This window comes from Burkholderia sp. lig30 (assembly GCF_000687455.2).
Lineage (GTDB): Bacteria > Pseudomonadota > Gammaproteobacteria > Burkholderiales > Burkholderiaceae > Burkholderia.
This window is the reverse complement of sequence record NZ_JGVW01000079.1, coordinates 1-57671: the sequence shown is the minus strand read 5'-3', so window position 1 is coordinate 57671 and position 57671 is coordinate 1. Positions and strand designations below refer to the sequence as shown.

The 57671-nt window shown below is 62.5% G+C and carries 42 protein-coding genes, 1 tRNA gene and 1 pseudogene; 17 read left to right on the top strand and 27 right to left on the bottom strand.

All coding sequences use genetic code 11. From position 1 onward, the window contains the following. Positions 1-477 precede the first annotated feature (477 nt). The 6 genes from LIG30_RS26305 (at position 478) to LIG30_RS13385 (ending at position 6064) form a co-directional block, all read left to right on the top strand. Positions 478-1416, top strand: a complete 939-nt coding sequence (locus tag LIG30_RS26305) for a hypothetical protein (RefSeq protein ID WP_152986086.1) — start codon at positions 478-480, stop codon at positions 1414-1416. Position 1417: 1 nt separating this feature from the next. Continuing rightward, positions 1418-2539, top strand: a complete 1122-nt coding sequence (gene dbpB, locus LIG30_RS13405; RefSeq protein WP_038712933.1) for a DGQHR domain-containing protein DpdB — start codon at positions 1418-1420, stop codon at positions 2537-2539. Continuing rightward, entirely contained in the window at positions 2536-3831 is a 1296-nt protein-coding gene (dpdA, locus tag LIG30_RS13400; RefSeq protein WP_038712932.1) for a tRNA-guanine transglycosylase DpdA, read from the top strand. Before dbpB (LIG30_RS13405) ends, dpdA begins: the two co-directional genes overlap by 4 nt. Continuing rightward, complete coding sequence (gene dbpB / locus LIG30_RS13395) at positions 3828-4904, top strand: DGQHR domain-containing protein DpdB (RefSeq protein ID WP_038712930.1); 1077 nt, start codon at positions 3828-3830, stop codon at positions 4902-4904. The genes dpdA and dbpB (LIG30_RS13395) overlap by 4 nt, the downstream gene beginning before the upstream one ends. Positions 4905-4918: 14 nt before the next feature. After that, positions 4919-5620, top strand: coding sequence for a 7-cyano-7-deazaguanine synthase QueC (gene queC / locus LIG30_RS13390; protein WP_038712928.1), 702 nt, complete (start codon positions 4919-4921; stop codon positions 5618-5620). 66 nt (positions 5621-5686) lie between these two features. Next, positions 5687-6064, top strand: a complete 378-nt coding sequence (locus LIG30_RS13385) for a 6-pyruvoyl trahydropterin synthase family protein (protein ID WP_038712926.1) — start codon at positions 5687-5689, stop codon at positions 6062-6064. A 97-nt stretch (positions 6065-6161) separates the two neighbouring features. Here the strand turns inward: LIG30_RS13385 and LIG30_RS13380 are convergent, their stop codons facing one another. The 10 genes from LIG30_RS13380 to dpdE all read right to left on the bottom strand — a co-directional run bounded on the left by LIG30_RS13380 (position 6162) and on the right by dpdE (position 26469). Continuing rightward, positions 6162-6929: an HAD family hydrolase gene (locus LIG30_RS13380; protein ID WP_038712924.1), complete on the bottom strand. Its 768-nt coding sequence runs from the start codon at positions 6927-6929 to the stop codon at positions 6162-6164. Positions 6930-6945: 16 nt separating this feature from the next. Continuing rightward, positions 6946-8001: a hypothetical protein gene (locus LIG30_RS13375; protein ID WP_038712921.1), complete on the bottom strand. Its 1056-nt coding sequence runs from the start codon at positions 7999-8001 to the stop codon at positions 6946-6948. 380 nt (positions 8002-8381) lie between these two features. After that, the gene (gene dpdD / locus LIG30_RS13370; protein WP_038712920.1) at positions 8382-10616 is read right to left on the bottom strand and encodes a protein DpdD; all 2235 of its coding nucleotides are present in this window, start codon (positions 10614-10616) and stop codon (positions 8382-8384) included. Continuing rightward, positions 10606-11130, bottom strand: a complete 525-nt coding sequence (gene dpdK / locus LIG30_RS13365; protein WP_038712918.1) for a phospholipase D-like domain-containing protein DpdK — start codon at positions 11128-11130, stop codon at positions 10606-10608. Before dpdK ends, dpdD begins: the two co-directional genes overlap by 11 nt. Next, complete coding sequence (gene dpdJ, locus LIG30_RS13360) at positions 11127-15902, bottom strand: protein DpdJ (protein ID WP_038712916.1); 4776 nt, start codon at positions 15900-15902, stop codon at positions 11127-11129. Before dpdJ ends, dpdK begins: the two co-directional genes overlap by 4 nt. Beyond that, a complete protein-coding gene (locus LIG30_RS13355; RefSeq protein WP_038712914.1) occupies positions 15893-16627 on the bottom strand; it encodes a hypothetical protein in 735 nt (244 codons plus the stop codon). The genes dpdJ and LIG30_RS13355 overlap by 10 nt, the downstream gene beginning before the upstream one ends. Beyond that, the gene (gene dpdH / locus LIG30_RS13350) at positions 16627-19722 is read right to left on the bottom strand and encodes a protein DpdH (protein ID WP_038712912.1); all 3096 of its coding nucleotides are present in this window, start codon (positions 19720-19722) and stop codon (positions 16627-16629) included. The genes LIG30_RS13355 and dpdH overlap by 1 nt, the downstream gene beginning before the upstream one ends. After that, positions 19719-20615 carry a protein DpdG gene (dpdG, locus tag LIG30_RS13345; protein WP_038712910.1) on the bottom strand — a complete coding sequence of 299 codons (897 nt, stop codon included), beginning with the start codon at positions 20613-20615 and terminating at the stop codon, positions 19719-19721. The genes dpdH and dpdG overlap by 4 nt, the downstream gene beginning before the upstream one ends. Then, the gene (dpdF, locus tag LIG30_RS13340) at positions 20612-23188 is read right to left on the bottom strand and encodes a protein DpdF (protein WP_051995019.1); all 2577 of its coding nucleotides are present in this window, start codon (positions 23186-23188) and stop codon (positions 20612-20614) included. The genes dpdG and dpdF overlap by 4 nt, the downstream gene beginning before the upstream one ends. Further along, positions 23185-26469 (bottom strand): protein DpdE, encoded by a 3285-nt coding sequence (dpdE, locus tag LIG30_RS13335; protein WP_083494034.1) that lies wholly within the window; start codon positions 26467-26469, stop codon positions 23185-23187. The genes dpdF and dpdE overlap by 4 nt, the downstream gene beginning before the upstream one ends. A gap of 540 nt (positions 26470-27009) precedes the next feature. Here dpdE and LIG30_RS26300 point away from each other — a divergent pair. Together LIG30_RS26300 and LIG30_RS26295 are read left to right on the top strand one after the other, a co-directional pair. Continuing rightward, complete coding sequence (locus tag LIG30_RS26300; RefSeq protein ID WP_152986085.1) at positions 27010-27756, top strand: hypothetical protein; 747 nt, start codon at positions 27010-27012, stop codon at positions 27754-27756. Positions 27757-28476: 720 nt separating this feature from the next. After that, positions 28477-29466, top strand: a complete 990-nt coding sequence (locus tag LIG30_RS26295; RefSeq protein ID WP_152986084.1) for a hypothetical protein — start codon at positions 28477-28479, stop codon at positions 29464-29466. 170 nt (positions 29467-29636) lie between these two features. Here the strand turns inward: LIG30_RS26295 and LIG30_RS13330 are convergent. Continuing rightward, positions 29637-30341, bottom strand: a pseudogene (locus LIG30_RS13330) (tyrosine-type recombinase/integrase); the annotation flags it as partial. Positions 30342-30512: 171 nt separating this feature from the next. Here LIG30_RS13330 and LIG30_RS26290 point away from each other — a divergent pair. Together LIG30_RS26290 and LIG30_RS13325 are read left to right on the top strand one after the other, a co-directional pair. Next, positions 30513-30648 (top strand) — tRNA-Ser (locus LIG30_RS26290). 600 nt (positions 30649-31248) lie between these two features. Beyond that, positions 31249-31482, top strand: a complete 234-nt coding sequence (locus LIG30_RS13325) for a hypothetical protein (protein ID WP_038712907.1) — start codon at positions 31249-31251, stop codon at positions 31480-31482. Between the two features lie 74 nt (positions 31483-31556). Here the strand turns inward: LIG30_RS13325 and LIG30_RS13320 are convergent, their stop codons facing one another. Further along, the gene (locus tag LIG30_RS13320; protein ID WP_038712906.1) at positions 31557-32309 is read right to left on the bottom strand and encodes a Mut7-C RNAse domain-containing protein; all 753 of its coding nucleotides are present in this window, start codon (positions 32307-32309) and stop codon (positions 31557-31559) included. A gap of 53 nt (positions 32310-32362) precedes the next feature. Between LIG30_RS13320 and LIG30_RS13315 the strand changes: the two genes are divergently transcribed. Beyond that, positions 32363-33274 carry an NAD(P)-dependent oxidoreductase gene (locus LIG30_RS13315; RefSeq protein WP_268760701.1) on the top strand — a complete coding sequence of 304 codons (912 nt, stop codon included), beginning with the start codon at positions 32363-32365 and terminating at the stop codon, positions 33272-33274. Positions 33275-33366: 92 nt separating this feature from the next. Further along, on the top strand, positions 33367-34008 hold the full coding sequence (locus LIG30_RS13310) for a LysE family translocator (RefSeq protein WP_038712902.1): 642 nt from the start codon (positions 33367-33369) through the stop codon (positions 34006-34008). 195 nt (positions 34009-34203) lie between these two features. Here the strand turns inward: LIG30_RS13310 and LIG30_RS13305 are convergent, their stop codons facing one another. The 4 genes from LIG30_RS13305 to LIG30_RS13290 form a co-directional block, all read right to left on the bottom strand. Continuing rightward, the gene (locus LIG30_RS13305; RefSeq protein WP_038712900.1) at positions 34204-35034 is read right to left on the bottom strand and encodes an OmpW/AlkL family protein; all 831 of its coding nucleotides are present in this window, start codon (positions 35032-35034) and stop codon (positions 34204-34206) included. Between the two features lie 20 nt (positions 35035-35054). Beyond that, the gene (locus LIG30_RS13300) at positions 35055-36305 is read right to left on the bottom strand and encodes a DUF2957 domain-containing protein (protein ID WP_038712899.1); all 1251 of its coding nucleotides are present in this window, start codon (positions 36303-36305) and stop codon (positions 35055-35057) included. A 785-nt stretch (positions 36306-37090) separates the two neighbouring features. Then, a complete protein-coding gene (gene argC / locus LIG30_RS13295) occupies positions 37091-38038 on the bottom strand; it encodes an N-acetyl-gamma-glutamyl-phosphate reductase (protein WP_038712897.1) in 948 nt (315 codons plus the stop codon). 173 nt (positions 38039-38211) lie between these two features. Next, entirely contained in the window at positions 38212-38805 is a 594-nt protein-coding gene (locus LIG30_RS13290; protein WP_038712895.1) for a YbhB/YbcL family Raf kinase inhibitor-like protein, read from the bottom strand. A gap of 225 nt (positions 38806-39030) precedes the next feature. Here LIG30_RS13290 and LIG30_RS13285 point away from each other — a divergent pair, with 225 nt between their 5' ends. Further along, positions 39031-39738 (top strand): response regulator, encoded by a 708-nt coding sequence (locus tag LIG30_RS13285; protein WP_051995018.1) that lies wholly within the window; start codon positions 39031-39033, stop codon positions 39736-39738. 100 nt (positions 39739-39838) lie between these two features. On the opposite strand, the gene LIG30_RS13280 is transcribed toward LIG30_RS13285, so the two are convergent. Next, positions 39839-40525, bottom strand: coding sequence for an orotate phosphoribosyltransferase (locus LIG30_RS13280; protein ID WP_038712893.1), 687 nt, complete (start codon positions 40523-40525; stop codon positions 39839-39841). 440 nt (positions 40526-40965) lie between these two features. On the opposite strand from LIG30_RS13280, the gene LIG30_RS13275 reads away from it, so the two are divergent. After that, positions 40966-43242 (top strand): NADP-dependent malic enzyme, encoded by a 2277-nt coding sequence (locus LIG30_RS13275; RefSeq protein ID WP_038712892.1) that lies wholly within the window; start codon positions 40966-40968, stop codon positions 43240-43242. A gap of 234 nt (positions 43243-43476) precedes the next feature. Here LIG30_RS13275 and LIG30_RS13270 read toward each other — a convergent pair whose 3' ends face one another. Next, on the bottom strand, positions 43477-47070 hold the full coding sequence (locus LIG30_RS13270; RefSeq protein ID WP_038712889.1) for an indolepyruvate ferredoxin oxidoreductase family protein: 3594 nt from the start codon (positions 47068-47070) through the stop codon (positions 43477-43479). 320 nt (positions 47071-47390) lie between these two features. Between LIG30_RS13270 and LIG30_RS13265 the strand changes: the two genes are divergently transcribed. Continuing rightward, a complete protein-coding gene (locus tag LIG30_RS13265; protein WP_051995017.1) occupies positions 47391-47591 on the top strand; it encodes a hypothetical protein in 201 nt (66 codons plus the stop codon). Positions 47592-47700: 109 nt separating this feature from the next. Here the strand turns inward: LIG30_RS13265 and hppD are convergent, their stop codons facing one another. Further along, a complete protein-coding gene (hppD, locus tag LIG30_RS13260) occupies positions 47701-48798 on the bottom strand; it encodes a 4-hydroxyphenylpyruvate dioxygenase (RefSeq protein WP_038712888.1) in 1098 nt (365 codons plus the stop codon). A gap of 153 nt (positions 48799-48951) precedes the next feature. Here hppD and LIG30_RS13255 point away from each other — a divergent pair, with 153 nt between their 5' ends. Beyond that, positions 48952-49476, top strand: coding sequence for an Lrp/AsnC family transcriptional regulator (locus LIG30_RS13255; protein ID WP_038712885.1), 525 nt, complete (start codon positions 48952-48954; stop codon positions 49474-49476). Positions 49477-49518: 42 nt separating this feature from the next. Here LIG30_RS13255 and LIG30_RS13250 read toward each other — a convergent pair whose 3' ends face one another. The 8 genes from LIG30_RS13250 to paaA form a co-directional block, all read right to left on the bottom strand. Beyond that, positions 49519-50166 carry a GNAT family N-acetyltransferase gene (locus tag LIG30_RS13250; RefSeq protein WP_038712883.1) on the bottom strand — a complete coding sequence of 216 codons (648 nt, stop codon included), beginning with the start codon at positions 50164-50166 and terminating at the stop codon, positions 49519-49521. 233 nt (positions 50167-50399) lie between these two features. Continuing rightward, a complete protein-coding gene (locus LIG30_RS13245) occupies positions 50400-51005 on the bottom strand; it encodes a TetR/AcrR family transcriptional regulator (RefSeq protein ID WP_038712948.1) in 606 nt (201 codons plus the stop codon). 13 nt (positions 51006-51018) lie between these two features. Further along, the gene (locus LIG30_RS13240) at positions 51019-51840 is read right to left on the bottom strand and encodes a DUF1835 domain-containing protein (RefSeq protein WP_038712881.1); all 822 of its coding nucleotides are present in this window, start codon (positions 51838-51840) and stop codon (positions 51019-51021) included. A gap of 117 nt (positions 51841-51957) precedes the next feature. Then, on the bottom strand, positions 51958-53046 hold the full coding sequence (paaE, locus tag LIG30_RS13235) for a 1,2-phenylacetyl-CoA epoxidase subunit PaaE (protein WP_038712879.1): 1089 nt from the start codon (positions 53044-53046) through the stop codon (positions 51958-51960). 1 nt (position 53047) lies between these two features. Further along, positions 53048-53605 (bottom strand): 1,2-phenylacetyl-CoA epoxidase subunit PaaD, encoded by a 558-nt coding sequence (paaD, locus tag LIG30_RS13230; protein ID WP_038712877.1) that lies wholly within the window; start codon positions 53603-53605, stop codon positions 53048-53050. A gap of 25 nt (positions 53606-53630) precedes the next feature. Continuing rightward, positions 53631-54434, bottom strand: a complete 804-nt coding sequence (paaC, locus tag LIG30_RS13225; protein ID WP_038712875.1) for a 1,2-phenylacetyl-CoA epoxidase subunit PaaC — start codon at positions 54432-54434, stop codon at positions 53631-53633. Between the two features lie 12 nt (positions 54435-54446). Continuing rightward, on the bottom strand, positions 54447-54731 hold the full coding sequence (gene paaB / locus LIG30_RS13220; protein ID WP_038712873.1) for a 1,2-phenylacetyl-CoA epoxidase subunit PaaB: 285 nt from the start codon (positions 54729-54731) through the stop codon (positions 54447-54449). Positions 54732-54881: 150 nt separating this feature from the next. Beyond that, positions 54882-55880, bottom strand: a complete 999-nt coding sequence (gene paaA / locus LIG30_RS13215) for a 1,2-phenylacetyl-CoA epoxidase subunit PaaA (RefSeq protein ID WP_038712871.1) — start codon at positions 55878-55880, stop codon at positions 54882-54884. A 201-nt stretch (positions 55881-56081) separates the two neighbouring features. On the opposite strand from paaA, the gene LIG30_RS13210 reads away from it, so the two are divergent. Beyond that, the gene (locus LIG30_RS13210) at positions 56082-57344 is read left to right on the top strand and encodes an SGNH/GDSL hydrolase family protein (RefSeq protein WP_038712869.1); all 1263 of its coding nucleotides are present in this window, start codon (positions 56082-56084) and stop codon (positions 57342-57344) included. Positions 57345-57671 lie beyond the last annotated feature (327 nt).

Genomic DNA, 57671 nt, shown 5'->3' with positions numbered 1-57671 from the left:
TGAAAGTGGCGATCTCGCACGGTCGTAAGGTCGGATGACCAAGGGGGCTATAGGTTTCCTGAACTCTGTTGTCTGTGTGGCTTGCGCGATTGCCCGTGCAAGCGTCGCTCTCGGGGTTCGGTGGTCGATTGTCGCTAATGTCGACGCCGGAGTTGCATCGGACGATTCGCCTCCCCTCTTGCTTATTGACGTCGCCGATTCGGGAGGCTTCGCTTAGAGTTCGCGCTTCAAGCGTTGATGAAAGAGGAAACCCAGCAAAGCATCGTCGAGGCTCTTTCCACATGGCGTGAGTCCCCGATCGTTCCGCGTCACGTCTGGCCCTCCATACGCCTCCGTTGTTGTTCTGGAGCTACATATCTTCCATTGCTAAGGCCCATATCTGCTCCGAGGCGGTCAACTTCCTTCCGATAACTGCGACACTGTGAAATAATTCGATGTGTAGTTTTTCGAGCCGATTTTTCGAGTAAAGGCGCAGTTATGGGACACAAGGCAATCGTTGTAACGAACTGCACGAACCGAAAGCGGGTCAACAGCGGACTCTCTCTCTCGGAGATCGAGATCAGCGGTCCGCTAGCATCTGTTGCTGGACGCTGGGCGAAGGCCATCGGCAAGGTGAGTCCGTCGAGGCAGGCCCAGGATGTGTACGCGGGACGATCATTTGCCGAGGCGCGGCATGTAGCAGAGGTATTGAACGGCACGCTTCACGTCATATCTGCCGGACTTGGTGTGGTAGATGCCTCGGATTCGATTCCGTCGTATGACCTAACGGTTGCAGGTGGGACTGGTTCGTTGAAACCCCTGCTCGCCCGCTTGAGTAAAGAACCTGCCGACTGGTGGTCGGCGTTGACAGCAGAGTTGGGGGAGCAAAGTTCCGTTCGTGCGTTGCTCGATCGGCATGCGGATTCAATGGCGTTCTTCGCGCTTCCAGGAAGTTACGTCGAGTTGATCGCGCAAGATCTGGCTTCCTTGACTAAGTCCCAAATCGGCAGGATCCGCGTCGTCACCTCTGACCGTGGGCAAGAATTGGTGCCAGATGTCGTCCGGGACGTCGTGCTGCCTTATGACGACCGCTTGGAGGGTTCCTCATACGCGGGGACTCGAACCGATTTTGCACAACGAGCGCTGCGGCACTTTATCGAAGTACTGGGCGGCCATCGACTCTCCGCCGCAGAGGGACGGGTGGCAGTAGAAAAAGCAATGCGTTCGCTGCGAAAGCCAGTTGTTCCAATTCGGGAAAGGAAAACCGATGTCGAGATCATGGCGCTTCTGAGAAAGAACTGGCATCGTTTCGACGGCAGTTCAACGCGATTGCTGCGTTATCTGCGCGACGAGGCGATGGTTGCTTGCGAGCAGGGGCGATTCCGTGGCCTGTGGTGCGTTCTTCAGCGCGATCTCGGCACGAAGGGGAGCCACTGATATGGGTAAAAAAGAAATTGTCGTGCGCGCGCTACGCACGACTCAGGGCGAAGGGCTGGAAGTGTATGCCTTTTTTATTCACGGGTCTGACATAGTGAAGGTGGCCGACATATCTAGGGTAGAACGAGACGACTTGGATGTGCTCAAGGGCTTTCAGCGTCCCGAGATCCGGACCCACGTTAAAGGGATCGTCGACTACCTAAACCAGGGTAACGTGCTGTTCCCCAACGCGATCATTCTTGCAATGTCACCTGCGGTACACTTCGCAGCCGCCCGCGGCACTAGGCCCGCCGGCGATCAGGGAATTGCGCGGGCGGGCACCCTGACCATTCCTGTCTATGACGAGGGGCAGCGGGTCGCATGGATCGTAGACGGTCAGCAGCGTTCGCTAGCTTTGGCGCAGGCGGCGAGGAAGGGGATTCCAGTACCAGTCGTCGCCTTTGTCTCGGACAACCTGGAAGTCCAGCGTGAGCAGTTTATTCTGGTTAATAAGGCGCGGCCGCTCCCGACCCGGCTAATCAACGAACTTCTTCCTGAGACTCGGAGTATTTTGCTGCCTCGCGAATTAAGCGCACGCAAGGTTCCGTCTGAGATCTGCAATTTGCTTAACCGTGACTCTGAATCGCCATTTCACAGGCTGATCAAACGTATCTCTGAAAAAGGTAGCAACACGAGTGTCATTACGGATACCGCGGTGATTGCCATGATCCGTAACAGCATGAACAATCCACTGGGTGCACTTGCCCCTTTTAAGTTATCTGGTCGCGATGGTGTCGATGTCGAAGGGATGTATCAGCTTTTGCGAACCTACTGGTCCGCTGTCCGGGACGTATTCCCGGACGCTTGGGGGGCCGATCCGAAGCGTAGTCGTCTAATGCATTCGGCAGGCATCGAAGCCATGGGCGTCCTGATGGATAGGATTTACGCCCGCCTCTCCGGGCAAGGGGAAGACTACAAGACAGTTCGAAAGGAGCTCGAGAAGGTCGCGCCTGCTTGCCGCTGGACGAAAGGTACATGGGAAACGCTGGGCGTTGCTTGGAACGAGATTCAGAGCACACCTCGAGACATCAGAAAACTTCAGGACGCACTGGTTCGAGCCTATACCAGTACGATAAAGAAATGAAATTTCTCTATTCGGATACTCAGGATTATGTCGATCCCGAGTACGATTTTATTAACGACCGCAATGCTCCCGGCCGCCGTCGTTACTGGGACGACGTCTATGCGCACGAACTCATGATGCCGGCGCCATATGACGGTTTGCTAGTATCGATGAGTGCTGTGCGACAGGCTGCCGGCGTCGCAAAATCAAAAGTACGATATTCAACGGCCGAAGAACAACGGATGTTGCGGGACGGTGTTCGTAAGTTCCTGAGGTATGGAGGTCCCAAGTTCAAGAGCGCCATGGTGTTGGGAGATTGCGGGGCATTTGCCTATGCGGACAGCAAGACACCTGCGTACCCGCCTCAAGAAGTGGTGGATTTTTATCTGGACGGTGGCTTCAGCCATGGGGTATCGCCCGACCACATTATCTTCGATTGCCTAACCGACAATCCCCCTGCGCGTCACGTTGCGCCCGGTGTTATTGAACGTTTCAATATCACACTTTCCAATGCCGAAGAGTTTCTGCGTCTTACAAGTGCGGAGGGCTACCCATTTGAACCGCTCGGAGCAGTGCAGGGTTGGTCGCCGAAGAGTATGGCAGATGCCGCGGTTCAATTGGAGAAAATGGGATATCGCTATTTGGCTATCGGGGGCCTCGTTCCGCTGAAGGTTGATGTCATTAAGCAGGTTCTACATGCGCTGCGTAGCGCCATCAAGCCTGAAACGAAGATTCACCTCCTCGGGTTCGCTAAAGCCGATTCGATCCATCAATTCACGAACTTCGGTATCACCAGTTTCGACTCTACGTCCCCGCTTATTCGCGCTTTTAAGGATGCGAAGGCGAACTACTACATGGAATCGCCCGAAGGCGGACTTGACTATTACGCGGCAATCCGCATACCTCAGGCAATCGAAAATCCCCGTTTGATGCAGGGTATCAAGCGAGGGATTTTTAGCGCCGAAGATTTGCAACGTCGCGAAGGGAAAGCACTTACGGCACTGCGCAACTTCGATGATGGTAATGGAAAGATGAAAGATGCGCTCGAAGCCGTCATGGATTACCAGCGATTCCTGACACTGGGTGATGGACACCCTATGGAGAAGTACGAAAAGGATCTCAAGAAGATGCGCTCGTTAGTAGAGCGCACCTTGGAAGATGCGCCGTGGAAGCGTTGCAATTGCTCGGTGTGCAGCAAAGCCGGTGTCGAGGTCATAATCTTCCGATCCAGTAACCGAAACAAGCGCCGTGGATTTCACAACTTGGGCGTCTATCACAAACACGTACAACGAACTCTGGAGAAAAAGCGGTGAGCGTTTACCGATTTAAGGCGATTCGGGCTGCGCAAGCTCCCGAGCACGACGTATTTACTTTCGCTGCCACACCTGAGCAGATCTGGGGTTTTGCGGAGATCGAGCGTGTAGGGCGGGAAGACAATGGCAACTTGCGTGGTTTTCAGCGCCACCAGATCGCGTCGCATATCAAGGAAATTCGCGACTATTTGCGACGTGACGACGCGCTGCTTCCCAATGCGTTGATTGTCGCCTTCATCGGTGGGGTGAAGGTGAAGGATAGGGGGGATGGTGTAGTTGACGTTGAGATCAAGGCAAGCGACGTAAAACCTGGCTTTGTTGTCGATGGGCAGCAGCGACTCAGCGCGCTGTCAGGGGTCGCAAAGCCTGGTTTTCAGGTGTTTGTGTCCGCACTAGTTTGCAAGGACTACAACGAGTTGCGTCAGCAATTTGTGTTGGTTAACAACACTCGGCCATTGCCGAAGACGCTTATCTACGAATTGCTTCCGACGGTCGAAGGCCTGCCGGAGCGGTTCACCGCGCGTAAGTTTGCTGCACGGATTGTTGATCGCTTGAACTTCACTCGTGGCTCTTCGTTGCGTGGAGAGATTCGTCAACACACGAATCCTAAGGGTGTGCTAAGCGATACGGCCATGCAAAAATTGGTGATGAACTCCGCCTCTGATGGTGCCATTCGTGAGTTCATCAAGGACGGTGATTTCGAAAATCGCGCCTATGATTTCGTCAACGCTTTCTTCGGAGCCGTGGAATCAGTTTTTGGGAGTGAATGGATTGGGATGAGTCCGAAGACCTCGCGCTTGCGGCACGGGGCAGGCATTGTGGCAATGGGGTTCGTTATGGAGTTTTTGTATTCCAGCGAAGGCGCCACAACTCGTCCCGAATTTGAGCGCAGCCTTGAATTGTTGAAGAAATACACGGCATGGACAAGTGGACAGTGGCGTCTTGCGCCGGATGACGAACGGCCGTGGAACGGCATTCAAAACACGCCGAGCGATATCGATTTGTTGACCAACTATTTGGTTCGGTCAATGAAGCGAGCGCTCCGTCAACCACGACAAGTAGCTAACTCCTAGCCATACGAGGTGTCATGAAAACTCGCGCGATGGTTCTCTTTTCCGGGGGGCAGGATTCTACGACCTGCCTTGCATGGGCGCTTGATCGCTACGAGCATGTGGAGACAGTCGGATTCGACTATGGTCAACGCCACTCCGTCGAGCTTGAATGCAGACCGAAGGTGCTTTCCAGATTTCGCGAACGGTTCCCAGACTGGGCAAGGAAGCTCGGCGACGACCACATGCTTGATCTTTCAATTCTTGGGCAGATCAGTGACACGGCGCTCACCCAAGGCAAGGCCATTGAGATGGAAAAAAGTGGTTTGCCGAACACCTTTGTGCCAGGAAGAAATCTGCTGTTCTTCACGCTTGCAGCCGCTGTCGCTTATCGGCGCAGTCTCCAAGTATTGGTCGGAGGGATGTGTGAGACAGATTACTCCGGCTATCCGGACTGTCGGGATAGCACACTAAAGGCACTCCAGGTCGCGATTGCGCTTGGCATGGATCAACCGCTGGTTATCGAGACCCCGTTAATGTGGATAGACAAGGCCGACACTTGGAGAATGGCGCAGCACCTGGGCGGCCCGGCACTCGTTGACCTGATACGCACAGAGACTCACACCTGTTACGTCGGCGATCGCGCGACTCAGCACGATTGGGGCTTCGGATGCAGCCAATGTCCTGCCTGCGAATTGCGCAGGAAGGGATATGATTCGTTTCGCCAGTTCGCGGCCTAGAGGGCACGGCGCCGCGGCCCGTGGCCGCGGATGAATGTAGGGGGATTCGAAGTGGCACTAGAACTAATGAACTACGAACTCAGTCAGAAATTCTATTTCGAGGCTGCGCACACGCTTCACCGGGAGATCGATGCTGAAGGCAGCCGTCGCGTTCATGGGCATACGTATCATGCGCAGGTTTTCGTGCGCGGTTGTCCTGATCCGACGACGAAGATGGTGGTCGATTTGGGGCTGCTGCGCAGGGAGATTGAGCGTGTCCGCGACCAACTCGATCACCGCTTCCTAGACGAGGTTCCTGAGTTGGGCGCGGCGACGCTAGAAGGCTTGTGCGCGTACATTTATCGGAAGCTGTCGTGCGTTCTGCCGAATATCTCTAAGGTGCGGGTCGAGCGGCCCGCGAGCGGAGACTGTTGCGATCTAGATCCGGCTCTGCCACTGAATTGATCGTTGGCTCGGGTATCCCGTCGGCTTACTCCCTTGTCGGCGGCGCCAAACTTTGGGCCGGAGTTTCACGCATGCCTGTTCTCCATGCCCCATCGACTCACGGAGCGTCATGCCCACGCTCGCCGTGCTGTGCGACCCATCTGATCGCATCGCCAAAGTCGCGGGCTTTGTACGAGGCCTCTCGCGCGCCTCCAACGCGATTCCACGATGGAAGGAAACGGCTGGGCACTAAGATGGTCTCGCATCCCGCCCTCTTTGCGGGTTCTATATCTCTGTCCGGTTGGTCGCCCACCATTACGGTTTGCGCGGGATGAAATCGCTGACGAAGGCGCTCGAACTGGGAATGCGTTTTCGTTATTTCAAAGATTGCCTCGATGTAATGCGTAAGTTTGTGATGCGTGATGATCTGCTTCTGCTTATCGATGCGTCCCTCCGTAACGACATAGAGCGGAATGCCCTCCTCGCGGGCGAGTTTTAATCCGTCTTTGACCGTCGGAAGCAACTCGGGCAAGGTACTCAGCAAGCCAAGAAAGTCGGCCGCGAGTTTCTGCGCTTCCGACAATGAAATATGAGCGGATCGATGCCCGGCAATGACCAGCGTTGCAGCCTCATCGGGGGCTCGTCCGGTCAGACCCTCGGCGAGGGCTATGACAAGCATCACGGGGGGATACCGCAAATGGAGGTGATGCCTCGACGCCAGAGCTTGATCATAACGTCTGACGTACTCAATCCGATCGGACAGGTCACTTAGCCTATCAAGGCGTGTCTCAAGGACGTCGAGTAGTGTTCGCTGCGCCGTTGCAAAGACCGAGTCCGTGTCCCATAGCGTGTTGTCCGCGTCGCACAGTACAACCGGTTTGGTCATGGCCGTGTTCCTTTCGTTAATGCTTAAGTAACCTCACTGTATCACTAGCGGCACTGGCGGCTCCGACCGGCCCGGCACTCGATGCGTGGATATTCTGAGGTGGGCTAGCCGGTCCCTTTGAAACCACCTCGTTAGGGGCAGCAGCAACGGGGGGCGATACGAACTCAGTGCCGGACAATAGAGCTTGGTACGGGTAGCAGATTGGCGTGATGACCGACGACGTTGCCTGTTTGTCGGACGGCTTTTGAATCCAGACCACAACGACAAAAAGCAGTAGCAACCAGATCAACAGGATGCGGATTGCACACTGCAGAAGTTGCTGCCCAGGTTGCAAGTACCGCAACTTATCCCCGAGTTTGGCCGCGACTAAATAGGCTTCGGAGATGTAGTTCTTGTAATAGATCAGAGTGAGTTTGTCCGCGGCGTCTTCGGTAGTCGTATTGTCCACAAACGAACGCGACCATCCCACCGGGTCGGTGCGAAATATGCTTTGAAAAAATAAAAATGAGTTCGCCTTGTCGTACCGTGCCTCATCAGATCTTTCTTCGGGCCACACGAACCGAGTCTGGGTCGCATGAAAGATAACTAGTGCGCCGCATGCCACGAAAATCAAAAAAAGTCCAAACAGACCATATACTACGGAAAGGAAAACTCCTTTTCCTGTTGATTCTGCAAATATCTGATGGATGGGGTATACGTCCAATATCTTGGCAAAAAGAGCGCCGGCCGCGGCCGTCAGAAAGGCAACGATGGTCAAAAGACGGGCGGCCTTTTGATCTTGGTATTCGGTGAGATCCTTGACCTCCTTCAGAGACTCTTTTGCACGGTCTAGATATCTTTCGTCAATTTCTTCCAAGGTATCCAATTTTTTAAGTTCCTCCGACATCTTGGGCAAGTAGACATCGGGTGCGACCGTTTCATCGTTTTGGCGCGGATAATGATCAATCCTCCTGGATTCAAAGGTAGCCTTCTTGGATTGTGGGTCAACTCTCCTGACTGGAATGAGTGCGTGGAAAATTGCGGTCAACATGCGCAAATTTTTGTCGTCGTTGTTGGATTGGTCGCGAATCATGCTCGTTACATTTTTAAGGGGTTAAATATAGCCAATCGTAAAAAAATAATGCGATCATTCCGGGGTGCGTGACGCATGCGGCGGGAATGTAGCGTAATTCACTGATCCAGAAAAGTCGCGTGCTTCTGAGCAAACGCAGTAAAGTCTTATGCGAACAATGGTTGGTCCCTTTTGCCTCGCGAGTCGCTAAAGCACGGAGGATGCTTCGACTGGGCGGATCGCGCGGAATTCTCGGACAGCGCGTAGTCTCACAGCATTCATTCGCACGACGGATTCCAATCCCGCTATCGCACTGGCTTTCAATCTGCTGTTTTCGTCACGCAAACCGATCGTCTGAAAAGCACGATCGAATGGCCTTGACCGATCCGATCGTGCGTCGTCTATCGCGCAGCGTTGAACTGGCTGATCACGCTTTCCACGATTCTCGTCGTGCCGGTGCCCTGCACCTGACAGAGCGCGTCTGGGTCGCGCAGCGAATTCTTGATGCAATAGAACGCTTGGTGTGTGGCGACGCTAGACACAAAAAATACATAGTCTGCGTGGCGCGTATGTTGACGCAAGCGAGGCGTACATTCCGTGTCACTATTCGCCGTAACCTTCAGCCCCGGACTCAGTGTCCGCAGTACGTCAATCGCTCTTTGCGTTGATTGGCTGTCGAGGCTGTAGAGCATTATCTTGGCTTGTGCGGAGACGTCATGCGGTTCATCGAATTTCGCGACCGCCTGCTTGTCGAACTCGAACGGAAGCGATGCTTCGTTCGCTAGAAGCAGCAACAACGCCTTCTGCGCATTGGCGAGTCGGGCCAAGTATTCGCTTCCAGCGCTGAGAATGGCCACAATCAACTGGTTGCGTGCCTGCTCGTTGCGCGTCGGCGCGATCATCAGTGCATCGGCAAGATCGAGCGCCCAACGCATGACGTATGGAGAACGAACCAGCGTGAAAATCTCGAGGAGCCGTTGCATTAACTGTGCGTACTGGTCGGGCGTAGGCCCAGCCATGACGAGGTGAAGGGCGGCCTGCTTAATTAGATCTAGTTCACTTTCGCCATAGCGGTCACGCACCGACATCGTCTCGATCAGGCTGCTGTACAAGGGGATGAATGGCGAGTGTGGCTTCGTTCGCTCGACGATCCAGTCGAACCATATAGGCAGGAGCGCGTCGAATGTGCTCGAATTGCTCAGTGCCTCGTCTTCCATGCTCTGCACGAGGCGTTGTGCCATCACGTCGTCGATTTGACTGAGTGCGTCTGCGTTCGCCAGTTCGCGCCAATGTTCGACGACATTTTCGGCGGCGTGATCGCCTTCAGGCTGAACTCGAAGTTGTGCCTCTAGGCTCTCAGGTGGTTTCGCGGCGGCCAGACGTATGACATCTTCAAAAAGGCGAGCGCGCTTTGTTTGCACGCTGCTCAATACGGCGTCGGCACTTGAGCGCACTCGAGTCACGGTTTGAAAAGCGCGCATCGGATCGTCGATTTCTTTCGCGCAGCGCAGTAAGGCAGTAAGCATTTCCACGCTATCTTCGAGAGCCCACAGCAGATCGTAGGCCTGTTCGTAGCGCTCGAACTCCATGTCTTCCCGCGCGGCCTCGAAGTCACGCTTGGGGGTAAGCGCCTGAATCATCTCGACGACAGCGGCGGTAGCGGGCCCGAACGCGCCGTCTCCGAGTTCGGCGAGTCGCTGCGCGCACAGGTCCGCGGACGGCCGTGCTTGCGATAACTCGTGGAGCACGAACGCCTTGAGTGCGGAGGGCCGACGTGATCTGCCGAGAGAGCGCAGCAGATTTCCGGCGGCGGGTCGAACGTTCGTCTCGAATGCAGCGATCAACCGCGCGGCATCGCCTGCCTGCTCGATCGGACGCACCCACGTTTCATAGAGCGCCTCCCAGATGTCGCCGAAAGTCTCTGGTGGCAGACGTAGTTTAAGTAGGTACGTAAAGTTGGCGTGCCCGAGCACCTCGTCCCAGCGTCCGAAGGCTGCGGCGATACGGATGTCGAGAAATGCCCGATTCTCGGCGCTCAGCCCGTGCTGCTCGCGGAGCGCCGCGACTGTCGCGCGAGCTTCACTCTCATTCTTCGCAAGAAGCGCCCAATCGAGGGCCGCGCGCAGTTGTGTGAAGGTACGGTGTACAAGCGTTCGGCGCAGCGGCCGGCGTTGCAGTAATGACCAGTAGATTCCCCATTGCTCGACGATATTTTTGTCAAAGCTTGGCCGGGTGGCCCGGAACCGCACAACGTAAAACGGGTGTCGTTCGAATATCTCGTCCGCGTGCGTCCGTGCGACGATCGATGAATCGAAATCCGCATAGCTGGGGCCGATGAAGGCATGCAGATCGGCACGCACTGCGCGCGCTCCCTGTTTGTCGCGCGAGCAAGCGTACCAGGTGGTCACATCATCGCGAGAGCTTCTGAACGGCAGAAGCATAGGGAGGTCGGCACCTCCGTTCAGAGAACGACGAATCGCGTCGAGAAGTGGTTCGGGTAGCGGCTCGGCGTTCGATCTGCCGGAATCGCGCTGCTGCGCTATGAGAGAGCCGCTGAACGCGTTGGGGGCCTCGAAGAAATCCTTCAGACACGCAGCCGCCGCTTGAGCATGTTCCGACTGGGCTTCAGATGCCATGATCGTAGAACTCCATCTTGGCTTGAGCGATATGCTGCGGATCGAAATCCAGCGTCACAACTTCTTCGTTGAGCGCGATGCCGCGCTCCGTGAAGTTCATCGACCCAGCGATCAGCACGTGGTCGGTCAACAGGCTCTTTGTATGCAAGGTACTGTTCTCTTTCCAGTCGCATTTGTCCTGCAGGCCGGAATCCGCGAGCGTGCTGAATAGGCGCTTCTCGAAGGGCTTATTGTGATTGTCCGGGCGCACTCGGATGACGAGCTGGGTGTCGTTAGAAGCAATAGCCACAAGGGTGTCGATCAAGCGAATTTCACGCCTATCCCACTCCGGGTTCAGGCCGCTGAAGTTGCCCACGCTGTTGTCGAAAATGACGATGTTGCTGATCCAAGGTGTCAGCAGATGGACGGTCTTGCTCGGCGCCAGCAGCTCCTCGGCAAAGACGGCAGCAAGCGCGTCGCGCGCCGCTTCGGGCGCGGAGGTGGCCGATTTAAAGATGCTTCGGGACAGGCTCATGCGGATTCCGGAATTGAGAAGTGGAGCTCGATGAAGTCGTCACGACGCTTCACCGACGACAGCGTGGCGAAGACGTTCAGATAATCGAAGTGGATCGGCTCGACGGTCAACGTGCGGACCAAGATTGGGATGATTTCGCGCGCTTGCGAAGCAGCCACAGCGAACACCGTCTCGCACCGCGTGGCGAGTTGCTCGCGCGCGAGTTCCTGCCAGCCCGGCTGGGTTGGATCGATCGGCGTCGCGCGCTGGGTCAACCACTGTCCGAGCAAGAGGCGCTCGGTCGCGACGGCCGGACCGAAGCGGTTCGATAGCGGCAAGTTGACGGCGCGCAGTGCGTGGCCTTGCGGCCACAACAGACCCATCAGTACGCCAAAGCGCCAGCTCTCGCGGTCGCTCGTCGGCAGAATCAGGCCCGAGGATGCGAAGGCGGCGTCAAGACGCGTGTCGCCGCTGAAGACGGCGCACATCACGCGGACATCGATCTCGACACCGTGAGCGCCTTCAAGCGACTCCCAGTGACCGTGGATCTCTGCGATCAGCCTGTCCAGTTCTTCGGGGCTGCCGGGCCGCAGCATGCGCAGGCTAAGCGCCACGGCGTAGCCGTGAAACACTGCTTGCCCCCGCCGGACGAGTTCCGCGCGCAGCTTGGCGAACTCTAACTGCGCGGTGATCGGGCTACCCGCGTCGCGCACCCGCATGACCGCTTCAACGAGCGCGACGTCACGCGCTTCGCCACCGATCCAACCGAGCAGTTGCTTCAGTTGCATGCTCGTGCTTTCCAGATCGCTGGCGCTGAGCGCGGCTTCCACGTGCTTGTAGAAGCTATCGGGCCGCGATGCGAGCAATTCAGTGACCTGTTCGATCATGCCGTTGCCACCTGGGCTGGTTTCGGAAATCCAGACCTCTGCTCGCTCCGGTGCGACACCATTTAGACGGATGCCCGGATCGATATCCACGATCAGCCCTTCCGGGTCCACCTGCGGGCAGGCCTGCTGAATGGCTTCGAGGCAGGCGGCGCCGAGTGTCGCGCGCACCGTGCGGGAGAGCCAGTCTTCCCATTCCGCGTCGATAGGGGTGACGAGTACACGGGCGGCTTCGCGCGCAGCAGCACGGACGGTCTCGGACTGCAGCGCTTCGTCGAGCGCGCGCCGCAGTCGGTCCGGGCCGTCCTCGCCGGCCTCGGCTTCGGGCAACTGGAAGACAGTGGAGAGCACGCCGAGCAGAACATCCATGCGCGCGCCGTTGGCCACTTCGTCGAGCGCGGCGGTCAGCGACAACTGCTCATTCCGGGCTACGAGGATCGCCGCGATCTGAAAAATCTGTGCAATCCAGCCGCGTAGGAACGGGTTGGCGACTGCCGCGATGAAGCTCGGGCAATGCTGCGCCTCCCAGTTGTAACGGGCGGCACGCGCGGCGCGTCCGCGGGACAAGTCCGACCAGTCAATGCTCGCGTGTAGTGCGGGCGGAAGATTCAGCACGATCAGCAGCGCGTCCGCATCAATCTCGAAGCCCACACCGCAGGGTTGATCCTCATGCATGAAGCTCCAGTCGACTGTGAGCCGATGCGATTCATTGCCAATACGCATGCGCATGTCCGCGCGCGATGCGATCGCGTACCGGCGCACCACGGCGGTGGATTGACCCGCATGCGTATGCGCAACGATTGACCGAATGAGGCGGCCTACGCCGACACTTACGGGGGGGAGGAACTCGGTGCCGTCGCGCGGCGCTTCCAGATGCGAACTCCACTTGAGTTGCGCGTTGGAGGTGTCGCTCAGTTCGGGCAATCCGGGCTGGCGTCCGGGCGCGGCCTGTAGACGGGCGGTGGTCGGGCGATACGCACGGTACGTGACGACCTGACCGTCTTCGAGCCGGTGAAAGGGCCGCTCGCTCTGCGTCTCGTACCACTCTCCGATGTCCGCATCCTGTTCCAGAATGGCGTGCCCCATGCCGAGATAGGTGTTGAGCGTCTGAGATGAAACGCCGAGCCAGAGCGCGTCATCGAAGCGGCGCGAGACCTTGCCGGGCGCGAACTCGCCCAGACCCTGCTGTACCGGCAGATAGTGCCCCTCGCCCTCGCTTCCGGGCAGCGCGAGATGCATTTCCGGCAGGCTCAGGTCGTCGAATAGATTGGCCGGTACATAGTCCGGCAGCGGATGCCCCGCACGATAATCCGAGTGCTCGCCATCTTTGCCACGCCAGTCGAGCGCGAGGCGTCGCATGGCGGTGGGCACGGCGCCGAGCAGCAGCGGCCGCGGCTGATTCCACAGCAGGACGTCCATTTCTTCGCGGGAAATCGCTAGGCGCTTCTGTAGCGAGGTGGCGAGTCGGTAGCCGGCGTCCTCACTGCTCAGAAAGCGTTTGAGCACGGCATGAAGGCGCCGGTGAGCCAGCCGTGTCTTCAGCCAGTTATAGCCCGACCACTGCATTTCCCTCCCCCGGTCTTGCGGCGCAAGCGCCCGCGCTTCACTGAGCAGCCCTTGCGCGGCTGACGCAAGCTCTTCGACCGACACCTTTCGAACCAGTCGCTCGAGTGCACGTCGGCTGGGTTCGTCCCATTGCTTGATCTGCGAGTCGTCGGCCGGGCCCTTCATGTCGCGCCAAACCTGTATCTTGAGTGGATCCGCGTGGGTCATGTCGCCGAGTTCGTCGAGCAGCGCGTAGACCAATTGCATTCGCTGGACATAGCGATTCGACAGCGGCAACTGACGCGCCGGCAACTCGGGATCAAAGAGTTGATCGTAGGCCTGGTAGGCGAGGCGATCGCGGCCATAGTCGGTGAGGACGACCATCGTCCAAGGCCGCATATGGCGCGTGCGTCCCGCGCGCCCCTTGCGCTGCAGGAACGAGGCGATGTCGCGCGGCGCCTTGTGTTGTATCACCACGCCGACGGCAGGATCGTCGAAGCCGACTTCCAGCGCTGCGGTTGCCACGACGACTTCACTCCGTGAACTCACCCCCGAGTCATGAGCAGTTGTACGGGCGACTTCGAGCCGCGCCGTCAGATTGTGGCCGATGTCCTGCGGCACGCGCCAGTCCTGTCCGGCCTCATGGCGGCGTCCGGGCGGATCTGCGCGCTGACGCAAGCGTGCAAGACCGCCCTCGGGGTGGCGCACAATGTTCGCGCGACCGTAAAAGTTGCGGCCTTCCGCGTCCTGAAGATTGCGGAACAGGCGGTTGGCGGAGTCCAGTTGGTCGGTAAAGGCGAAGGCGCGCCAGCCGAAGAACGGATTGCGGTTCTTGTCGAAGCGCTCGCGCAGGTCGAGCAGGCGCGCCGCCAGCATCAGCGTCTGGATGGTCGTCGACAGCAGCGCTGCCTGTGAAACGGGGTCGCCGCGCAAGGCGAGCAGATACTCCGCGCCCTCGTCGTCGATGTCCTTCTCCTGCGGCTTGATTTCTTGCACGACCGACTCATCGAGGCCGGTCAAACTTGCGAAGAAGCGCCGTCCTTCGGAGATCGTCGCAGACAGGCCGACGAAACTCGAGCGTCTGCCGCTAGCGCTCCACCATCGGCGCATCAAATAGGCGACCTGTGCACCGTAGGTGCCGGAGTACAGATGCACTTCGTCCATGAGCACGAGGCCGGGCGCCTCCGTCGCATTCGGGCCGACGCCGAAGAGATGACGCAGCTTCGGATTGGACAGATGGCGGTTGAGCATCTCCACCGACGTGAAAAGAACGTCGGGTGGTTCCTCGGCCATTGCTGCGCGCGTGAACGCGAGCCGGTCGGACTGGACAATGTGTCCGCACGACTTACAGACGAGGCGTTCGACAGCACGCGTCCGGTCTTCGCCGAGCGCGGCCATCTCGCCGCCGCAGCCTGGCTCGGGACAAGTGAAGAAAGGGCAGACGGATTCCCTCGCGTTGAAGCGCCAGCCGTGCTGTTTCAACGCGCCGTTGAACGACTCGGGCGTTTCGCCATAGAGTACGCCGACGCGCAGCGGGGAACCTCCGTGGCTTGCGATCCAGTCATCGAACTTGCGGCATTGGTCATAAACCTCCGCTAGCTGATCCTTAAGCAGTTCGTTGCGCGGATAGAGCGCGAGCACGCGAACCGAAGGGCCTTTCTTCGACTCGACGCGCTGCTGGGCGAGCCACGCGAGCGCGGGCAGATAGAAGGCGAGCGTTTTGCCGCTGCCAGTTCCGGCGGAAACAAGCGTGCCCGTGCGGGTATGGCTTGTCAGTCCGCCGAGAATGCGCGCAGCGGCATCGACCTGAAAACGGGACAGGCCAGCGTTCGGCGGTAGTTGGCCGAGCCAGTGTCCGACGGCTGCGAGCAGCGTGGGATCGTTCACCACTTTGTCGATGACATCCATCACCGCTTCACGTTGCTGATCGCGTCGAGGGTAGCGCCGCGCGCGACGCAGAAAGCGATAGTCCGCGACGAGCGTGGGCGCCGACGCCCACTGCGCGCTGCCAGCGTGCTTCGGAAACAGTTGACGCAGTCGCGCGATCAGACGCACGCCTTCGGCCATGCGCGTACGCCAGCGCGGGCCGTCATTCGAACAGCCGACGTTCAAGGCGGGTACTTCAAATAGCATGCCGAGTGTGGCGAGTTGCTCACGCAAGTCGCGGGCGGTCGCGATGTTGCAGGCTACGTCGTTGCGCAGCGCGGCGTTACGTTTATCGTGGAGGACGCTGTTAAGCGCCTCGTGGACTTCTTCGTTGCTGAGGGCGTTGTCGACTAGACCCCAGACGAGGGCGCGCGCCTCGATCTGCTCCAGTTTGTCCAGTGCGCGTTCGGCCAGCGCGAGATCGGGCGTCAACGCCATGGCTGATCCGTCCGTGTCTTGATGACGAAGCGCGTTGCATCGTCATATTGCTTCAGCCACTCCAGCACTTCGGCGGTTAGCAGTTCCAGCGATGCTCCGCTTCCCTCGACTGCCTTGAAGAACTTCTGCACTGCTTCTGGCGCGGACACGAGCGTGGAGATAATGTCTCGCAACTGCGCGACGTAGTCGCGGAGGTCTGCGGCCGACTGGGCGTTGGCGGGCGCCTCCGCGCGTGCAAGCGCCGCGTACTTGTTGTGGATAAGACGGTAGTTGTTCAATACTGGTTCGTTGGCGGGCGTAGCCGGCACGCGCGCGGCGAGGGCGTTGGGACTGTCTGGACTACCAAGTCCCGATACATAGGCGCGCCAAGTGCTGCGGATCGCCTCTTCGCAAATCGAATTGGCTTTTTCGGCCGCCTGTAGGAGCCGCGTCCAGAGTGCGTCCTCGGATAGGACGGAAACGTCCTGCGCTTGCTGCAGGAGGTCGCGCGCCCGGTCGCAAAGGGCGCGGGCAGCCTCGTTGGCTCTCAACATATCCGCGCTTTGAGCGTCGGCGGTCGCGAGGTATCCCGTCCTTTCGAGCAACTGGAGGCGCTTGCGCCTGATGTTGTCCCATTCTCCGGAACGAATCTGGATGGCTTGCAACTGGTGCCGCAACTGATTCGCAACCTGCACTTTTTTCAGTCCGGCGCGGACCTGCCGCGCCTGTTCGAGCAGGCTTGTCATCACTTCTCCCACGCGAGGTTGGTCATTAAGTCTTCATGCGCGTGGATCGCGGCCTGATCGTCGATCGATGTCGTCTGCTGATCGACGCTTTTGCCGAGCGCACTCAGGAAGTTTCGCAGGAGCATGACATCCTGATGAATCGCGACGAGACGCGGCAGCGGCACCGCCGATAGCGCCGCAAGCTGCCGGTGCGTATCCGTCGATTCCCCAGTCGCTTGCATCTTGCGCAGACGCGCAACGACCGAGTCGACGCCATCCACCGAAAGGCGGTCAATCGCCGCGCGCACGGCGGCCTGACCGAAATCGCCGGGCGGCCAGAAGGACAGAAGCACCGCTTGATCAACGACGCCTTTCATCTCTTCGCGCCAAGCCACGCGGCCATGTTCAGCGTCAAATGCGTCCGCCGTCTCGGGCAGACGGCAGTTTACGGCGGCCGCGAGTTCGCGCAACAACATGTCGATAGATTGCGGCGACAGGCGTTCCAGCGTGTCGAGCACATCGTCGCTGTCCTTGGCGGCTCGGCCCTTTAGCGCGAACGACCACTTCTGTTCCAGTTCACGCTTGCTCGCGAGGCGCAAGCGCTCGGTGTCGATGGCCAGCACCTTGTCGCCTAGATTGCCCTGATAGCACGCCAAGTACTTTTTGAGGCGGTCCTGCAACTGTGCGCGGCCACCCATGGCGCGCTCACGGCGATCGAGAGCCTTTGTCGTCACCGAGTCTAGCGATTTCGCGTCGAACTTCGCTTCTGAAGGCATGGTGGTGAAGAGGTCCTTCAGGCCCGGATTGTCCGGACGGGACGTGATGCCCAGAAGCAGGTTCTGCCGATGCAGTGCGTGCATGGCGATGCTCGCATCGCGGATCGATTCGTCGAACATCAGATCGAGGACTTTGCGCTCGAGTTCGTCGAGCACCGCATCGGCGGATGCATAGTCGTCGTCCCCGCCGGGATAGTCCCACGTCTTTCCCTTGACCTCCCAGCGATCCAACGCCTTCAGACCCGCGATGAGGCGAGGCGGAATCGGAACGTCCGGCGGTGACAGGCGAATCATCGGAGCCTTGGACGGGTTGTTGATGTTGTGCGCAGGTGGCAGCCAGAACCAGCCAGCTTCCACTTTCTGGCCGTGTAGACACCAGTCGTCGGGATCGAGACGCCGATTCAGCGCCTCCGCGAGAAGGTTGCGCGTTCTGCGCGAGGCGTCGTTGGTCAGGCGGTGTTCGATGTCCCAGGCTTCCATCGCCAGCGCGTAGTCGCTGGGTCTCTCCCCGGGCGCAGTATCGATCGGTTTGGGGGCCTGCTCATCCTGTTTGTTGTCCGTATCGGGTTCGACGCGATCCTGTTTCTCTTTCCTGTGCTGATCCTCCTCGGCTGCTTCCTGTACGTTGGTCTTGTAAGGCAAGGGCAACGAGAACGCCTTGAACACCTCGGGAGAGAGCGATGCAGCCTCGGACAATGTCTTGGGGTCGCCCGCCCAGTGAAACAGCAGCGATTCCATCCGTCCTTGCACCTCCGTGCCCAAATGCAGATGCTCCAGCGCTACGCTCATCTCCGCACGGAGTTTGGTGTTGCGGAACCGGGCGGGCGGGAAGGCGGCTTTTTCGAAGCTGTCACGCAGACTGAGCGTCTTGGTCAACACCTCGTTGATGAAGGCGCGCGGATTGAACCGCCATGCGTTGTCGACCTTGAGCACGGACGCCCCGAGCGAACGTATCGACGCCTTGTTGAAAGGGAACAGACTGTAGCCCGCCGCACTGCGTCCAAATTCGCGAAGTTGCGTTGAGGCTTGCGCATCGATCACGGGTTCGAATGTCGGCACCCACGAGTAGAGATCCGCGGCATTGCGCTCCGCGGTCTCGAAGTCGTCCTTCAGGCGTTCGATACCCCAGCGCGCGGCGTTCAGATAGCGGCCAGTCAACTCGACGAGCAGACGCACCACAGTCGCCTCGTCGATACCCTCGCTAGGCACGACCCATTGCACCTTCGCGCGTGTGAGCACTGTCTGCCGGCCGATCAGAAAACCGTCCGTGACCGCCACCGCGGTGCGGATCGGGGCGCGCACCCGCAGACCCTTCTCGTCGCACTCGGCGATCATGATGTCGAGCAGTGGTTGCTGGATGCCGGAAAGCGCGGCCAAGTCCTCGATCAGCAGGACGAGTTCCTTGCCGTCCGCGAGCAATTGCGTGCGGATTTCACTAACGACTTCGCCGATAGTGCGCTGCTTGAGCGCCTCGGTGAAACGAAATATTTTGCGTAGCGCGGGGTCTAGCACTTCCTGCAGCACTTTCGCTGCCGTCTCGCGGTGGATGCCGTTCGCGCTCGACAGGTGCGCGAGCGCGCGATTGACGACATCGCGCAAGTCTCCGCCCGCGCTCACCTCATCAGGCGCGATGAAATCAGATGGCTGGAACTGTCGCAGTTCGGGCTCCCCCGTTCCCTCGAGACTCGACCTGACGATGCGCTGAAGCACGTGCTTGAACCAGCGGTCCAGAATGTCCGGATCGCGAATGAGATTGCGCAGATGGTCGGCGACGACAATGCGCGCGCCTTCCGCGAAGTTCTTCGTTGCCTTGCTCTGTTCCTTCAACTGGAGCGCCAGAATCTCTAGTTCCTGCGCGAGCGCCGTGCCCAACATCTCGGAGGCGCTCGCCATGTCGAGCGACTCGGCCGCTCGGTCCAGTTCCTCGCGCATCGCGACGTACTGCTCGCCGTGCAGCGGCTTGAGAATCAACTGAACGACGCGCCGGAGGCTTGCGGTCTTGGGAATTGACACGACGATGAGATCTTCACGGCGCGGATGACGGTCGAGTTGCGCGCCGAGCCACCGCACCATGTGCGATTTGCCGACGCCCGACGCACCCGTGATCGCGACGATCACCGCGCTGCCGTCGTTGACGGGGCGCATGAGTGCATCGAGCAGATCGTTCTCAGTGGCCGGCTCCTCAGTACCCGATTGCGCGGAGCGCTGCCTGAGCGTGACTGTCTGGTGGACCGCAAGCAGCAGCGCCTGATCGACGGTTTCCGCCTCGGTTCGCAGACACGCCGCGATCCGCTCGGAGGAGGGCCAGTATTCGGACAAGGGGTTCATCGTGTCGCTCATCGTGCGGCTCCAGCCTTGGGGCGGGCGATCCAGTGGAAGGTGAGGTCGTTTCGGGCACCGTTCACGCCTGTTGGCGTTATGGCGGCTCCAAGGTCAGACCTGACGTGCAATAGCAACTCGCCCGATTGCCTCAAATTCAGAATGGCGCGCGACAGTGCAGTCGAAAGCTGGTCATGCCGGAGACGGCCGAGTTCGTTCGAATCGACGACATCCAGCACCTCTTGTCTCCATTCGCCACCGTCCAATACCGGAAGGAGGCCGGCGAGTCGCTCGACGAACTGCGGCGCGTCCATTTCTTCGCCTTCGTCGAGAATCTCGGGCAACACATCGCGTACGGCGACGGTCGGGTCGATATCCGCGTACGCTTCCTTGCTGAAACCAAGGAAGCGTGCCCAGAACTGCAGTCCGCTGCGCCGCGTGGAGTTAACGAACAGCCGCCGGTCCTGATCCCGGATCTGCCGGGATTCCTGCTCTTCGAACTTGCCGAAGGCCGTACGGTAAATGTCTTGCGCCAGCATCCAGGCGAGACCGCGCGTGAGATCGGCGGCGAGCGCACCTTCGGACGCCCAGAACTCGGGATTGTTCTCTCGCGCGACGACGTGCGCGCACGCAGTACGGCGGGTGAACGCCATCATCTGATGCGGATTCGACAGGCGGCCTTCGGGTCGCTTGGTTACGTCGATCTCGCCGTTCACTTCGTTGAAGAGGCCGAGTTGGGTCCAGCGGTTGAGGGTCTGGCGCGCCATCTTGCCGCCGTCGCCGACGACAGCAGACGGCGCGACCGTCTCCAGCAACTCGTCCCTCGGGATGGGCTTGCTGGCGCGCAGCACCGTCGCATGCAGTTGCGCCAGGATGTTGGGCAGTCCGTCGTTGGTAATGTTGAGTAGGCTCATGAGGTTAGTGCCTGAATTGCGGATTCTTCGTCGATATGGGATAGCACGCTCGGCCACGCGCGGTCCGGACGATCGGGGTCCCGGATGGTGCTGGACATAATCACAACGGTCATGGCGGCGGCCGAGCCTGCCAGCAGCAGATTCAGTGCGGTCGGCATGGCTTCTGACGGCCAGATGAGCAACCGCACTTCGTTCACGCCACCGGGCGGCAGATCGGATGCGCTGGCATCGAACATGTCGATGAATGCGTCTGAGTGCAGGCGCTTCAGGCGCGCGCGCATCATGGTCAGAAGGCCGGCCGGCGTGCCACGCATCATCGCGATGGTGTGAGGACACAGGCGGCTGATCAGTGCGTCTATCAGACCCGGAGCGCTCTCATGTAACACGCGCTCGATATCATCGACCACGACGAACGCCAGATTCGGCAGTTCGCGCGGGAAGGCGGGCATCGCCTCCTCGAAGCCAGGACGCGAGGCGAATTGATCCAGACGCGCCACGAAAGGCCGGGGCGTGACCGGGTCCTTCACACGGTCCTGCCAGTGATGCCGACAGCCGCCACAATACGCCTTGACCGGTCCCCACGCGATGGGCATGGTCAATCGGTAGAGCTCCCGGAGCGCGTCCTCCACGGGGCGCTCGCTGCGCGCGATCGAAAGCATCAACTCGAAACCGACGCGCGCCGCGCGACGCGATTCGGCGCGGGCGCGTTGCATCCTGACCTCGAAGACCGAACGAGTCCGATGATCGCCATCCGGAAGACGCACGGCGGCGTACGCGATGGCGGTATCGGACTCATCTAGGTCGCGTTTCGTCTGGTTCGAAGGGGCCGGCAGGCTGGCGCTCAAGGCGCAGATTTCGACCAGACCCGCGGATGCCATGAGATTGAGCGTGCGAAGATTCCACGCTAGATTCGAGCGTCCCCGTGTATTGAGGCTAGGCCGCAACCGGTTCAGGTCCACCCAGATTTCACCGTCGTCGGCGCGACTGGGGATTGCGTGATCGATCATGGCCGTCCAGCGCTGGAAGCCGAGTTCGTTGCCGATGTGCCGCGTGTTCGCGAGTTGCAGGGCCTGCTTCGCGTCGTCGTTCGTGTAGAGGAGAAGACTCGCAGATGCAATACCATCCCGCCCGCTGCGGCCCACCTCCTGATAGAAACGATCGAGCGATTCCGGGAACGTCGCGTGCACGATGGTGCGCACGTCGCTCTTGTCCACGCCGAGACCGAATGCCGATGTCGCGATCATGCCATCGAGTTCGTCGCGTTCCCACTGGCCGAGCAACATCTTGCGGGCGTCCGCGCGGGTCTCACCAGTGAAGTTCGCGATCCGCTGGAAGCCGTCCGCCCGCAGCAACTGGAGCCATTCATCCGCTTCGGATGGCCGCGTGACATAGAGGATGAACGGCCGTGGCGCGGCCCTCAGCGCTTCAATGACGCGTGCCCGTTTGTCCGCGAGCGACGAGCACAGGGCAGCCGCATAGCGCGGTTCGGGGCGCAGATACAAGCCGCAGATGAGCCGGGTTTTTTCGACCGGGCCGAACTGCCGCTGGAGCATCTGCACGGTATGCGTCGTGAGTGTCGCCGATGCCTGCACCACGCGGATGGGACGGGGCGTCAACGCGCGTAGCCGCGCGATCAGCGCGGGGATTAGCTGGAATGAGGGCCGAAAACCGCTGCCCCAGGTAGCGACGAGATGCGCCTCATCGACGACGACATGGCTGAGGCCGCCCGCCTCGGCGCAGCTTTCCAGCAACGCGCGGAGCGAACCGGTTGCGGCCTCGGGCGAGGTGAACAATATGCGCTGCGAACCGTTTGCGACCGACCGAAATACCGCGGACCGCTCGTCGGCCGTGAGCCCGCCATGAAAGGCCAGCGGATGCTCGTCCCAGTCCGGGTGCTTCTGCCGCAGCCACTTCGCCATGCGACGGCCCTGATCTATGGCGAGCGCGACCGTCGGCATGATCGCCAGCGTCAGTTCGCCGTCGCCGTTCAGCAGAGGCGGCAATTGCGCCAGCAGCGACTTGCCGTTGCCGGTCGGGAGCGCCGCGATGAGCGTGATATCGGCGGGCATCTGGAGCAGGGCACGGACCGCCTCGCGCTGACCGGGGCCGGTGAAGGAGTCCACATTCGGTAGCGCGCCCGCAACGACCGGTTCGGCGGGCATCCAGTCCGGCGTTAGCGCCTTCAGGCGGTCGTGGGCGTCATCGAAGAGATCGCTCTGATTGCCAAGCCAGGCGAGCCGTGGCCGCATCGCCTGAATCTCCAACTTGCCGCTGTACGACAGCACGTTGAATCCCGCGCCTTCCCAGAATCGCCGTTCCGGCCACTTTGACGTCGTCGGCACCCTCAGCCAGGGCGCGCCGGCATTCTTCACTTGAAACAGCAGCCATTGCCTAAGCAGCGCAGCCAGATCGACATGCGAGGGAGGGGGCGGGCCATCGGCGTAGAGTGCGAGCACCTGCCTCAGTCGCTCGAGTAGCCCGGTGGCGCCGGACGCGGCGAGAGAGGCGCAAGCGTTCGGCCAGTCCGCCAAGCATTCGCGGAGTTCAGCGTCGCCAAAAGAGGAGCGGCTCATTGCTCGAACGGATGATCGGAGGCCAGGAAAAGCGCGCCCGCGACATCGAGTTCGAGCGTGGGTTCGGAGATCGCGCTGCGCATCGCGGCGTAGCGGGCTTCGTCATGCTCGAGTTCTTCGATCTCGCGCCGCCGTTGCACGCTGTCGAGCCGTGCTAGCCGCGATTCCGCCTGCGCTCTCCGCAACCGAAACTCGTGATCGAGCGCCTTGAGCGCGTGCTGGATGTGTTCTTGGCACGCGTCAGAGGCGAGCGCCGCGATCGCCGCCTGCCCGCGCGCCTCGCCGCATGTGCCCGACCAGTTGCGCATCCAAGTCGACTGAACGGTGGACGGCAGGGCGCGCCATCGGGCTGGATTGAGATTGAAGTCGCGCCGGCTCCCCTGCCAACTGTTCTGATACGGCGAGCTCATGAGGGAGTTCGGACCGGGTACGATTGCGCCCGTGCCATCGACCCAGATGCGAACGAAGACGGGCGGGAAGAACGTCTGCATCTTGCGATCCAGCGCGCGGCCCTCGATGCAGTACGCGTTAGGCGCCGAACGCGGCCGTTCCGTTCCGACCGCTGACGGGCGGATGACGAAGTCGAAGCGAAAGAACAGATCCGCGCCGCTCGGGTCCGTCACGTCGTATTCGCGGTCAACGCGCCACATCGCGAAGGCGCGCCCGCGATCGTCTTGAGCGCAGAAATCCTCGAGCGCGGTGACCAGGGGGTCGCCGACTCGCAGTACGCGCACGGCCTGAGCGCGTGCCGCACGCGTGAGCGCATTGCGACGGTTGAAGACATACGGATATGAAAGCGGCGCGCGCGAACTTCCGTTCGGTGCGTCCACGTCGACGCTTTGCAGGAAGGTGCGCAGATAGCCACCCATCGGGATGAGAGTTACAGCGGAGTCGTCCTGATGTACATAGCCCACTCGGAACACCTCATCCGCGCCGTTAGCCGGTTGAGAGCCTTCCCAGCGCACGCGAAAGCCGAGAGCGCCGATGGCGAAGCCCGAGAAGGCGCCTCTCCAATCGCGCCACGCCTGGTCGCAATCCGTGAGCGGATCGAGCGTATCTAAACGAGGTTCGTCGAGCGAATCCAGCCTGTCTTGCAGATCGATGTTCTTAAGCTCGGTGGCGACGCGGCCGTTCGGCCCGGAGAGCGACGCACAATGATCCTCGATCGCCTCCGTCCCGCGCAATAGCCAATCTTCCGCAAGTTCACCGCAGGTGGACTCGATCAAGTATTGAAGGCTCGCAACCGACCGATTGAAGACGTCCCAGCCCGCGTCCAGCGTATCCAACCAAGCGATCTCATCAGCGTTGAGTTCGTCCTGCAAGGCGATCGAGTTGACCGCATCGCCCACGCCGAAGCGGTCGAGACGGCCCATGCGCTGTTCGCAGCGATTGGGGGAGCCGGGCATATCGAAGTGGATTGCGATCTTCTTGCCGCCGTGTAGATTCACGCCTTCCTCGGCGCTCGCGTCGCACACGAGCACGCGCACCTTGTTCGGCGCAGACAGGAATTGTTGCCACGGCATCGCCGTGTCGCCTTCGTCGTCGCCACGCAGTTCGTGGCGGACGATCTGCGCGCCGAACGAGTGCCTAAGGCGTTCCGTCGCGCGATTGGCATCGGCGCGCTGGGTGCAGAACACGACAGCCTGAGCGTGGGGCGTCGCCAGCACTGCCTCGACCGCTCGCGCGAGCGCATCGAAGCGCTCGTGGCCTTCGCGCAGGCGAAGCGAACTGCTGTCTAGTGCCGTCGCGATGTCGACCGCCGCGTCGTCGCTGATGTCGTGTTGCTGTAACAGGTCACGCATGGAGGCCGTTTCGCGTGAGTTCACCGCGGTGTTGAGCAGCGCGCTGCGCAGCGGCGCGGGAATCGGCCCGAGTTCCCCCAGGCGGTAGCGCAGTTCGTCGATGCGGTGGCGCCAGCGTTCCGTCGCGTCAGCCTTGAACGAGATGCGCGTGAGACCGGCGCGCCCCGGCGTTGCCCATCCGACCGTCTTGCGACGATTGCGCAACATTCTCCGATGTAGTCGGTAGCACTCGGTCAGGTGTGTTTTCAGGTCGTCGAGCGCCGCGATATAGGCTTCGTCGTCTTCTTCGGGGAACGCGGCGATGACGACCCGGAGCGCGTCGATCTTTTCCCGCAACACGATGTCTTCCCCAAAGGCGCTCTGCAGTCGGTCTAGTTCCTGGGGTAGACCCCACAAATTGCCCGGAGCCAGCGCCGCGACGACCTCGGCGACGATCTGGCGCGTATCGATACGCTGGCGCAGGCCGTCGAGGTCATCGAGAGGGAACATCACCGGATCGAGCAGATGCAGAACGCGCAGAAAGCCCGCCGGGTCCGAGAGCACCGGGGTGGCCGACAGCAGGAGCAGCCGTGGAATGCGCGGCGTGTATTCCTGCAGTAGGCCGTACAGTCCCGCGTCCTCGTCGTCATCCGAGCGCGACAGATGATGCGCTTCGTCCACGACGAGCATGCCGGCGGCCGGAAGCAGTTCTTCGAGGTCGTCCAGTTCGTCATGCGAGACTACGTGCAGGAAGTCGTCCAGCCACGGCGCGAGCCCGAACTTGCCGGACAGTTCTCGGCGCCATTGCGGCACCAGCGTGGCAGGGGTAAGGATGACGGCACGCGCGGTGTCAGCCGCATCGAGGAAATACTGGCGGACGATAATGCCCGCCTCGATTGTCTTGCCCAAGCCGACTTCATCGGCGAGCAGATAGCGTTGCACCGGGTCCGTGAGCACGCGCTTGACCACTTCGAACTGGTAGTCGACGAGTTCGATGGGCGGCGAAAGCGCCGCGGTGATGCCCGACGCCGCCGTGTATTGAAGCGCGACCTGGCGCGCGAAGGCGCTGCGCGCGTCTGCGAGAAAGGGGGTCTCCGTCGCTTCGCTGATCAGCAGCGGCAGCGGATCTCTAAGCGGTTGGTTCCACCTGACCTGGAGATCGGCTGCCTCGACGTTTACCGATTCGCCATTCGGAAACTGGACGGTAAGTGCTTCTGCGTCGTCCTCCAGCACTCGTCCAACTTGCCAGCGGCTTGCGGCGTGTCTTCGGTAGACACGTGTCTGCGCTGGCAATTTGGAACGCTTAATTTGCTCCAAAGGGATTTCAGCTATCGCCGCTGTCTCTGCGCCAGGGGCGTCGAAATATTGAACGCGCCCCAGCCTTCCTTCTGCTACTCCAAGGAATTTCCCGGTTCCCCAGTTAGCGTACGGTTGAATACAAACATGTACGAAGGCGCCAACCTCCAACTGGTGATGGGATCGCTCACCGTAATTTGCCATCCTGCCCCCCGTAAGACCTAACTTTTATTAGCCAATGGATCAAGGGCTCATTGTAATTATTTCGTAATAACGCGGAGCCGTCTTTGAGGCATGGACGCAACGATTCTCGCACATTCCTATATGCTACCGGCAGCTCGGACAGCGCATGTTAGATCGTGAGCACCCAGCGCCAAGGTTCGCCCGCAGCAGGTCGCGTGGTCGTTGGCAGCAGCGCACGAGCAGACGTTGTAAGTGCTAGCTCATGGTAAGCGTGGCCGGTTGGGGACACGCTTACGGTTCACTTGAGCAGTGAACCATGACGGCCTTCCGTCCAAAAGGCGTGTGACAATCGACTTGCTACCGGTGGAAGACCGGCCGGACGGCATTGACGGGAAGAAGTACATTCGGCTATACGCTGATATCGGCTTTTGATTCAGTGACCGAGCCATCGCTTCGGTCCAGGCGCGATCTCACGACGGTGGCCCGGTAGGGTGGCGTGCAACTGTCTCAACGTCATCTTCGAGTGACCCAGTCGTAAGGCGGGCAACCAGGCTGCTATCGATGGTTCATGAACTGCACAAGGTTGGATATCAAAGACTCCGTATTTGCGCTGGTCGCTCGGTAACCGGTGGCGAGTGGCGCTTGCATATCGTGCCGGCTGGTGAAACGACTGCTGATGGGTGGACGCCGAAGGATACAGAGAGATGGCCGTCGTACACTTCTGATGACGGGAAGAAATTCTTCGGCTGGACAGACACGGATGTTGATGATGCTCGCTGCTTGGCAAATAAGTTCGTTGCGCGATTCCCAGAAGTCGCGGTAGCGGGTTTAGGCCAGGATTGGATGTACGCGGGGTGGTTTACTGAAGTGCTGGGGCGCGCTGAGCACGATCGATTGCCAGCGTTTTATGGTGGTTTGGACTTTTTTCCAGCGGACGACGAAAATCTGCCGCCGCCGGCATCGGGCTTCAGCATTCCATCACCGGGTAACGAACTGATTGTTGACCAAGCGCTTAAGATTGAGATGCTTCCGCCTCCGGGAGCGCCATATGAACTGCTTGAACCGTTCTGCCTGACGTACGATGGGTATCGCGGTGGGTTGCGAACTATCGAAGACTGTTTCGCTGTCGCGAAAATGGTCGAATCGCAAGGGGTGACGGCATCATCTATAGAGAACCTGCGGACGGTTGCATTCATCTATCAACGGAAGATCAAGAATAACTCGGAGTTGATGGCCGCAGATGTCAGAGATGTCCGGGTGATTCGCGAGGTTGTCGAAGAGTTGCGGCGACGGCTGACGGCACGCTAATTGTTTCAAAGGGACGGGTCGAAGCGTGCAAGTCGTTATATGACGCTGTTGATCATCTGCGCAGTTGCATCTACAGTGCTGCGCTATCCAGCGAAAAGTAGGTGTCGACCGTCGCGGTGTTGAGCGGAATCGCCTGCGCTTGGGTTGGTGGAATTTCCGGTTGACGGCCAAGATCTGAGCAGTACGCGGAAGCGTGCCATTTGTCCACGGTGATGTGACGGGAAATGGACCATAAGTGCGCAGGAGAGCATGATTGGGGGCACTTTTGGGGGCATCTTAGCCGCTTAATGTGGTGGGCAGTTTGCTTCATTACGGTCTGGAGTTCGATCCTCTATTCTCTGTGGAGCGACTCCGGATACAGCTGCTGAAGAGGCGTTGGGACTACTAGCAGCGTAATTTTTCGGCCCGGTGGAAGACACATGGCACATAGATGGCACTGTGCCGGCGCCTTCCCCCCACTTTCCTAATGTTTGCCTTGCGCCCAATCTATCAGGTCTTGGAATCGAAAACCCGGTTCTCGCTTTGGCAAAAACCTTTCAAAGTGATCTCGTATCCGAGTTGTGTTGTCGCAGTGATTATATTCTTGCAACTAATGCGCTAGGCGTCAGAGCTTTGCTTGGTCGGCATTGACGGAGCCGAATCCGACTGTCGGCAATTGTTCCAAAAATCTAGATGAAAGCATAAGCTGACGAACCCGATAGAGAATAGGAAAACAGGACAATGTCCATTGTGAAGAGACTAGAGAACGTAGAGGTTGAAAGTTTGTACTCTGGAGCGAATTCATCTATCTGGCGCTCCCACGCGCGTGCACACGATCTCGCAAAAAAAGCCGCAAGAGAAGAGGATTTCGTGGCGACACTGGTGACGGACGGCGTTCCCTTGCTAGAGGAGCGATGGCGCAAAGTTCTTGGCGGAAAAGGAATTGACGTCCAGGTCGCAGGTGTCTTCTGTCACGGGCATCCGCAGGTCGAATTTGATTATCCAAATGGGCGCGTTGAACTCGCCGACCTCCTCGTGGTGCATCGACACTCAGAGGGGAGATCAGACGCCACGCGAGCCATGCTCATACAGGCGAAGATGTCAGTGGACGGAACGCATAAGCTAGATCCGAAAGATCCGCAACTCACGTTGTATACGACTTGGCCAAATTTCGAGTTCGTGACCGGAGGACTGAAAACAGGGCTTCGACAAATCAATGAAAAGGGAAAAGGCTCCCGATATTCGTTGGTACTGGCTCGTGAGGCCTATCCGGAGGATATTGAATGGGCCGATCAGTGTCCATGGAGTGGCACTCCGGCGGCTGTTAACTTAACTGCGTCTCGTTCCCTGTCGAAATGCCTCGGCGATATGTTGCTCGGCAAGGATGGACGACTAGTCCACTTTGGATCGTCGACGGATCAGTGGTCGATGATGATCAAAGAGCTACTGGAGGTGACTGCGACTAGGACGTACAGTAGGCGCAATATTGGCCGAGAGGACGTGCCGCGAGGAACTGTGTCTGCCGGAGCGATGCATTTCTCGGGCCAATTGGGGTTGCTCCAGATCGGCGAGAAAAAACGCCACCCACGGTCACTAATCAATCGATTTTTTGGCAGTGTTCCCGTTAAGCAAAACGGCGACGGGGGCAACCAAACTCCAATAGAAAAGCGGGTTGATCTTCCGGAGGGCGGCATATCTTCGCTGATAATCCAAACGATGGCGCGGGGGTAGCAGGGCGTTGCGCAAGTGTTTCAGCGGTAATTCGGGAAAGGAGCGAGTGCCGCGCGCCAAAGGAATTGCGCAGTCCGATGGTTGTCATCCAGACCTCGAACTCATTTCCGGGCGCATTGGTCTATTGATCCACTGGCCCGGGAGTGAAAAGGCGGACAGTTCGCTTGGCGTCACTTCGGCGGCTCAAACCTGATCTGCGCTTGATCCAAGATCCAAGACTCGATCTTGTCGTGCCACATTCGCAGCAGATCAAGTGGGCGGCGCCGGTAGTGTTTCTCGGCGATTGCCGATGGCTTATGTCCTTGGATTTGGGCGACGACGCCGACAGGAACCTCGACCCACTCAGAAAGCGTACCGAATGATCGGCGCAGACCGTGGAGCGAGATGTGTGGTAAACCCGTCGGTGCCAACGCGCGATTATGCGCGTGACGCGGCTCAGCAATCTTCCCGTCTGCCGCAGTCTTGCTGGCGAATACCCACTCGGACGGTTCCCACTGGTTGCCTCTTTGTGCAAGACGGGCGACGTGGCGTTTATTGGGAGGGGTTTCATTCAGTCGTTGAAGGTTCGACAATAGGCTCGCTAAATACGGAGTCAGCGGAATAGTCCGACCGCCGGTGCCTTCCACTTTGTCGTTCATCGTCAGACTCCGCCACCGAAAGTCCACGTCTTCCCAGCGCAACGCGGCTAGCTCCTCCCGACGGGCTCCGGTGATCAGGAGCCCTTGTAGGTATGCGCTGATGACTGGATTCGCGATACCACGTACCGCGCTAAACCAAACAGACAGTTGCTCGCGCTGCAGGCAATCGTCCTTCGCGGTGGTGCGAGGGAGAATGCCCTTGACCTTTGGCGAAGCATAGGCGTCTTGGGGGATGATGTCCCAGAGGAACGACTGCGACTTACCCTGTTCGCAGCGATGCGCCTCTACCCGAGCCGCAGTGAAGTTTACCTTCGCCACCTAACCTCCATATCCGTAAGCCGGCAATCTCATGTAACCGCCATGTAACCCGATTATGGGGCAATGAAGGGATGTAGATCAACATCAACGGGAAGGTTGGTAAGAAAAAATCATTGAAATACAATGGTTTGCGGAATCTGATCAACTCGAATCCATCTCAAGAAATGTCGACTTTTTCGCATTCGCAATGCGAAGGTCGTGAGTTCGATCCTCATCCGCTCCACCAACAGAATCAAGGGCTTAGCCGATGGCTAGGCCCTTTTTATTTGGCGTCCGGCCACAGCTTCACCGTGCGGGAGCGCCTGGCGCCCCCGTCGCCCGCTATCTATCCCCGCCACGACCAAGTAGCGCACTGCGAAAGCGCTTCGTGATCGTCAAGACAACTTACATTTCTCCATCGCCTGCCGTCGCGCCGCGCCACTGCACATCCGGAACCATGCGTCTTCGCCGGATTCGCCGCGAGCGGGCAGGGGGGCGTCGGCCGAGCGCGCCGCGCCGAAAGCACGGGCGGCCCGTCGGCGCAACCCGGATTCGTGCCGGGTCGCGTGCGCCTTCCGTCATACCGATAATGTCGGCGCAGGCCGGATCGCGCGGCTTTTTTCGCACGGCCGTTCGTGCGTCCGCGCGAAAGTTGCAAGCGGCTTGTCAACTCACCGCGAAGGCGACGCGTTATGGAGACAGTGTGTCAGTGGCTGCGGGAACGGATGGCGACGCCGTCCTGCCCGACAGGCGCCGGAAGCATCGGCATGACTGGCGCTCCGATGCGTACGTCTCGCATCTTTCGTACCGGTATGTTTGATTTGATTTCCCTATTAAAGGAAAAACAATGAAGAAGACTCTCGCTTCGATCATGACCGCCGCTTTCGCACTGGCTTCGGTTTCGGCTTTCGCGCAGGCTTCGGCACCGGCTGCTGAAGCGCCGGCAGCCGCATCGGCACCGATGAAGCACGACAAGACCAAGCCGAAGCACCAGCTGAAGCAACACGGTTCGGCAAAGGGCAAGGCGAAGGCCGCTGCCGCTTCCGCCGCCGGCACGAACGACAAGGGCGCGCAACAGTAAGACGCGCTGCTGCGGCCGGGCTGCCGGCCGGAAGTCGCAACCCCGCATGTTTCCGCATGCGGGGTTTGTTTTTTTCAGGCGTCGGGCGCGAGCGCGCGCATCGCCTCGACGACCGTGTGCATGCGCCGCCAGTGCGACCCTTCCCAGAACACGCGCTGACAGACGTCGCATGCCGCGAAGCGCTGATGGCGGCGCCACACGCCGTCGGGCACGCGTGACGCCGCATCTTCTGCGCGCAGAGGGTGCAGCGGCACGTTGCACCGCAGGCACAACCGGAACGGCCGCATGTGCGGCGCCAGATCGAGCCGCGCGAACAGTTCGCTCAGTTGCGCGGCCGGCTTGACCGCATGCAGATAGCAGCCGCGCGCGACGGCGCGTCGCTTGAGCAGCTCGCGATCCCGCGTGAGCACGATCCGGGCGTCGTGCTCGGCGAGCGCGGCGATCTCGTCGTCGCTGAAATGATTGTCGTAGCAGGTGTCGAATCCGGCCAGACGCAGCAATTGCGCGAGACCGCCCAGATGCGCGTCGGCGACGAAGCGCCATTCCCGGTGCGCCGGCGGCGGTGGCGCGGGCGGGTCGTCGGCCGGTTGCGCGGCGCGTTCGGGATAGACGTCGACATGGTCGCCGTCCGCCAGCAGGCGGTCGAATCGCGCCGGCGCGCCGTTGACCTGCAGACGCCCGACCTCGGTGTGCGGCACGCCGAGCGCCTCGACCATATGTTTCACGGTCGCCTGGCGCGCGCACGCACGGGCAAACGCGCGGTCGCGCAACGCGCGCGCGAGGAACGCGTTCAGTTCGCCGTGGAAACGGAAAGTCGCGGTCGTCATGGGCGCAGTATCGCATCGCCGGAACCGTGGCGGTGCCTGCACATCACGCAAAGCTGTGCTTAACTCCGGACTTCCCTACGAGAAAGGAGCAGGCGATGGATCTCGGGTTTATCGGGCTGGGTGAAATGGGGCAGGCGATTGCCGCCAATCTGCTGAAGGCCGGGCATCGCGTACGGGTCTGGAATCGTTCGCCCGAGCGGCTCGCCGCGCTGGTCGGGATGGGCGCGCAGGCGGTCGATACGCCTGCCGGCGCGTTTCGCGGCGATGCGGTGCTGTCGATGCTCGCCGACGATGCCGCCACGCGAGCGGTCTTCGACGACGCGTTGCTCTCGCAGGCGCCGCGCGGCCTGATTCACGTGAACATGGCGACGATTTCCGTCGCGCTCGCCGAGTCGCTCGCGCATGCGCATGCCGCGCGCGGCATCGAATACGTTGCCGCGCCGGTGATGGGGCGGCCGGACGTCGCGGCGGCGGCGCGCCTGACGATCATGGCGGCCGGCCCGGCGGAAGCGATCGACCGGATGCAGCCGGTGTTCGACGCGATCGGCCAGAAAACCTGGCGGCTCGGCTCGCTGCCGCAGCACGCGAATACCGTGAAGATCGCGGCGAACTTCACGCTGGCGTCCGCCATCGAGACGCTCGGCGAGGCGTCCGCGCTGCTGGCCGGCCACGGTGTTGCGATGCGCGATTTCCTCGACGTGATCACTCACAGCGTATTTCCGGGGCCGGTGTACGAAGGTTACGGCGCGATGATTGCCGAACGGCGCTACGAGCCCGCGCGCTTCAAGGCACGGCTCGGCCTGAAGGACGTGCGGCTCGCACTGGAGGCGGGCGACGCGGTGTCGGTGCCGCTGCCGGTGGCGAGCGTGCTGCGCGACAGTCTCCTCGACGCGCTCGCGCACGGCGGCGGCGACCTGGATTTCGCGGTGCTCGGCGAGGTGGCGGCGCGCCGCGCCGGGCGCTGAGCCGGCCGGCGCGGGCGCGGGACAAGCCCGCGCCCTCGCCTGTCCCGGCATAATGGCAGTTCCCTTTCATTCCTTTTGCGGCAGAGGCGGCAATGAGCTTGCATACCTGGTGGCTTTTCGTGGCGACGGTGTTCGTGGTGTCGGCGATTCCCGGGCCGAACATGCTGCTCGTGATGACGCATGGCGCGCGTCACGGGCTGAGGCGCTCGTCGGCGACGATGGCCGGTTGCCTGACCGCGCTGGTGCTGATGCTGTCGGTGTCCGCGGCCGGGCTTGGCGTGTTTCTCGAGGCGTGGCCCGCGATGTTCAACGCGCTGCGCTTTGCCGGCGCCGCGTACCTGATCTATCTCGGCGTGAAGGCGTGGCGTGCGCGCGTCGACGAGGCGCCCGCCACCGGCGAAGCCGAAACCGCGCTGCGCGCGGTGGCGCCGGCGTCGCGCTGGGCGCTGTTTCGCAACGGTTTTCTCGTTGCGGGCAGCAATCCGAAGGCGATCCTGTTCGCTGCCGCGCTACTGCCGCAATTCATCAACGCGTCTGCGCCGACGCTGCCGCAGTTCGGCATCCTCGTCGTTACGTTCGCTGTGATCGAGGTCAGCTGGTATCTCGTGTATGCGTCGTTCGGCACGCGCATCGGCGAGACGCTGAAGAGCCAGAACGTCGCGAAGGCCTTCAACCGCATGACGGGCGGCCTGTTCGTCGGCTTTGGCGCGATGATGGCGCTCGTTCGTCACTGATTCGGATGGGGCCAGAAGAGGCGGCAGATTCGAGTGATGATTCGAGGGAAAATACTGATTTTCTATCTGCAAATGTTGCATTGCGACAATCGATTCTGTATAGTTGCTCCTGTCTCCTCCATGTCTCCTCTGATATGGATTCAGCCCGCCTCTTCAGGCGGGCTTTTTTTTGCCCGTTTCTCGTCCGCCGCCGGATCAGAACTTGTATGACATCGCGACGTAGCTGATGATCGGGTCCGCCTTCAGGTCCGATTTCGACTCCGCGAGCACCGATCCGTCGGCCGCCTTGATCGTCACCGTCGACGTCGTCTTCAGCGGGATGTACGTGACCGATGCGACGAGCCCCCAGTGGTCGGTGATGTTGTACTGAAGGCCCGCGTTGAACACCGGCTGCCAGGACGACGATGCCTTCGCCGACACCTGCGTCAGCCCCGGCTTGCCCGCACCCGCCGCGAGGATCGCGCCGAGGTTCTCCTGCGTCTGCTTGACGAAATTCGGGTTGAGCTGCAGGTCGCTGAACCAGTTGTACGACACGCCGATCCCGAGAAAGGGCCGGAACTTCGCGGTGGCCTGCGCGAAGTAATACTGCAACACCACCGCCGGGCTCCATTGCCGCACGCTCTTCACGATCGGATTGACCGACCCGAGCCCGATGTTCTGCGTGCCCAGCGCGCCCGCCGGCCCGGGCGGCTGGATCGTGCCCTTGGCCGACACCTTGAACACGGGCGGCACGCCCGCCACCGACGTGACGGCGATATGGTCCGTCAGGAAGTGGCTGATGGTCAGGCCCACGGTGTCCGCGCCGCTCGTGCGCAGCCCCGTGCCGGCCGACGTGAACGACGACGGCAGCCGCAACGGGGTGTTGATCGGCTGCGGCGTGACGTTGGTCGTGAGCGGCGTGCTGCTTTGCACCGGCATCACGTGGAACCAGCCGAGCGCGACGACGTTGCTGCCCGCGCTTTGCGCGTGCGACGCGAGCGGCGCCAGCGCGGCAGCGCCGGCCGCCGCGCAGAGAAGCTTCTTCATGTTGTGGCCTCCCGTGACGGTTACTGCACGAACGCGCCGATCGTGAAATACGGCGAAGACGCGTTGGCCATGTCGAGGAAGCCGAATATGCCACCCGAGAAAATGAACTTGCCGGTCGCCGTCGCGCTGCTCGCGCCGGCATGCGTCGACGTGACCGTGCCCGGTACCGTCTGCGTGTAGTCGAGGTTCAGTGCGGTCGCGGACGATGCCTGCGACGCCTGGAACGGATCGAGCAGCGTGGCCTGGTTGTTGACCAGCGCGTTGGTGCGGTAATTGAACTGGCTGTCGACACCGATGTACTCGCCGTTTTGCGAACCGAGTGCGATCGCGGCTTGCGGCGCGAGAATCGAAATGCCCGATTCGTCGTCGGCGGTCAGGCCCGGCACGCCGTTGCTGTCGGGTGCCGCACTCGGGTTCGCGACGCCGGTGCGCACGAGAATCGGCACGAGCTGGTTGCGCAGCTTGCCGACGATCATGAAGCCCTTGCCCTCTGGAAGCGTCGACAGCGTGGGTCTCAGCTGGCTCTGGTAATGATCGGTCTCGAACGCGCCGCTGCCGTCGGCCGACTGCACGAGGTTCGTGCCGGGCTGACGGCAGGTGTTCGCATACTGGCCGGTCGTGTCGCACTTGCTCCACGTGCCGTTCGCGTTGATCGTGATCTTCGCGTCGATCGAGGCCGGCGCGAAGTTCTGCGACGGCACTTCGTCGAAGCCGAGATGGCTGTAGGTGCCGGCGACGTTCGCGAGGTTGGTCTCGATCGACGAGAAGCCGATGAACGGGTAGTACGGGAACCGGGTGTCCGGCACTGCAGCCAGCCCAAGCACGCCGCCGAACTGGATTTCCTTGCCGGGGATCGTGCCGCCAGCGACACCGAAGCCGACGAAGATCCGCGCCGGCCGGCTCGCGTCGAGGCTGGCGCCGTTGAGGCGGAACGCACACTGGTTCAGCTTGTTGGTCGGCAGCAACGTCTCCTGCGTCAGCGTGCCGCTGTCGACGGTGCCGGCGCGCGTCGGCGTGACGGTGCCGGTCGTGCGCGGGATCGCTGATTCGACGTAGGTGACCTGCCAGGTCATCCTGGTCGTGTCGAGCTGCAGCTTGACCAGCTCGCCGCTGCCCGCGCCGCCGGTGAAGACCGTGCCGTAGTCGAGCGAGGCCGGGCAAAGGCGATCCGCGGCGAGCGCGACCGGCGTCGCGTTTTCGCCGTCGCCGCCACCGCAAGCCGAAAGAAGAGGCGCGCTCAGGGCCGCCGCCAGAATGAGGTTCCGTTTCATGTTGCTCCTCCAGAATGTGTCTTGTGTGGCGACCGTCTCTGTGGCGGCCGCTTCTTGCTTGTGTGCTGCCGGCGCCGTGCCGTGCGCCGTGTTGAGCTGTTTCGACGGCCGGGCGCGACGGGCGAGCGCGCTACAGGCCGGGCGTTGCAGGTCCGCGAGCATGGCGCCGGCCTGAGCGAAGCCGGGGAACGAGTGGAAATCGGGCGGGGATTCCCCGCGTGTCACGGCATGCGCCGAAACACCGGAAGACATTGACGGGACCAGGTGCGACGGTGTCCTTCTCTCCACCGGAGCCGGACAAAGGGGCCATGGCAAAGGCCGTTGCCACCCCCTTCGAAAAGGCGTGCGACATGCCGCTGTCTCCAATCGTTTAATTTGTGCGAGCTAATTTGGCCGCGCGGCTTTTTGCTGTCAATTGACGAATTCGTCTAAAAAAGTCGATTTAAACGGTGGTGGAGAAATTCGCGCTTTTGGGAATTGGCGTCGAGTAAGATTTAAAACGGAAAAGGTGTTTTAAATGCGTCCCGGCGGCGGAGTTGGCGGGTGTGTCCGGCACGGCGTGGTGGCCTGAGGAGCCAGTGCCGGCGGGGTTTCGGGCGTCTGCATCCGGAAAATCCCTATTCGGGATTTACATGGCAAATCGGATCTTCTGATAATTGGAAAAACGCGGGGAATTGAAAGCTTGTGAATATTCGTGAATGCGCGCGCAAAATGCCGGGAATGGGATTTTCGGGCAAATAAAAAGCCGGCCATCGGCCGGCTTGTGTGGTGCGCGATTCGCGACGTCAGCGCTTGAGGCCCGTATCCTCGGCTGCGCCGATGTTCAGGTTCATGCACTGGATCGCGGCGCCCGACGCGCCCTTGCCGAGATTGTCGAGGCGCGCGACGGTGACGAAGCGCTCTTCGTTGCCGAACACGAACAGGTCGACGCGGTTCGTGTCGTTGTTCGCCTGTACGTCGAAGAAGCCCGAATCGAGGTTCTCGTCGGCATTGAACGGCGCGACGCGCACGAACGCTTCGTCGGCGTAATACTCGGCGAGGATGCGCTGCACGTCCTGCGGCGTCGCGCGTTTCGCGAGCTGGCCGGGCGTGAAGTAGGTCGTCACCGCGAGACCCTTGTAGAACGGGCCGACGATCGGCGTGAAGATCGGCGGGGTGGCAAGCCCGGTGTGCGCGGCCATTTCCGGCAGATGCTTGTGCGCGAGGCCGAGCGCATACGCGCGCGGGCTCGCGAGCTTGCCGGCGGGGTTGTTCTCGTAGTCGGCGATCATCGCCTTGCCGCCGCCGCTGTAGCCGGTGATCGAGTAGCTGTGCGCGGCGAACGACGGCGCGACGACGCCGGCTTCGACCAGCGGGCGCATGCCCAGCACGAACGCCGATGCGTGGCAGCCCGGCACCGCGATGCGCTTTGCGGTGCGGATGCGCTCACGCTGCGCGCGCGTCAACTCCGGCAGGCCATAGGCCCAGTCCGCGCTGGTGCGGAACGCGGTGCTCGCGTCGATCAGCGTCGTGTCCGGATTCTCGACGAGCGACGCGGATTCGCGCGACGCCGCGTCGGGCAGGCAGAGGAACGTGACGTTCGACGCGTTGATCAGGCGGCGGCGCTCGTCGACGTCCTTGCGCTTCGCTTCGTCGATGCGCAGCACTTCGATGTCGCTGCGTGCCGACAGGTATTCGAAGATCTTCAGGCCGGTGGTGCCTTCCTGGCCGTCGACAAAAACTTTGGTGCTCATTTCGCTCTCACAGAAACGGGGCCGCGGCGCTCTCACGCCCGAAAACCGCCATTCTAAGACGTCATGCGGCGGGCCGTAACCGCGCGAGGCAAAAAAAGGACGGCCCGCAGCCCGTCTCGAGTCCCCTTATCGGGCGCCGGGTCTCGATGGCCGCCAAGCGCCGGCGGCGGCGGCTACTGTCCGTAGGTGACGACGAGTTGGGCGGTGCCGAGCGTCTGCGTGCCGATCTCGTGCTCGAACATCGGCGCGGGGCGGCCCTGGCCGACGCGCAGGTCGGCGCCCTTCAGCGCATAGACGGTGATCACGTAGCGGTGCGGCTTGCCGGGCGGCGGGCAGGGGCCGCCGTAGCCGTCGATACCGAAGTCGTTGCGGGCTTCGGCCGCGCCGACGCGCCGCAGATAGCCGGAGGCGCTGGCGTCGCCGGGCAGGCTGGCGACGGTCGCCGGGATGCCGGCGACGGCCCAGTGCCACCAGCCGTGGCCGGGCGCGTCGGGGTCGAGCATCGTGATCGCAAAACTGCGCGTGCCGGCGGGCGGGTTGCGCCACGACAGTTGCGGCGAGTGGTTCGCGCCCTTGCAGTCGCCGCGGTCGAAGGCCTGCGCCGCCGAGACGCGGCCGCCGGGCGACAGGTCGTCGCTCGTGACGGTGAACGCCGGGTCGGCGCATGCGGCCGCGCTGGCGAGCCCGGCAGCGCACAGGACCGCGATCGCGAGCGGGCAGGCGCGGCGCGGCGGCGCAGGCGGGGCGATCTGGCGATCCACACGCATATGACGCTTCTCCCGTCACGCGCGCCGGAGCGATCACGGCGCTGTTCGTTGTTGCGGAGGTGTTCCCGACGATGGATCAAGTCTAACATTAGGGTTCGATGAACGACGCGCCGGGCGGCGGACCGGGGCGGCCATGCGCGCCGGACGGCATTGACGGCGTGCGAAAAGACTGAAAACGAGAGGGCCAATGACGACGATTTCCTGCCGCGTGCCGGCTGCGCGCACATGAGTGCGGGCAGCGCGCCGCAACCTTCCGTGACGGCGAGGGTACTGATCGCCGACGACCATCCTGTCATTCTCGAAGGCGTGAAGCGCGCGTTGTCCCGCGATCCCGGCATCGAGGTGATCGGGCAGGCGCGCGATTCGACCGAACTCGTCGCGCGTCTCGGCGATGCGTCCGCCGCGAACGGCTGCGACGTCGTCGTGACCGACCTCGCGATGCCGGGGGGCCAGTTCGGCGATGGCCTGCAGCTGATCGGCTACCTGCAGCGCCACTTCGACGATCTGCTGATCGTCGTGCTCACGATGCTCGAGAATCCGGCGCTGCTGACGCGGCTCGTCGATCTGGGCGTCAACGGTATCGTCTGCAAGTCCGACGAACTCGCGCACGTCGGCGTGGCGGTGCGCGACGTGATGAACGGCGTGCCTTACAGCAGCCCGTCGGTGTGGGCGGCGCTCGACACGCTGAATCAGGGCGCCCCCGGCCAGTCGGCGGGCGTGAAGCTGTCGGTGCGGGAACTGGAGGTGGTGCGCCTGTTCGTGTCCGGCCTCACGATCACGCAGATTTCCGAGCGGCTCAGCCGCAGCGTGAAGACGATCAGCACGCAGAAAACCAGCGCGATGCGCAAGCTCGGGCTGGAGCGGGATCCGGATCTGTTCAAGTACGCGCAGAGCAACGGGCTGCTGAGCCTGGCGTCGTCGGACAGCCGGTGACGGCGGCGCGGCGCGCGGTCGGCCGCGCATAAAAAAACCGCACGCCAGCGCGGCGTGCGGTCTTGCGGGACGCCCGGCAGCGGGCCGAAGCCCGCCGCGGTCACTCCTGGGCGCCGGTCGCGCCGCCGTGCGCGGCCGACCATTCGGCCGGCGCGTTCAGGAATTTCTCGACTTCGTCGAGCGTCTTCGTCTCGAAATAGCCCGACGCCTTCGCGACGCGCAGCACGTCCCACCAGGTCGCGAGCGCGTGCAGGTCGACGTCGATGTCCTTCAGCACCGAGACGCTTTCCTTGAAGATGTTGTAGTGGAACAGCACGAAGCAGTGGTTCACCTGCGCGCCGGCGGTGCGCAGCGCGTTGACGAAGTTGATCTTGCTGCGGCTGTCGGTCGTCAGGTCTTCGACGAGCAGCACGCGCGAGCCTTCTTCCAGATTGCCCTCGATCTGCGCGTTGCGGCCGAAACCCTTCGGCTTTTTCCGCACGTACTGCATCGGCAGCATCATGCGGTCGGCGATCCAGGCCGCGAACGGGATGCCGGCGGTTTCGCCGCCCGCCACCGCGTCGATCTGCTCGTAGCCGACGTCGCGCAGGATCGTGGCTTCCGCCATTTCCATCAGGCCCCGGCGCACGCGCGGGTACGAGATCAGCTTGCGGCAGTCGATGTAGACCGGGCTGGCCCAGCCGGACGTGAAGATGAACGGCTTTTCGGCGTTGAAGTGCACCGCCTGCACTTCGAGCAGGATTTTGGCGGTCGTGTCGGAGATCGTCTGACGATCGAAGCCTGTCATGGGCGTTCCTTGGATGGTGAGCGAGGAGCGGGCGCGGGCCCGGCGGCGCAGCAAGGGGAGCCCGCCCGCGAGGGCCGGGGCGCGGCCGGCCCGAGGCCGGGCGTTTCGCTGCGCGCGTAGCCCGCGATTTTACCCGATTCGGACGGAAGCCGACGGCCTTTCGGGCCGCTTGCGGCTTCGCGGCCTCCGCCGGCCGGCCCATGCGGCGCGCGATGCGGCATCGCAGTAACGAATCGTCATGCCCGAGGTGTACACTAGATAGTTCTACGAAATCGCCCAGCACTTTGTACTTCTCTCTTGCCATCCGCCAAGGTTCGATGGCGCGCCGATCCGGCGCGCACCGGCCGTCGCAGTCGACCATCCCCTCGATCCACGCATGCGCGGCTCAAGGTGCAGTGTACTGATCGTTTAACATTACGCATGTCTCTCGCAGGTCAATCATGGACGAACAACTGAAGCAGGCCGCTCTCGCTTATCACCTGAATCCGAAACCCGGCAAGATTTCGGTCACCCCGACCAAGCCGCTGTCGAACCAGCTCGACCTGTCGCTCGCGTATTCGCCGGGCGTCGCGGCCGCATGCGAGGCGATCCACGCCGATCCGCTCGATGCGCAGAAGTACACGTCGCGCGGCAACCTGGTCGGCGTCGTGACGAACGGCACCGCGGTGCTCGGCCTCGGCAACATCGGCCCGCTGGCCGCGAAGCCGGTGATGGAGGGCAAGGGCTGCCTGTTCAAGAAGTTCGCGGGCATCGACGTGTTCGACATCGAGCTCGACGAACTCGATCCGGACAAGCTCGTCGAGGCGATCGCGATGCTCGAGCCGACGCTCGGCGGCATCAACCTCGAGGACATCAAGGCGCCCGAGTGCTTCTACATCGAGCAGAAGCTGCGCGAGCGGATGAAGATCCCGGTCTTCCACGACGACCAGCACGGCACCGCGATCATCGCGTCCGCAGCGATCCTGAACGGCCTGAAGGTGGTCGGCAAGAATTTGTCCGACGTGAAGCTCGTCTGCTCGGGCGCGGGCGCGGCGGCGATCGCCTGCCTGGACCTGCTGGTGAAGCTCGGCCTGAACAAGGCGAACGTGCTCGTTTGCGATTCGAAGGGCGTGATCTACGAAGGCCGCGGCGCCCTCGATCCGTCGAAGCAGCGCTACGCTTCGACGACCGACGCGCGCACGCTCGGCGACGCGATCGTCGGCGCGGACGTGTTCCTCGGCTGCTCGAGCGCGGGCGTGCTGAAGCAGGACATGGTGAAGACGATGGGCGACCGCCCGCTGATCCTCGCGCTCGCGAACCCGGAGCCGGAAATCCGCCCGGAAGACGCGAAGGCCGTGCGCCCGGACGCCATCGTCGCGACCGGCCGCTCGGACTATCCGAACCAGGTCAACAACGTGCTGTGCTTCCCGTTCATCTTCCGCGGTGCGCTCGACGTCGGCGCGACGACGATCACGGAAGAGATGAAGCTCGCGTGCGTGCGCGCGATCGCCGAACTGGCCGAGGAAACCGACCAGAGCGAGGAAGTCGCGAAGGCGTATGAAGGCCACTCGCTCGAATTCGGGCCGGAATACCTGATTCCGAAGCCGTTCGATCCGCGCCTCATCATCAAGATCGCGCCGGCCGTCGCGCAGGCAGCAATGGATTCGGGCGTCGCGACCCGCCCGATCGAGGACATGGACGCGTACCGCGAGCAGCTCGGCGCGACCGTCTACCGCACGGGCATGGTGATGCGCCCGGTGTTCGCGACCGCGAAGTCGAAGCAGGCCCGCATCGTGTTCGCCGAGGGCGAGGACGAGCGCGTGCTGCGTGCCGCGCAGTTCGTGCTGCAGGAGAAGATCGCGAAGCCGGTCATCGTCGGCCGTCCGTCGGTCGTCGAGATGCGCTTGCAGAAGATCGGCTCGAAGCTCAAGGCCGGTGTCGATTTCGAGGTCATCAACCCCGAGGAAGACACCCGCTATCACCAGTACTGGCAGGCGTATCACGAGATCGGTGCGCGCGACGGCGTGACGCCGGAAGTCGCGAAGGCGGCGCTGCGCAAGTTCAACACGCTGATCGGTGCGATGCTCGTGCGTCTGGGCGATGCCGACGGCATGATCTGCGGGATGATCGACACGTATCACAGCCACCTGAAGTTCATCGATCAGGTGCTGGGCCGGGCCGAGGGCGCCGAGCACTACGCGGCGATGAACCTGCTGATGCTGCCGGGCCGCAACCTGTTCATGTGCGACACCTACGTGAACGAAGTGCCGAGCGCCGAGCAGCTCGCCGACATGACGATCCAGGCCGCCGCCGAGATCGAGCGTTTCGGCATCACGCCGAAGGCCGCGCTGCTGTCGAATTCGAACTTCGGCAGCGCGCCGTCGGCGTCGTCGCGCCGGATGGCCGAGGCCCGCAAGCAGATCGTCGCGCGTGCGCCGCACCTGGAAGTCGACGGGGAAATGCATGGCGACGCGGCGCTGTCGGAAGTGGTCCGCAAGGCGGCCTTCCCGGGCACGACGCTGACCGGCGAAGCAAACCTGCTGATCATGCCGAACGTCGAAGCGGCGAACATCGCGTACAACCTGCTGAAGATGGTCGGCGGTGAAGGCGTGACCGTCGGGCCGTTCCTGCTCGGCGCGGCGAAGCCGGTCCACATCCTGACGCCGGCCGCGACCGTGCGCCGGATCATCAACATGACCGCGGTGGCCGCCGCGAATGTGAACGTGAGCGCGAAGTAACGCGATCGTTCACCGGTCAGCGCCGCGCGTGTTGCGCGCGGCAAGAGCGCCACGGGACGCAGGTTCCGTGGCGTTTTTTATTGCGGGTTCGAACGGGAGGGATTCAGCGGCGCGGTCGGTGGTTCGACCACGGGGCGGCGGGGCGACGCGATCAGGGGGCGAAAGGTGAGCGCGTCCGGAACGTGACGAAAGCCGGCGTCCGGGATGTGCCCGGACGCCGGCTTTCGTGATGCGTCACGCAACGTGCTGCCGGTCTTGCCCGCCTGCCGGCGAGCGCCACTGGGCGAGCAGTGCGTTCCACTTCTGGCGTACCGCGCGCAGGTTGTTCTCCTTCACGTGGCCGTAGCCGCGGATGCCGTCGGGCAACGCCGCCAGTTCGAGCGCAAGCGGCCGGTTCGCAGCGCGCAGCCCGGCCGTCACCTCGCCGACCAGCGCTTCGTACTCGCCGATCAGCGAGCGCTCGGTGCGGCGCTCCTCGGTGCGGCCGAACGGATCGAGCGCGGTGCCGCGCAGGAACTTCAGCTTCGCGAGGGTGCGGAACGCGGTCAGCATCCACGGACCGTACTGCTTCTTGACGAGGTGGCCGTGTGAATCCTTCTTGGCGACGAGCGGCGGCGCGAGATGGAACGTCAGCTTCCAGTCGCCCTCGAACTGGGCGGCCACGCGCGCGAGGAACGCCGGATCGGTCTGCAGCCGGGCGACCTCGTATTCGTCCTTGTACGCCATCAGCTTGAAGAGATTGCGCGCGACTGCCTCGGTCAGCGGCTCCTGCGAGGCGTCGCTGTCCGACGCCGCGCGCTCGGCGGCGCGCACCTTGTCGACGACGCTCGCGTAGCGGGCCGCATAGGCGGCGTTCTGGTACGCGGTGAGGAATTCCACCCGCTTCGCGATCAATGCGTCGACGGACTTCTTCGTATGCAGCGCGATGACGGTTGCGCCCGGCTGCACGGCACGCGCGTCGCCGGCGACGGTCTGCTGCACGGCGGCGAGGTCGAACGCCGCGCGCCGGCCCCACTCGAACGCGGCGAGGTTCTTGTCGACCTGCACGCCATTCAGCTCGATCGCGCGCACCAGCGACGCATGGCTCAACGGCAGCCAGCCGCGCTGCCACGCGTAGCCGAGCACGAACGGGTTCGTGTAGATCGCGTCGCCGAGCAGCGCGACCGCGAACTGGTTCGCATCGACGAGATCGACTGCGGCGCCGGCGGCGGCGCGGATGTCGTGCTCCGCGCTGAGGCCAGGAAACGCCCAGTTCGGGTTCTTGATGAAATCGGCGGTCGGCGTTTTCGCGCTGTTGACGACGACGCGCGTCACGTCATGCCGCATCCGCGACGTGCATTCGTCGCCGGCGGTGACGATCGCATCGCAGCCGATCACGAGATCCGCTTCGCCCATTGCGATGCGGGTCGCGTGGATATCGGACGGCGCGTGCGAAATCTGCACGTGGCTCATCACGGCGCCGCCTTTCTGCGCGAGGCCGGTGACGTCGAGCACCGTCACGCCCTTGTTCTCGAGGTGCGCGGCCATCCCGAGCAGCGCGCCGATCGTGACGACGCCGGTGCCGCCGACGCCCGTCACCAGCACGCCGTACGCGCGGTCGATCACCGGCAGCGACGGCTCCGGGATCGGCGGCAGCGCCTTCGCGTCGACCGACACCGCCTTGGGCTTCTTCAATTGCCCGCCCTCGACGGTGACGAAACTCGGGCAGAAGCCCTTCACGCACGAGAAGTCCTTGTTGCAGGTCGACTGGTTGATCTGGCGCTTGGTGCCGAACTCGGTCTCGAGCGGTTCGACCGACAGGCAGTTCGACTGCACCGAGCAATCGCCGCAGCCTTCGCATACCGCTTCGTTGATGACGACGCGCTTGGCCGGGTCCGGATAGGCGCCGCGCTTGCGGCGGCGGCGCTTCTCGGTCGCGCAGGTCTGGTCGTAAATCAGGATCGTCGTGCCGCCGATCTCGCGCAGTTCGCGCTGCACGTCGTCGAGCCGGTCGCGGTGATGGATCGTCACGCCGGCGGCGAGCAGCGACGTCTTGCCGTCGTACTTCTCCGGCTCGTCGGTGACGATCACGATCTTGCTCGCGCCTTCGGATGCGAGCTGATGCGTGATCTGCGGCACCGTCAGCGTGCCGTCGACCGGCTGTCCGCCCGTCATCGCGACTGCGTCGTTGTAGAGGATCTTGTAGGTGATGTTCGCCTTCGACGCGATCGCCGCGCGCACCGCGAGCAGCCCCGAGTGGAAATAGGTGCCGTCGCCGAGGTTCGCGAACACGTGCTTTTCGTCGGTGAACGGCGCCTGGCCGATCCACGGCACGCCTTCGCCGCCCATCTGGCTGAACGTGCTCGTGCTGCGATCCATCCACACGGTCATGTAGTGGCAGCCGATGCCGGCGATCGCGCGCGAGCCTTCGGGCACGTTGGTCGACGTGTTGTGCGGGCAGCCGGAGCAGAACCACGGCTTGCGCTCGGTCGTCACGTGCGGCTTCGCGAGCGCCATTTCCTTCGCGTTGATCACGGCCATGCGCGCGGCGATGCGCGCGCGCACGTCGGACGGCAGCTCGAACTTCTCGAGGCGGGTGGCGATCGCCTTCGCGATGATCGCGGGCGACAGCTCGTAGTGCGCGGGCAGCAGCCAGTTGCCCATCGGCACCGACCATTCGCCGCCGGCGCCGTCCTTCTCGTCGAACTTGCCGTACACGCGCGGCCGCTGCGCGTCCGGCCAGTTGTACAGCTCTTCCTTGATCGCGTATTCGAGGATCTGCCGCTTTTCCTCGACGACGAGGATCTCCTCGAGCCCGTGCGCGAACGCGTGCGCGCCCTGGGCTTCGAGCGGCCACACGCAGCCGACCTTGTAGAGGCGGATGCCGATGCGCGCACAGGTTTCGTCGTCGAGGCCGAGGTCGGTCAGCGCCTGGCGCACGTCGAGATACGCCTTGCCGCCCGTCATGATGCCGAAGCGCGCATGCGGCGAGTCGATCTCGATGCGGTCGAGCTTGTTCGCGCGCACATACGCGAGCGCGGCGTACCACTTGTAGTCGAGGAGCCGCGCTTCCTGCACCAGCGGCGGGTCGGGCCAGCGGATGTTGAGGCCGCCGTCCGGCATCGCGAAGTCGGTCGGCAGCACGATCCGGGTGCGGTGCGGATCGATGTCGACCGACGCCGACGATTCGACCACGTCGGTCACGCACTTGAGCGCGACCCACAGGCCCGAATAACGGCTCATCGCCCAGCCGTGCAGGCCGAAGTCGAGATATTCCTGGACGTTGGACGGGAACAGCACCGGCAGCCCGCAGGCCTTGAAGATGTGCTCGGACTGGTGGGCGAGCGTCGACGACTTCGCCGCATGGTCGTCGCCGGCGAGCACCAGCACGCCGCCGTGCTGCGACGAGCCGGCCGAGTTCGCGTGCTTGAACACGTCGCCGGTGCGATCGACGCCCGGGCCCTTGCCGTACCACATCGAAAAGACGCCGTCGTATTTCGCGCCGGGGAACAGGTTGACCTGCTGCGAGCCCCACACGGCGGTGGCGGCGAGGTCTTCGTTCAGGCCGGGCTGAAAGACGATCTGATGGGCGGACAGGTGTTTCTTCGCTTTCCACAGCGATTGATCGAGGCCGCCGAGCGGCGAGCCGCGATAGCCGGAGATGAAGCCGGCGGTGTTCAGGCCGGCGGCCCGGTCGCGTTCCTGCTGAAGCATCGGCAGGCGCACGAGAGCCTGGATGCCGCTCATGTACGCGCGACCGCGTTCGAGCGTGTATTTGTCGTCGAGCGTGACGGACTGCAGCGCGGCTTCGAGCGACGCGCGTTGGCCTGCGTCTAGCGGGGCATTCATTATCGGATCTCCTCCACCCAGTTTGGGATCGCCAAAACTTCCGGTGTGTCGGCGTCTTGTGGACGCGTTGGCCGGGGCCGCCATATTGGCGGGTTTTGAGCGATCGTAGCACTGGGATAAACCCGCCGCTCGATGTTCAAAAATACCCGCTGCTGCTGGGTAATCCTCAACATGAGGCGCGTTACAGCATGTAAAAGCATGTAATGCCGCACGAATCCGCCGTCAATCGCCGTTAATCTTGACGGCCAGCCGAAGGTGTTCCGGTGCAGCGCTTCGAGACGCGCACCGGGAGAGACGCCGGCGGTTCATGAGGAGGTGCAATGAATACACGACATGTCCAGAGCTTTCTGATGGTGTCTGCCGCGTTCTTTTCGATGAATGGCCGGCCGCACGGGCGAGGCGCGAGCGCGCTGGCGGTGGCGGCCGGCGTGCAGATGCGCCCGTTCGCGGCCGCGGGCGAGGTGAGGCGGCCGCCGTCGACGGCCGTACGCACGGCCACGCGGCACCCGGCCACGCATTGACCGGATCGCGCGGTCGAGCAGCCGCGCATGAGAAAAAGGGCGGGAATCTCGCGATTCCCGCCCTTTGCGTTTGCGCGCCGCGTTGCGTGGCGCACCGTTGCCGTCCGCGTCAGGCCTTGTCCTGCACGACCCCGCGGCGAATCTGGTCGAGCTCGATCGATTCGAACAGTGCCTTGAAGTTGCCTTCGCCGAAACCCTGATTGCCCTTGCGCTGGATGATCTCGAAGAAGATCGGCCCGATCTGGTTTTCAGTGAAGATCTGCAGCAGCAGGTCGTCACGCGCGCCGTCGATCAGGATCTTGCGCTTCCTGAGCTCGTCGAGCGGTTCGCCGTGATTCGGCACGCGGCGATCGACCAGCTCGTAATACGTGTCGATCGTGTCGAGCAGCGTCACGCCTTTGCCGCGCAGGCCGTCCACCGCCGCGTAAATGTTCGACGTGCCGAGCGCGATGTGCTGAATGCCTTCGCCGTGATACGCGTCGAGGTATTCCTGGATCTGGCCGGCCGTCTCCGAGCCTTCCTCGTTGATCGGAATGCGGATCTTGCCGCACGGCGACGTCATCGCCTTCGACTTCACGCCGGTCACCTTGCCTTCGATGTCGAAGTAGCGCACTTCGCGGAAATTGAACAGGCGCTCGTAGAACTCCGCCCATTCCTGCATGCGGCCGCGATGCACGTTGTGCGTCAGGTGGTCGATGTAGGTGAGGCCGTGGCCGGCCGGGTTCGGCTCGGCACCCGGGATCGGCTCGAAATCGACGTCGTAGATGCTGATGTCGCCGATGCTGCCCGGCTGCGTGCCGTTCTTGCCCTTCCACCGATCGACGAAATAGATCAGCGAGTCGCCGATGCCCTTGATCGCCGGGATGTTCAGCTCCATCGGGCCGGTCTTGTTGTCGAAGCCCCACGCGCCGAGTTCGAGCGCGTGCTTGTAGGCCTTCGCGGCATCCTGCACGCGGAACGCGATCGCGCAGATCGACGGGCCGTGCAGGCGCGCGAAGCGCTGCGCGAACGAGTCCGGCTCGGCGTTGATGATGAAGTTGATGTCGCCCTGACGGTACAGCGTCACGTCCTTGTGGCGATGGCGCGCGACCGCGGTGAAGCCCATCCGCTCGAACAGCTGGCCGAGTGCCTTCGGGTCCGGTGCGGTGTACTCGATGAATTCGAAGCCGTCGGTGCCGACGGGATTGTCCCAGGCGGGGATCTGCATGGATGTCTCCTGAGGTGCGCCGCAACGCGCACGATGAATGAGTGTGTGCGGCAAAGTGTAGCGGGCAAGGCGGAGCGAAAACTTGCGAACTTAATCGTGCGTGACTACGATGGCGCAATTTCCAGTCTCGAAGCAGATCATTGGAGGCAGAAAGTGTCGCAAGTCGAATTGGATGCCATCGACCGTCGGATTCTGGCGATTCTTCAGGAGAACGGCCGCCTGTCGAATCAGGAGATCGCGGAGCGCGTGAACCTGTCACCGAGCCCGTGCCTGCGGCGTATCCGGCGCCTGGAGGAGATCGGCGTGATCACCGGCTATGTCGCGCTGCTGGATCCTCAGAAACTGGGGCTCGATCTCCTCGCGTACGTCAGCGTGCGGCTGGAAAAGCGCGGCGGACTTGCGCCGGCGCGGGGAGACGAGGCGTCGGCGCGCGCCGGCGCGACACACGCGGAGTTATTCCGCGCAGCCGTGCAGGCGTGGCCGGAGGTCGTCGCCTGCCATGCGATGACGGGCGACATGGATTACCTGTTGCGGGTACAGGTCGAGGATATGGCGCACTTTTCCCGCTTCGTGCAGGAACAACTGTTGCACCATCCGTCGGTGATCGACGTGAAGACGAGCTTTTCGCTCGAGTGTTTCAAGGAAACGACGGCGTTGCCGATCCGCACGACGCGTTGATCGGCGTGCGCCGGCCGGGCGAGAGGCCCGGCCAGGGCGACGTCAGGCCGTCAGCGCGGCGGGCATCAGCGATTCGAAGATCTGCGACGTGCGGCGCGCCTGGCGCTTGAGTGCGTAGTCGAACACCGCGGCCTGCTCCTGCAGCATTTCTGCGATGATCGTCGAATGGTCGGCGGGCGGCAGCGACAGATACGCGTCGGCTTCGCCGTATGCGTATTCGATCCGCATGCCGGATTTCTTCGCGATGTGCATCATCGTCGCGTTGCGCGACAGGCAATGCATGTACAGCATCGTGACGTGGGTGTTGCGGCTGCGGATCGCGGCGCGCTCGAACAGCTTCGAGCCGACGCCGTTGCCGCGCGCGCATTCGAGCACCGACACGCCGAATTCGGCGGTGCGCTTGTCGCCCTCGGCGGGCAGGTAGGCCAGATGGCCGACGCCGATCAGCTCGAGCTGGTGGTTGAACACGCCGAACACGGTATCGCGGCCAAAGTCGATCGTGCGGACGTAATTCTCGATCACGTGATCGGGCACCATTTGCCCGAAGCGCAGCAGGCGATCTTCTTCGTCGAGCGCGAGAAAGTGGGTGAGCAGTTGCTCTCGGTCTTTGGAAGCCAGTTCCCTGACGAGAACTGGCGCAGAGCCGGCTTGGCCGAACGCATCGGCTGAGCCGTGAAGTTGCGTGTTCATCGTGGGTTCCTCAATGTGTGACCGTACAGCGGGTTGTGCAATGCAGCAGCATTTTACCCGACTATGACGCTCATGATTGGGGAAAACCCGTACTTGTCTCGAGGAGAAATTCTAAAAACGCTTACATAAACATGTAAGTCATTGATTTTTATTGATTTAAAAATTCATCATATGAAATGCGGGGCGAACTGTCGCACTGTTCCTCCCGCGCAACGCTTGCTGCTTCGCAGAAATCACGCCGGCGACGACAGGCCGTGCTCGATCATGCCGATCACCTGCTCGGCGAAGTCCCGGTAGCCGAGGCGGCCGCCCGGCTTGAGCCAGGTGAACGTCCAGTTGATCATGCCGAACACCATCATCGTGACGGACGTCTGGTTTTCCTTCGAGATGCGCGCCGGGTACGCGCGCGCGAGCTGGCGCGAAAAGGCGGCGACGATGTCGCGCTGCCGGTCGAGAATGATCTCGCGCTGCGCATCCTCGAGATACTTCACGTCGTTGAGCAGCGCGACGTGGCGGCTGTGCGACGTCTCGTATTCGGAGAGGAACGCGCGCACCAGCTCCGCGAACGCCTCGTGCTCGGTCAGGCCGCGCCGCTGGCTGACGCCCTCGACCTCCGCGATGATCAGCATCAGCCGCTTCGTGTAGCGATCCAGCAGATCGAAGAGGATCGCTTCCTTGCTTGCGTAATAGTGGTAGAGCCGCGCCTTCGACGTGCCGCTCGCGGTGGCGAGATCGGACATCGACGTGCTCGGGTAGCTCGTCTGCGCGAATTTGTCGGCGGCGAGATCGAGGATCTGCTCGCGCTGGGATTCGTGATCGGGCGCTCGGGTTCGGGCCATTGTGATGTAGGGGTTAGCGGTGCGCGGCGGCGCGTGCCGCGCGCAGTTCATTGGAATGTATGTTGGCGAGCGATGCGTGCCGCAATTCGAGGCGGCCGGCGGCGGCCAGCTCGCGGCAGCGCCAGTAGAGAATCGAATCGCCGATGAACAGGCAGCCGCGATCCGCCGCCGCCAGCACGCCGGCGGCGACCGCCGGCGCGGGCGTCCAGCCGTCGGATAGCTGCGCGAGGATCAGCGTGTCGAGATCGGCGTAGTGGCCGCTCTTGATCGTGTTGCTGGCCCAGTAGCGGATCTCGGCGGTGGCCTGCTTGGCTTCCTGCCACTCGAGCGCGAGCCGGCTGATGCGCAGCACCGAGATCGGCGCGGCTTCGGCGAGCTTCGCGAGCAGTTGCGGCGGCGAGAACATCCCCGCTCCGCAGGCCTCGTCGGCGCGCGCGAGCGACGCGCGTTGCGATGCGTCGAGATCGGCGGCGGACAGCCGCACCTCGTTGAGCCGCTGCGGCACGTTGCGAAGATGGTAGGCCACCCGCCGCAGCAGCAGTTGTTCGGCAACGTTGTGCGCGTGCCAGGTGACGACCTGGCCGTTGTCCATGGCCAGCGCGTCGAGGCGAGCGAATTCGGCTTCGACCTCGGCTTTCCAGTCAGGCACCCGGTCGCCCAGCACGCGCTGCCAGAAGGCGGCACGTACGTCTGTCGACTCGTCGATGCCGCGCAGCGGCCCGACCGCGAGATCGTCCAGCAATCCGATGACGCGGTCGTCGCGTCCCGCATCGGCGAGCGCGGTGCGGAGCGAGGCGGCGGCGCTTTCGCCCTGAATGACGTGAATGGTACCCATCGGCCTGTCGTCAACAAAAAAAGCCGCCGGCTGGCCGGACGATAGGTCGTCGGGCCGGCGGGCGGCTGCTAGTGTAAGCGAGATGCATGACAGCGCGATACCGTTCGCGCGCAAGCTTTAGCGGTCGTCGAAACTCACGACGACCTTGTCGCTGACCGGGTGGCACTGGCAGGTGAGCACGAAGCCGTCCTTCACTTCCTGCTCCTCGAGCGTGTAATTCTTCTCCATCCGCACTTCGCCTTCGAGCACCTTCGCGCGGCATGTGCAGCACACGCCGCCCTTGCATGCGTACGGCAACGCGAGGCCGGCGCGCAGGCCGACGTCCAGCAGGCTCACGCCTTCGTACGGAAGGCGCATCTTGCGTTTCTTGCCGTCGATGATGACTTCGAGGTCGGCGGCCGGCGTGTCGTCGGTAATTTCGACGACGGGCACGCCGGCCTGCGGCAGCGGCGAGCCGAAGCGTTCGACGTGGACATTCGCCTGCGGCACCCCCGCTGCCTTGAGCGCGGCTTCGGCCGCATCCATCATCGGCGCGGGGCCGCAGATGAACGCTTCGTCGATCGACTCGGCCGGCACCAGCATCTCGAGGAACGCCGCGCATTTCGCCTGGTCGAGCACACCGTTGAACAGCTCGACGTCCTGCACGTCGTCAGACAGCACGTGATAGAGGACGAAGCGCTCCATGAAGCGATTCTTCAGGTCCTCCAGCTCCTCGGCGAACATGATCGCGTCGACGCTGCGGTTGCCGTAGATCAGCGTGAACGTGCTGCGCGGCTCGATCTCGAGCGTCGTCTTGACGATCGCGAGAACGGGCGTGATGCCCGAGCCGCCCGAGAACGCCACGTACTGCTTGCCGTGATCCGCGTTCAGGTGGGTGAAGAAACGGCCGTCGGGCGTCATCACGTCGATCGTGTGGCCCGGCTGCAGCGTGTCGAACGCGAAGTTCGAGAAACGCCCGCCGCGCACGCGCTTGATGCCGATGCGCAATTCGCCGTCGCGGTCGTAGTCGGTCGTGCCGACGCAGATCGAATACGAGCGGCGGGTTTCCTCGCCGTCGATGTGGGCCTTGAGCGTGACGAACTGGCCCTGCGTGAAGCGGTATGCGTCGCGGAGCTCGGGCGGCACTTCGAAGGAAACGGTGACGGCGTCGGCGGTCTCGGGCCGCACGTCGCGAATACGCAGCGAATGGAATTGCGGGGTCGCCATATCAGTAAGGTTTGAAGTAGTCGAAGGGTTCGCGACAGTCGAGGCAGCGATACAGCGCCTTGCAGGCGGTCGATGCGAATTGCGCGAGGCGTTCGGTGTGCGCTGAACCGCAGCGCGGGCAGACGGGTGCCGCGGCCGGCTTGGGCATGAAGCGCACGACGTTTTCCTGTGAAGCCGCGCTGCCGCATTGCCCGACCGGCGGCGCGATGCCATACGCGCGCAGCTTGTCGCGCGCTTCCTGCGTGATCCAGTCGGTCGTCCATGCCGGAGCGAGGACCGTCTCGATCCGGTGCGGCGGCAAGCCGGCCTGCTGCATGGCGGCCGCGATGTCCTCGGCGATTTGCGACATCGCCGGGCAGCCCGAGTAGGTCGGCGTGATGACGACCTCGAGCGTGCCGTCTTCCGCGCGACGGACGTCGCGCAGGATGCCCAGCTCGCGGATCGACACGACGGGGATTTCCGGGTCTGGCACCGCTTCCAGCGCCGCCCATGCGCGCGCGAGCAGCGGATCGGCGTGGTGCGGGGCGGGTGCGGCGGCCGGGTCGGGTTGGACGGACATCGTGGTGCTCCGTTGAATGAACGCGTTACCAGCTCGCGCCGGGGTGCTGGCGCGCGAGGCTCTGCATTTCCGCGAGCAGGAAGCCCATGTGCTCCGAATGCTCGCCGTGCTTGCCGGTCGTCACGTGCTCGACGGGGGCCGGCAGCGCGAGCGTTGCTTCCCCGAGCGCGTCGTCGACATCCGCGCGCCACGCCGCTTCGAGCGACGCCAGCGTCGGGCCGACGCGTTGCGCGGCGATCGCTTCCTCGATGGCGTCGGTCGCGAAGCACTCGCGCGTGTACGGAATCAGATAGTCGAGCGCGGCCTGCGCGCGGCGATGCGATTCGTCCGTGCCGTCGCCGAGGCGGACCAGCCACTCATGCGCGTGGTGGACGTGATAGCGGGTTTCCTTCACCGCTTTCGCGGCGATCGCGGCGAGCTGCGTATCGGACGACGATTCGAGCGCGGTCCACAGTCGCAGCATCAGCGACGTGTAGAGGAAGTTGCGCACGACCGTCACCGCGTAGTCCTTGTCGGCGTGCGCGGTGCCCGAAACCGGGCCGTAATTCGGCAGCTCGACGAGTGTGAAGTTCGCGAACTCGCGTTCGGTGCGGAAATACGCGTAGTCGTCCTCGGTCTTCGACGCGCCGTTCAGCTGGCGCTCGAGTTCGGCGGCGTGCGTATACAGCATGCGTGCCTGGCCGATGAGGTCGAGGCTCATGTTGGTAAGCGCGATGTCTTCTTCGAGAATCGGGCCGTGGCCGCACCATTCGGCGTTGCGCTGACCGAGGATCAGCGCGTTGTCCGCGAGGCGCAGCACGTAGGAGAGTTGTTCAGGCGTGGTCGTCATGGCGCGAACCGCTTACATGTGGTTGACTTCGTCGGGCAACGTGTAGAAGGTCGGGTGACGGTAGATCTTGTCGCCCGCCGGCTCGAACATTTCCCCTTTTTCGTTCGGGTCGGACGCGGTGATCGCCGCGGACGGCACCACCCAGATGCTGACGCCTTCCTGGCGGCGCGTGTAGACGTCGCGCGCCATGCGCAGCGCCATCGGCGCGTCGGCGGCGTGCAGGCTGCCGCAGTGCTTGTGGTCGAGACCTTGCTTGCTGCGGACGAAAACTTCCCAGATGGGCCATTCTTTGTTCATCACTCTCTCCTGTCGCCCAGAGTTAGCGCCTTAGCGCTTACTCTGGGCCCATGCTTCGCGATCGACCTGAGTTGGCGCTTCAGCGCCCCCCCCGATCCCATGCAATGCTGACTTCGATGTGCCAGGCGCGAGGCGCCGGGCGCTTGCCGCTCAGGCGGCCTGTTGCCGGGCGCGCGCGAGGCGCTTTTCCTCATGGGCGAGCGCGGCTTCGCGCACCCATGCGCCGTCGTCGTGCGCCTTCACGCGGGTGGCGAGACGCTCCCTGTTGCACGGGCCGTCGCCGTTGACGACACGCCAGAACTCGGCCCAGTCGATCGCGCCGTAGTCGTAATGGCCGCGCGCGTCGTTCCATTTCAGGTCGGGGTCGGGCAGCGTGACGCCGAGTACCTTCGCCTGCTCGACGGTTGCGTCGACGAATTTCTGGCGCAGGTCGTCGTTGGAGATCCGCTTGATGCCCCATTTCGCCGACTGGTTGCTGTGGACGGAATCGGCGTCGCTCGGGCCGAACATCATCAGCACCGGCCACCACCAGCGGTTCACCGACTGCTGCACCATTTCGCGCTGCGAGTCGCTGCCCTTCATCATCGCCAGCAGCGCATCGAAGCCCTGGCGCTGGTGGAACGACTCTTCCTTGCATACGCGGATCATCGCGCGCGCATACGGGCCGTACGTGCAGCGGCAGAGCGGGATCTGGTTCATGATCGCCGCGCCGTCGACGAGCCAGCCGATCACGCCGACGTCGGCCCAGCTGGGCGTCGGGTAGTTGAAGATGCTCGAGTATTTCGCGCGGCCGGCGTGCAGTGCGTCGATCAGCGATTCGCGCGAGACGCCGAGCGTTTCGACCGCGCTATACAGATAAAGGCCGTGGCCCGCTTCGTCCTGCACTTTCGCGAGCAGGATCGCCTTGCGCTTGAGGCTGGGCGCGCGCGAGATCCAGTTGCCTTCCGGCAGCATGCCGACGACTTCCGAATGCGCGTGTTGCGAGATCTGGCGGATCAGCGTCTTGCGATATGCGTCGGGCATCCAGTCCTGCGGCTCGATCTTGCCGTCCGCAGCGACGACCGCGTCGAACCGCGCTTGCTCGGGCGAATCGGCTGCGACGTCGAGCGGCGCGACGTTGCCGGGGATGTCGAGGGATTGCGTGTACATGGCGAGGGTCTCGTCCGATTGAATGTGCACGCAGTATAAGCCAACCGACCGGTCGGTCAATGAATAATTTTAGCAATAAGTGGGGTGGCTCGGGTAAACGAGAGGCAATTTGTCGCATTCGCTCGTGCGGGATGGGGCATGCGGAGGGCGGCGGCGCTTCTCGGGCACAATGCCCTTTTCCGTTGAGCCAGGTGTTCGCCGATGTCACTCCGACGTGGTTGTCTCTCACTCGTGCTGGGTGTGTCCGTGTTTCTGCCGGCGCTTGCCGCACATGCGGCGCCGGCCGGGTGGGTCGCGGCCTGGGCGACGGCGCTGCAGCCGATTCCGGATCTGGATTCGCCGCCGCCGCTGTATCGCGCGCCGGAAGTGGCCGGCAGGACGGTGCGCCAGATCGTCTACCCAACGGCCTCCGGCCGGGCGGCGCGGATACGCCTGAGCAACGCGTACGGCCGCGCGCCGCTCGTCATCGAGTCGGCGAGCCTGGCGCAAGCGGGAGAGGGCGCGGCGTTGGCTGGCGGCGCGCCGGTTGCCGTGCGCTTTGGCGGGAGCGCGTCGGTCAAGCTGGCGCCGGGCCAGGAAATCGAAAGCGATCCTGTGCCGATCGCGGTGTCCGTCGGTCGGCCGTACGCGATCTCGCTATATATGGACAGGCATCAGCGGATGACTGTCTGGCATCGTGTGTCCAACCAGCTGAACTACGTGTCGGGTCCGGGCGATCACACGACCGATGCGGGCGGCGCGGCGTTCCGCACCCGGTTTACGCAATATGTGTGGGTGAGCGAGCTGGCGGTTGAGTCGGAATCGGCGCGGGCGAGCGTCGCTGCGATCGGCGATTCGATCACCGACGGCCTGCGCTCGAGCCTGAACCGCAACCGCCGCTGGCCCGACGCGTTGGCGCGGCGGCTGGCGGCGGACGGGGATTCGCTCGGCGTGGTGAATCTCGGCATCAGCGGGAACCGGTTGCTCAGCGACTCGGCGTGCTACGGAGCGCCGCTGCAAGAACGGTTCGAGCGGGACGCGCTGTCGCGATCGGGCGTGAAGGCGGCGATCCTGCTGATCGGCATCAATGACATCAACTTCGCGGCGGTGCCCCCGCATGCCGGGCTGGATTGCGATCATCCGCACACGGCGGTCACGGCGGCGATGTTGGTCGACGGATATCGCCGGGTGATCGGTGTCGCGCACCGTCGCGGTGTGAAGGTGTTCGGCGCGACGCTGACGCCTGCGGCGCTGCCGGTCGGGCGCGAGGCGATTCGTCTGGAGGTGAATCGCTGGATTCGCGGCGGCGGTGCGTTCGACGGTGTGATCGATTTCGATCAGGTGCTGCGAGACCCGGCCGCCCCGGATATCCTGCAGCATCGGTATGACAGCGGAGACGGCATTCACCCGAGCGACGCCGGCTATGCAGCGATGGCGGAAGCCGTCCCGATCGAGTGGCTGAGGGCGCTCAACGAGGGTAAGTAAAAAACGCTTGCACGATGCGCGCAAGCTGACTAGAATCACGCCTCTTTCGCGCTAACGGAAACGCGGCGCGGAAGAGGGGAAACGAAGCAGTCTGGTGGCTGGAGGTTCAGCGGCCGGGCGAGCGAAGGAAAATGAACCCCGCAGTCGCAACGACGTAGTAAAAAAGTTGTTGACGAACTGCGAAACGATGTTCATAATCTCGTTTCTCTGCTGCTGAAAACGCAGCGCTGCTGAGAAGAACGCTTCTCGCAGATGTGCTCTTTAAAAACTAACAGCCGATAAGTGTGGACGCTTGATGGCAGCGAACCGATCCTCGGATCGGGACAG

Coding starts and splice junctions, on each gene's coding strand:
- LIG30_RS13305 (WP_038712900.1), bottom strand. CDS start 35,034: ATGAAGAAGCTTCTCTGCGCGGCGGCCGGCGCTGCCGCGCTGGCGCCG.
- LIG30_RS13355 (WP_038712914.1), bottom strand. CDS start 16,627: ATGACAAGCCTGCTCGAACAGGCGCGGCAGGTCCGCGCCGGACTGAAA.
- dpdJ (WP_038712916.1), bottom strand. CDS start 15,902: ATGGCGTTGACGCCCGATCTCGCGCTGGCCGAACGCGCACTGGACAAA.
- LIG30_RS13275 (WP_038712892.1), top strand. CDS start 40,966: ATGGACGAACAACTGAAGCAGGCCGCTCTCGCTTATCACCTGAATCCG.
- queC (WP_038712928.1), top strand. CDS start 4,919: ATGAAAACTCGCGCGATGGTTCTCTTTTCCGGGGGGCAGGATTCTACG.
- dpdF (WP_051995019.1), bottom strand. CDS start 23,188: ATGAGCCGCTCCTCTTTTGGCGACGCTGAACTCCGCGAATGCTTGGCG.
- dbpB (WP_038712933.1), top strand. CDS start 1,418: ATGGGTAAAAAAGAAATTGTCGTGCGCGCGCTACGCACGACTCAGGGC.
- LIG30_RS13265 (WP_051995017.1), top strand. CDS start 47,391: ATGAATACACGACATGTCCAGAGCTTTCTGATGGTGTCTGCCGCGTTC.
- LIG30_RS13380 (WP_038712924.1), bottom strand. CDS start 6,929: ATGACCAAACCGGTTGTACTGTGCGACGCGGACAACACGCTATGGGAC.
- paaA (WP_038712871.1), bottom strand. CDS start 55,880: ATGTACACGCAATCCCTCGACATCCCCGGCAACGTCGCGCCGCTCGAC.
- argC (WP_038712897.1), bottom strand. CDS start 38,038: ATGAGCACCAAAGTTTTTGTCGACGGCCAGGAAGGCACCACCGGCCTG.
- paaE (WP_038712879.1), bottom strand. CDS start 53,046: ATGGCGACCCCGCAATTCCATTCGCTGCGTATTCGCGACGTGCGGCCC.
- LIG30_RS13300 (WP_038712899.1), bottom strand. CDS start 36,305: ATGAAACGGAACCTCATTCTGGCGGCGGCCCTGAGCGCGCCTCTTCTT.
- LIG30_RS13290 (WP_038712895.1), bottom strand. CDS start 38,805: ATGCGTGTGGATCGCCAGATCGCCCCGCCTGCGCCGCCGCGCCGCGCC.
- LIG30_RS13310 (WP_038712902.1), top strand. CDS start 33,367: ATGAGCTTGCATACCTGGTGGCTTTTCGTGGCGACGGTGTTCGTGGTG.
- LIG30_RS13385 (WP_038712926.1), top strand. CDS start 5,687: ATGAACTACGAACTCAGTCAGAAATTCTATTTCGAGGCTGCGCACACG.
- LIG30_RS13325 (WP_038712907.1), top strand. CDS start 31,249: ATGAAGAAGACTCTCGCTTCGATCATGACCGCCGCTTTCGCACTGGCT.
- hppD (WP_038712888.1), bottom strand. CDS start 48,798: ATGCAGATCCCCGCCTGGGACAATCCCGTCGGCACCGACGGCTTCGAA.
- dpdE (WP_083494034.1), bottom strand. CDS start 26,469: ATGGCAAATTACGGTGAGCGATCCCATCACCAGTTGGAGGTTGGCGCC.
- LIG30_RS26295 (WP_152986084.1), top strand. CDS start 28,477: ATGTCCATTGTGAAGAGACTAGAGAACGTAGAGGTTGAAAGTTTGTAC.
- LIG30_RS13320 (WP_038712906.1), bottom strand. CDS start 32,309: ATGACGACCGCGACTTTCCGTTTCCACGGCGAACTGAACGCGTTCCTC.
- paaB (WP_038712873.1), bottom strand. CDS start 54,731: ATGAACAAAGAATGGCCCATCTGGGAAGTTTTCGTCCGCAGCAAGCAA.
- dpdH (WP_038712912.1), bottom strand. CDS start 19,722: ATGAGCGACACGATGAACCCCTTGTCCGAATACTGGCCCTCCTCCGAG.
- paaC (WP_038712875.1), bottom strand. CDS start 54,434: ATGACGACCACGCCTGAACAACTCTCCTACGTGCTGCGCCTCGCGGAC.
- LIG30_RS13270 (WP_038712889.1), bottom strand. CDS start 47,070: ATGAATGCCCCGCTAGACGCAGGCCAACGCGCGTCGCTCGAAGCCGCG.
- dpdA (WP_038712932.1), top strand. CDS start 2,536: ATGAAATTTCTCTATTCGGATACTCAGGATTATGTCGATCCCGAGTAC.
- LIG30_RS13375 (WP_038712921.1), bottom strand. CDS start 8,001: ATGATTCGCGACCAATCCAACAACGACGACAAAAATTTGCGCATGTTG.
- LIG30_RS26300 (WP_152986085.1), top strand. CDS start 27,010: ATGGTTCATGAACTGCACAAGGTTGGATATCAAAGACTCCGTATTTGC.
- LIG30_RS13285 (WP_051995018.1), top strand. CDS start 39,031: ATGAGTGCGGGCAGCGCGCCGCAACCTTCCGTGACGGCGAGGGTACTG.
- LIG30_RS13245 (WP_038712948.1), bottom strand. CDS start 51,005: ATGGCCCGAACCCGAGCGCCCGATCACGAATCCCAGCGCGAGCAGATC.
- LIG30_RS13280 (WP_038712893.1), bottom strand. CDS start 40,525: ATGACAGGCTTCGATCGTCAGACGATCTCCGACACGACCGCCAAAATC.
- LIG30_RS26305 (WP_152986086.1), top strand. CDS start 478: ATGGGACACAAGGCAATCGTTGTAACGAACTGCACGAACCGAAAGCGG.
- paaD (WP_038712877.1), bottom strand. CDS start 53,605: ATGTCCGTCCAACCCGACCCGGCCGCCGCACCCGCCCCGCACCACGCC.
- LIG30_RS13250 (WP_038712883.1), bottom strand. CDS start 50,166: ATGAACACGCAACTTCACGGCTCAGCCGATGCGTTCGGCCAAGCCGGC.
- dpdG (WP_038712910.1), bottom strand. CDS start 20,615: ATGAGCCTACTCAACATTACCAACGACGGACTGCCCAACATCCTGGCG.
- LIG30_RS13240 (WP_038712881.1), bottom strand. CDS start 51,840: ATGGGTACCATTCACGTCATTCAGGGCGAAAGCGCCGCCGCCTCGCTC.
- LIG30_RS13210 (WP_038712869.1), top strand. CDS start 56,082: ATGTCACTCCGACGTGGTTGTCTCTCACTCGTGCTGGGTGTGTCCGTG.
- dpdK (WP_038712918.1), bottom strand. CDS start 11,130: ATGAGCCTGTCCCGAAGCATCTTTAAATCGGCCACCTCCGCGCCCGAA.
- dpdD (WP_038712920.1), bottom strand. CDS start 10,616: ATGGCATCTGAAGCCCAGTCGGAACATGCTCAAGCGGCGGCTGCGTGT.